The sequence below is a fragment of the Sphingomonas cellulosilytica genome, from assembly GCF_052321755.1.
In the GTDB taxonomy this organism is placed as follows: Bacteria; Pseudomonadota; Alphaproteobacteria; order Sphingomonadales; family Sphingomonadaceae; genus Sphingomonas.
The window spans coordinates 1-48,274 of record NZ_JBQRTT010000011.1; the positions used below are offsets into that span (position 1 = coordinate 1).

At 65.9% G+C, this 48,274-nt stretch carries 32 protein-coding genes and 4 pseudogenes; 26 read left to right on the forward strand and 10 right to left on the reverse strand.

Features of this window, described 5'->3' with window-relative positions; genetic code table 11:
* The 3 genes and pseudogenes from ACTZQ5_RS13500 to ACTZQ5_RS13510 form a co-directional block, all read left to right on the forward strand.
* Positions 1-108: pseudogene (locus ACTZQ5_RS13500) on the forward strand (IS5/IS1182 family transposase); the annotation flags it as partial.
* A complete protein-coding gene (locus ACTZQ5_RS13505; protein WP_443585663.1) occupies positions 74-868 on the forward strand; it encodes an aldo/keto reductase in 795 nt (264 codons plus the stop codon). The pseudogene ACTZQ5_RS13500 and the gene ACTZQ5_RS13505, both read left to right, overlap by 35 nt.
* Entirely contained in the window at positions 868-1,833 is a 966-nt protein-coding gene (locus tag ACTZQ5_RS13510) for an amidohydrolase family protein (RefSeq protein ID WP_443585664.1), read from the forward strand. Before ACTZQ5_RS13505 ends, ACTZQ5_RS13510 begins: the two co-directional genes overlap by 1 nt.
* A gap of 486 nt (positions 1,834-2,319) precedes the next feature.
* Here ACTZQ5_RS13510 and ACTZQ5_RS13515 read toward each other — a convergent pair whose 3' ends face one another.
* Together ACTZQ5_RS13515 and ACTZQ5_RS13520 are read right to left on the reverse strand one after the other, a co-directional pair.
* Positions 2,320-3,606, reverse strand: coding sequence for a DUF2264 domain-containing protein (locus tag ACTZQ5_RS13515; protein ID WP_443585665.1), 1,287 nt, complete (start codon positions 3,604-3,606; stop codon positions 2,320-2,322).
* Entirely contained in the window at positions 3,603-4,535 is a 933-nt protein-coding gene (locus tag ACTZQ5_RS13520) for a DUF4861 family protein (protein WP_443585666.1), read from the reverse strand. Before ACTZQ5_RS13520 ends, ACTZQ5_RS13515 begins: the two co-directional genes overlap by 4 nt.
* Before the next feature lie 111 nt (positions 4,536-4,646).
* Here ACTZQ5_RS13520 and ACTZQ5_RS13525 point away from each other — a divergent pair, with 111 nt between their 5' ends.
* The 6 genes from ACTZQ5_RS13525 (at position 4,647) to ACTZQ5_RS13550 (ending at position 12,482) form a co-directional block, all read left to right on the forward strand.
* On the forward strand, positions 4,647-5,390 hold the full coding sequence (locus ACTZQ5_RS13525) for a FadR/GntR family transcriptional regulator (RefSeq protein ID WP_443585667.1): 744 nt from the start codon (positions 4,647-4,649) through the stop codon (positions 5,388-5,390).
* Between the two features lie 69 nt (positions 5,391-5,459).
* Complete coding sequence (locus ACTZQ5_RS13530; RefSeq protein WP_443585668.1) at positions 5,460-5,825, forward strand: hypothetical protein; 366 nt, start codon at positions 5,460-5,462, stop codon at positions 5,823-5,825.
* A gap of 19 nt (positions 5,826-5,844) precedes the next feature.
* Positions 5,845-7,137 carry an MFS transporter gene (locus ACTZQ5_RS13535; RefSeq protein ID WP_443585669.1) on the forward strand — a complete coding sequence of 431 codons (1,293 nt, stop codon included), beginning with the start codon at positions 5,845-5,847 and terminating at the stop codon, positions 7,135-7,137.
* On the forward strand, positions 7,134-8,285 hold the full coding sequence (locus ACTZQ5_RS13540) for a glycoside hydrolase family 88/105 protein (RefSeq protein ID WP_443585670.1): 1,152 nt from the start codon (positions 7,134-7,136) through the stop codon (positions 8,283-8,285). The genes ACTZQ5_RS13535 and ACTZQ5_RS13540 overlap by 4 nt, the downstream gene beginning before the upstream one ends.
* Positions 8,286-8,296: 11 nt before the next feature.
* Positions 8,297-9,130, forward strand: coding sequence for a 5-dehydro-4-deoxy-D-glucuronate isomerase (gene kduI / locus ACTZQ5_RS13545; protein WP_443585671.1), 834 nt, complete (start codon positions 8,297-8,299; stop codon positions 9,128-9,130).
* An 82-nt stretch (positions 9,131-9,212) separates the two neighbouring features.
* A complete protein-coding gene (locus tag ACTZQ5_RS13550) occupies positions 9,213-12,482 on the forward strand; it encodes a glycoside hydrolase family 2 TIM barrel-domain containing protein (protein ID WP_443585672.1) in 3,270 nt (1,089 codons plus the stop codon).
* Positions 12,483-12,602: 120 nt separating this feature from the next.
* Here ACTZQ5_RS13550 and ACTZQ5_RS13555 read toward each other — a convergent pair whose 3' ends face one another.
* The 4 genes and pseudogenes from ACTZQ5_RS13555 to ACTZQ5_RS13570 form a co-directional block, all read right to left on the reverse strand.
* The gene (locus ACTZQ5_RS13555; RefSeq protein WP_443585673.1) at positions 12,603-14,966 is read right to left on the reverse strand and encodes a DUF5703 domain-containing protein; all 2,364 of its coding nucleotides are present in this window, start codon (positions 14,964-14,966) and stop codon (positions 12,603-12,605) included.
* Positions 14,967-15,619: 653 nt separating this feature from the next.
* Complete coding sequence (locus ACTZQ5_RS13560) at positions 15,620-16,987, reverse strand: BNR repeat-containing protein (protein WP_443585674.1); 1,368 nt, start codon at positions 16,985-16,987, stop codon at positions 15,620-15,622.
* A 79-nt stretch (positions 16,988-17,066) separates the two neighbouring features.
* On the reverse strand, positions 17,067-20,000 hold the full coding sequence (locus tag ACTZQ5_RS13565; RefSeq protein ID WP_443585675.1) for a TonB-dependent receptor: 2,934 nt from the start codon (positions 19,998-20,000) through the stop codon (positions 17,067-17,069).
* Positions 20,001-20,584: 584 nt separating this feature from the next.
* A pseudogene (locus ACTZQ5_RS13570) lies at positions 20,585-21,461 on the reverse strand (transposase family protein); the annotation flags it as partial.
* 312 nt (positions 21,462-21,773) lie between these two features.
* Here ACTZQ5_RS13570 and ACTZQ5_RS13575 point away from each other — a divergent pair.
* Entirely contained in the window at positions 21,774-23,549 is a 1,776-nt protein-coding gene (locus tag ACTZQ5_RS13575; RefSeq protein WP_443585676.1) for a glycoside hydrolase family 15 protein, read from the forward strand.
* Between the two features lie 41 nt (positions 23,550-23,590).
* Complete coding sequence (locus tag ACTZQ5_RS13580; RefSeq protein ID WP_443585677.1) at positions 23,591-24,580, forward strand: SDR family oxidoreductase; 990 nt, start codon at positions 23,591-23,593, stop codon at positions 24,578-24,580.
* Between the two features lie 127 nt (positions 24,581-24,707).
* Here ACTZQ5_RS13580 and ACTZQ5_RS13585 read toward each other — a convergent pair whose 3' ends face one another.
* Positions 24,708-26,015 (reverse strand): peptide MFS transporter, encoded by a 1,308-nt coding sequence (locus ACTZQ5_RS13585; protein ID WP_443585678.1) that lies wholly within the window; start codon positions 26,013-26,015, stop codon positions 24,708-24,710.
* 195 nt (positions 26,016-26,210) lie between these two features.
* Here ACTZQ5_RS13585 and ACTZQ5_RS13590 point away from each other — a divergent pair, with 195 nt between their 5' ends.
* The 10 genes from ACTZQ5_RS13590 (at position 26,211) to ACTZQ5_RS13635 (ending at position 40,597) form a co-directional block, all read left to right on the forward strand.
* Positions 26,211-29,075: a DUF5695 domain-containing protein gene (locus ACTZQ5_RS13590; protein ID WP_443585679.1), complete on the forward strand. Its 2,865-nt coding sequence runs from the start codon at positions 26,211-26,213 to the stop codon at positions 29,073-29,075.
* 260 nt (positions 29,076-29,335) lie between these two features.
* Positions 29,336-31,717: a beta-L-arabinofuranosidase domain-containing protein gene (locus ACTZQ5_RS13595; RefSeq protein WP_443585680.1), complete on the forward strand. Its 2,382-nt coding sequence runs from the start codon at positions 29,336-29,338 to the stop codon at positions 31,715-31,717.
* Positions 31,714-32,733, forward strand: coding sequence for an Ldh family oxidoreductase (locus tag ACTZQ5_RS13600; RefSeq protein WP_443585681.1), 1,020 nt, complete (start codon positions 31,714-31,716; stop codon positions 32,731-32,733). The genes ACTZQ5_RS13595 and ACTZQ5_RS13600 overlap by 4 nt, the downstream gene beginning before the upstream one ends.
* 3 nt (positions 32,734-32,736) lie before the next feature.
* The gene (locus tag ACTZQ5_RS13605; protein WP_443585682.1) at positions 32,737-34,506 is read left to right on the forward strand and encodes a DUF885 domain-containing protein; all 1,770 of its coding nucleotides are present in this window, start codon (positions 32,737-32,739) and stop codon (positions 34,504-34,506) included.
* A 75-nt stretch (positions 34,507-34,581) separates the two neighbouring features.
* Positions 34,582-35,853 carry an NAD(P)/FAD-dependent oxidoreductase gene (locus tag ACTZQ5_RS13610; RefSeq protein ID WP_443585683.1) on the forward strand — a complete coding sequence of 424 codons (1,272 nt, stop codon included), beginning with the start codon at positions 34,582-34,584 and terminating at the stop codon, positions 35,851-35,853.
* Positions 35,850-37,025 carry a M24 family metallopeptidase gene (locus ACTZQ5_RS13615; RefSeq protein ID WP_443585684.1) on the forward strand — a complete coding sequence of 392 codons (1,176 nt, stop codon included), beginning with the start codon at positions 35,850-35,852 and terminating at the stop codon, positions 37,023-37,025. Before ACTZQ5_RS13610 ends, ACTZQ5_RS13615 begins: the two co-directional genes overlap by 4 nt.
* Positions 37,022-37,897, forward strand: coding sequence for a glycoside hydrolase (locus ACTZQ5_RS13620; protein ID WP_443585685.1), 876 nt, complete (start codon positions 37,022-37,024; stop codon positions 37,895-37,897). The genes ACTZQ5_RS13615 and ACTZQ5_RS13620 overlap by 4 nt, the downstream gene beginning before the upstream one ends.
* 102 nt (positions 37,898-37,999) lie before the next feature.
* Positions 38,000-38,914, forward strand: coding sequence for a dihydrodipicolinate synthase family protein (locus ACTZQ5_RS13625; RefSeq protein ID WP_443585686.1), 915 nt, complete (start codon positions 38,000-38,002; stop codon positions 38,912-38,914).
* Between the two features lie 11 nt (positions 38,915-38,925).
* Complete coding sequence (locus tag ACTZQ5_RS13630) at positions 38,926-39,924, forward strand: 4-hydroxyproline epimerase (RefSeq protein ID WP_443585687.1); 999 nt, start codon at positions 38,926-38,928, stop codon at positions 39,922-39,924.
* Positions 39,925-39,949: 25 nt separating this feature from the next.
* Positions 39,950-40,597: a GntR family transcriptional regulator gene (locus ACTZQ5_RS13635; RefSeq protein WP_443585694.1), complete on the forward strand. Its 648-nt coding sequence runs from the start codon at positions 39,950-39,952 to the stop codon at positions 40,595-40,597.
* 96 nt (positions 40,598-40,693) lie between these two features.
* On the opposite strand, the gene ACTZQ5_RS13640 is transcribed toward ACTZQ5_RS13635, so the two are convergent.
* Positions 40,694-41,643 (reverse strand): IS630 family transposase gene (locus ACTZQ5_RS13640; protein ID WP_443585688.1). Its coding sequence is split into 2 segments (ribosomal slippage): positions 40,694-41,304 and positions 41,304-41,643, totalling 951 coding nucleotides; the frame shifts between segments, so codons are not numbered across the junction.
* A 415-nt stretch (positions 41,644-42,058) separates the two neighbouring features.
* Here ACTZQ5_RS13640 and ACTZQ5_RS13645 point away from each other — a divergent pair.
* The 4 genes and pseudogenes from ACTZQ5_RS13645 to ACTZQ5_RS13660 form a co-directional block, all read left to right on the forward strand.
* Positions 42,059-42,508: pseudogene (locus ACTZQ5_RS13645) on the forward strand (tyrosine-type recombinase/integrase); the annotation flags it as partial.
* On the forward strand, positions 42,390-45,164 hold the full coding sequence (locus tag ACTZQ5_RS13650) for a PAS domain S-box protein (RefSeq protein ID WP_443585689.1): 2,775 nt from the start codon (positions 42,390-42,392) through the stop codon (positions 45,162-45,164). The pseudogene ACTZQ5_RS13645 and the gene ACTZQ5_RS13650, both read left to right, overlap by 119 nt.
* A 188-nt stretch (positions 45,165-45,352) precedes the next feature.
* Positions 45,353-45,970, forward strand: a complete 618-nt coding sequence (locus ACTZQ5_RS13655) for a tyrosine-type recombinase/integrase (RefSeq protein ID WP_443585690.1) — start codon at positions 45,353-45,355, stop codon at positions 45,968-45,970.
* Positions 45,971-46,239: 269 nt separating this feature from the next.
* Complete coding sequence (locus ACTZQ5_RS13660; RefSeq protein WP_443585691.1) at positions 46,240-46,524, forward strand: hypothetical protein; 285 nt, start codon at positions 46,240-46,242, stop codon at positions 46,522-46,524.
* Between the two features lie 216 nt (positions 46,525-46,740).
* On the opposite strand, the gene ACTZQ5_RS13665 is transcribed toward ACTZQ5_RS13660, so the two are convergent.
* Positions 46,741-47,322 (reverse strand): hypothetical protein, encoded by a 582-nt coding sequence (locus ACTZQ5_RS13665; protein ID WP_443585692.1) that lies wholly within the window; start codon positions 47,320-47,322, stop codon positions 46,741-46,743.
* A gap of 452 nt (positions 47,323-47,774) precedes the next feature.
* On the opposite strand from ACTZQ5_RS13665, the gene ACTZQ5_RS13670 reads away from it, so the two are divergent.
* Complete coding sequence (locus ACTZQ5_RS13670; RefSeq protein WP_443585693.1) at positions 47,775-48,095, forward strand: hypothetical protein; 321 nt, start codon at positions 47,775-47,777, stop codon at positions 48,093-48,095.
* Between the two features lie 71 nt (positions 48,096-48,166).
* Here ACTZQ5_RS13670 and ACTZQ5_RS13675 read toward each other — a convergent pair.
* A pseudogene (locus ACTZQ5_RS13675) lies at positions 48,167-48,274 on the reverse strand (IS5/IS1182 family transposase); the annotation flags it as partial.

A 48,274-nucleotide genomic window follows, 5' to 3' on the forward strand; every position in this document is an offset into this window, starting at 1 on the left:
TTCGGCCGCCTCAAAGACTGGCGCCGGGTTGCTACCCGCTACGATCGATGCCCGACCGCCTTCCTCTCCGCTATTGCCCTCGCTGCCACCGTCATCTTCTGGCTGTGATCAACGAGTCCTGACCCTAGGCAAGGCGCTGCACGGTGTGCCGCGGACCCGATACCGCCTCTCGACCAAGGTCGGTAAGACGACCGACCCGGATCGGTACGGCGCGGATCGGTTGGATTACAGCCGCAGCGCGATCCGGGCATCCCTGGCGGAAAGTGCTGGCCGCCTCGGCACCGACTATTTCGACATCGTCCACCTGCACGACATCGAATATCACGGCCGGGCGCACATCGAGCAGGCGCTCGGCGAGGGACTGGACACGCTGCTCGACCTGAAGCGGGACGGGCGCATCGGCGCGGTGGGCTTCGGCATCTATCCGGTCGACCTGTGGCACCGGATTCTGACCGACTATCCGGTGGATGCGGGGCTGATCCACAATCATTACGGGCTGCATGATACCCGCCTGCTCGACCTCCTCCCCCTCGCGCGGGAAAAGAACGTGGGGATCATCAATGCCTCCCCCTTCGGCAGCGGCCTGCTGACCGACCGCGGGCCACCGGACTGGCACCCGGCCACACCGGCCGACCGGGCCGTGTTCCGCCGCGCGGCGGAACTGTGCCGAGCGCGCGGCACGTCGATCAGCAAGGTCGCGTTCCAGTTCGCCACCCGGAACCCCGACATCCCCACCACGATGTTCAGCTCGGCGGACCCGGCATCGGTGCTGCGCAACGCTGCCTGGTGCGAGGAACCCTATGACGCCGATCTGGTGCGCGACGTTCGCGCCGTGCTCCACCCCGTCGCCGGCAAGGACTGGTACTGATGAAGATCGATTCGCATCAGCATTTCTGGGACTATACCGCCCATCCGCAGGATTACGTCTGGATGGACGGGGGGGCGGCCGCACTGCGCCGGAACTTCGGGCCTGCCGACCTTGCGCCGCTGCTGGCGGCGGCGGGCTATGACGGTACAGTCGCCGTGCAGGCGCGCGAGATGACGGCGGAAACCGACGACCTGCTCGCGATCGCCACCGCCTGCCCCCTCGTCAAAGGCGTCGTGGGGTGGATCGACCTGTGCGCGCCCGATGTCGAACGCGCGCTCGACCGGTACGCGGCCGAGCCGCGGCTGAAGGGCTTGCGCACACTTATCCATGACCGCCCGGACCCCGATTTCGCTGCGTCGGACGCCCATGTCCGCGGCGTATCGCTGCTCGCACGCTATGGGCTGACCTACGATCTCCTCCTCAAGCCGGAGCATCTGGCCGCCGCGACCCGCCTCGTCGATGCACTGCCCGACCAGCCGTTCGTCGTCGATCACATGGCCAAGCCCGATTTGCGCGGCACCGACCGCGGCACGTGGCTCGCGGGCATGAGCGAAATCGCGCGGCGGCCGAATGTCTGGTGCAAGCTGTCGGGCGCAGCCACCTTTCCCGGTGCGGCGGCGGACTGGCGCGAGGCGGTGACCCCCTATCTCGCCGCCATGGTCGACTGGTTCGGCCCCGATCGCTGCATGATCGGGTCCGACTGGCCGGTATGCTCGCTTGCCGCTGACTTCGCATCGGTGACCGGCGCGATCGAAGATTGGTGCGCGCAGCTGACGGAAGCGGAGCGGAGCCGCATCCTCGGCGGGACCTGCGCCGCCTTTTACGGTCTGGATGGTTCGCCGGGCGACGCCTCGGGCGTGACCCCGTCGGCCGTTACCGGGACAGCTATGCGCCCTGAGACCAAACCTCGTCCGATGGCGGATCGCCACCCGAGCGACGGCCCTGTCTTGTCCGGACGCGCATGACAGACAAGGATCGATGAAAGATTATCGATGAACGATTTTGGTACTACTCGCTGAGACTGGCCAGGGCTGATCGACATTCAATCCCCGCCAGGGCGGGACTATCGCATATGGGCTGTCCGATCCGGGACGGTGTTCTCCGATCCTCCGTCATGCCGGACCTGGTCCGGCACCCACCGTGCCGCACACCCATACGCTATGGATTTTGCGGCGCGGTGGACCCCGGAACGCGTCCGGGGTGACGAAGATTACCGGGACGGCATGCCCCTTCACCCGCAGCCGGCAGCCGGCAGCCGGCAGCCGTCATCACATATGCGATAGCTGCCCTCGTGGAGGAGGATGAAGAGGGTCCTTCATTCTGGATGTCGATCAGTCCTGGGCAGTCGACCGTCATGTCCAGGACGACCCACCTGCGATGGCGAAAGGCGGCCGTGGGGTCGTTTCCCGCACGCAACGCTCTGCCCCTACCTGTAGCGTCGTCGGACAAGCTCAGTAATTGACGTAATAATCTTTGCGGAAATCCTCGCCGGCGTAGGCCTTGCGCATCGTCCAGGATTGCGGAGGCGTGGTCCAATACGGGTCGGACGGCGCCAGGCCGAGCGCCAACAGACCTTCCGAGGCAATGTACATGCTGCCGGCGTTGGAATAGATATCGCCGAGCGATGGCTGATGGCGAGTGAAGCCGATGGTGAGGAATCCGTCGGCATCGAAATTGCTCGGGTCCGCGAACACCCGGCGCTGCGATGCCGTCGTCGCTGCCCGCACCTGACCGGGCGGCAGGGTCGCCGGGAGCTGCCCGTGCCAGGCGAGATAGCCCAACGGCTGATGCACCGCGATGCGATAGGTCAGCGATCGGCCGATCGCCGCATAGGCGCCGTCGGGGCCGATCATCCGCTCCAGGTTTTCGGCATAGCGCTGCATGCGCTTGGTTTCGAGCGCCAGCACCTCTGCGACCCGCAGGTTGTTGAACGATGGCTTGCCGGCCGCCAGCGTCGCCAGGATCTGCGCGAGCATCGGGTGGATGACGTAGCTGTTGTAATAATCGAAGTGGAAATGCTCGCCGTCGCCATACCAGCCATCGCCGACATACCATTCCAGCATCTTCTTGATCGTCAGGTCGACCCGCATCGGGTCCCAATCCTCGCCGATCGCGAACAGGAACGCCTCGTTCATCGCGGCGAACAACAGCCAGTTCTGGTAGGGCGGCGAGATGCGCCGCAGCTGCTTGATCTCCTCGACGATGCGCGTCTTCGTCACCCGGTCGAGCGGCTCCCACAAGGCCTTGGGCGCGCGCAGCAACGCGCTGGTGAAATAGGCCGAATCGACCAGCGCCTGGCCGTGCCCCCGCCACAGCAGGTAATCCGGGCTCTTGGGGTCGACCGCGTTCGCATAGCTCGCCAGCGCCTGTGCGCGCAGCGTGGCGCGCAGCCGCCCCTCGGCGGATGGATCGTCGGGCAGCGCCAGCCAGGGCGCCATGCCGTCGATCAGCCTGCCGAATGCCTCCAGATAGGCGACGCGCGGATTGCGTCCGTCCCAGGTCGGGCTGAGTTCCGGCTTCCATTCGCGCTGCAGCACGCCCCGAGCCATCCGTCCCAGCACCGGCTCCGCCATGCGCCGCAGCAGATCGAGCGAGTAGGCGCGGTCGCCGGCGCCGTCGCCCAGCGGCGCCTGCGGATCGCGCGGCGCCGCCTTGCCATAGGCAGGCGCCGCCGCGGCAAGGCCGGCCCCCATCGCGAGGCCGCCGATCAGTCCGCGTCGATCGATCCCGCCACTCATCGCGCTGCCCCCGGCACGGTGAAATCGAGCCGTTCGCCCCGCGCATAGTCGTCCCATCGCGCGCGGGTGGCAAAGCCCCCCTGCCCCTTGCTCCACGCCGATCCGGAATAATAGACGAAGGGTCTGCCCGGCGTGACGCGCAGCAGCAGCAGCTGGTTGTCGGCATCCTGTTTCACGTCGACGATCATCGCCGGGTCGACGCGGATCGCGATCCCCATCCGGCCATGATCGCCATCGGGCGGACTCCACCACGACAGCAGCCCTCGCGCCCGGTCGACGGTCCACTCGCCCGCGCCCTGGGTGACGGTGCGCTTGCCGATCCCGATGCCGACGATCAGCGGCTCCGGCGTGTCGGAGGACAGCGTGGATACCAGACGGGTGAACTGGGTGCCGAGCGGCAGGGTGAAGCGGCGCGTTTCCCACACCCGGCGGCCGACGTCGACCGGCCAGGGCGCGTAATCGACGGTGAAGTCGGCGACCTTGCCGCCGCTCGCCAGGATGCGGTGTCCGACGAAGTTGCGCGACGTCCACAATTTGTTGTCGTACCAGATGCCGAGGCCGCCGGCACCGCGACCGGTGCCGACATTGTAGAAATCGAGGCCCTCGCCATGGAAGGCGTGCTGGTCGCCGATGCGCAGTTGCCGATCGGCGAAGGGCCATGCGACGGTCTTGCCCCAGGAATCGATGCCCGATCCCGACGGCGGCTCGATCGCCTCCAGCGGATGGCCGTAGATGCGATGGGCGGTGCGGTCGTTTTCCCACAGCAGATCGCCGTAGCGATAGTCCGCGATCTGCGCGACGGCGCGCGGGGTCCGATCCGCAGGCGCCGGCAGCGGCCGCTCCGCGACCGCCTTGCCGGCGTCCTGGGCGACTGCGGGGGCGGCAAGGCCCAGAAGCATGGCGATGACGGCAGACGGGATACCGGACACTTGTCGCTCCTCTCCAGAGACGCTAGCCTCCTAATTGATCGTATCAATCTTGCCAAGCATGTCCGCCGGACGTGTCGGGTGCGGGCGATACGCGCTCCTTCGACGTAAAGGATGGACGTGGCCAAGACAGGATCGCTCGCTGACGCGCTGTACGCGAAGCTGGAGGAGCGGATTCGCACGGGGCGGATCCCTCCCGGATCGCGACTGCCGACGCAAAAGCAGATCGCCGAAGACGAGGAGGTCAGCCGGACCGTGGTGCGCGAGGCGGTGGCACGGCTGGAGGCGCAGGGCATCGCCGTGGCGCGGCAGGGCTCTGGCGTGTTCGTCGCGGAGGGCGCGCATTACCAGGCGTTCCAGATCACGCGCGACGACCTTCGCGAACTGGCGGACGTCATCAAGCTGCTCGAGATGCGGCTCGCCATCGAGGCGGAGATGGCCGCCTTCGCCGCCTCGCGCCGCACCCTGGACGATATCGACGCGATGCACGCGGCGCTGCGCGACATGGCGGATCAGGCCGACGATCCGGTTGCCTCCGCAGAAGCCGACACACGCTTCCATCTCGCCATCGCGCACGCGACGCGCAACGACAATTTCCCGCGCTTCATCGGCTTTCTCGGCACCCGCCTCGTGCCCCCGCGCAACCTGTACCTGCGCGGCCAGTCGGACGAGGTGCAACGCGATTACGTCCAACGCGTCCGTGCAGAGCATGACGCGATCGTCGGCGCGATCGTCCGGATGGACGTGGAGGGCGCGCGCGCCGCGGCACGCGACCACATGCGCGAAAGCCTCAGCCGCCACACCGAACTGAGCCGGACGATGGACGCGGCGGGCGAGCGCCGAACGGTCCATGATTGACGGGACCTGATATTCATATGATAACTTGACCATCAAGCCGTGGAACAAACCGCGCAGAAGGAGGGATCGATGGTCAAGGGTGTGCTCGTATCCACAGTATCCACCGCGGCGATCACCGCGCTGCTGATCGCGACGCCGGCGTCAGGCCAGTCGTCACCCACCACCACCCAGCATGCTGGCGCCGAGGCCGCGGGTGTACAGCCGGTGCCGAACGTCGAGGCCCCTGCCCCTGCCCCTGCCCCTGCCCCTGCCCCTGCCCCTGCCCCTGCCCCTGCCGCTGCCGCTGCGCAAAGCGGGCAAACCCAGGCACAGGACGATGCCAACGACATCATCGTCACTGGTTTCCGCCGCAGCCTCGCCGAAGGCCTCGCGCTCAAGCGAGAGGCCGTGGGTATTTGGGCGTCCGGGGTTCACCCGGAAGCTCTTTCTTCTTGAAGCATGTCCAGGGATGGGGATGAGGACGACGGATACGCCAACCACCGAACGCACCGGGCGCTATCGCTGGACGATCTGCGCCCTGCTCTTCGCGGCAACCGCGATCAACTATGTCGACCGCCAGATGATCGGCGTGCTGAAGCCGCTGCTCCAGCAGGATCTCGGCTGGACGGAGGGGCAATATGCCGACATCGTCTTCTGGTTCCAGGCGGCTTATGCGATCGGCTTCCTGGCGATCGGACGGATGATCGACACGGTCGGTGCGCGCTGGGGCTATGCGATCGCCTTCTCGTTCTGGACGCTGGCGCATATGGCGCACGGGCTGGTGCACGGCGTCGTGCAGTTCGCGGTCGCGCGGTTCGCGCTCGGCCTCGGCGAGGCGGGCAACTTCCCTGCCGGGCTGAAGGCGGTGGCCGAATGGTTTCCGCAGCGCGAACGCGCGCTTGCCGTCGGCCTGTTCAACGCCGGTGCCAATGTCGGGGCGATCGTCACGCCGCTGCTCGTTCCGGCGATCGCGCTTGCCTGGGGGTGGCGGACGGCCTTCGTCGCGACGGGCGCGTTCAGCATCGTCTGGCTCGTCGCGTGGCTCGCCTTGTATCGCCGGCCGGCGGAGCATCCCCGCGTCTCGGTCGCGGAGCTGGCGTTGATCCGCAGCGATCCGGTGCGCGCCGGCCCGGCGATCCCCTGGCTGCGCCTGTTCGCGGTGCGGGAGACCTGGGCCTATGCGGTGCCGAAGTTCCTGACCGATCCGATCTGGTGGATGTTCCTGTTCTGGCTGCCGGACTTCCTCGGCAAGCGTTACGGCCTCGATCTCAAGAGCTTCGGACCGCCGCTCGTCGTCATCTACCTGATGTCCGATGCCGGCAGCGTGATCGGCGGCTGGGCGTCGTCACGGCTGATCCGGCGCGGCTGGAGCGTCAATGCCGCGCGCAAGACGACGATGCTGGGCTGCGCGCTGGCGGTGCTGCCGATCGTGACCGTGCAGCATATCGACGACCTTTGGCTCGCCGTTGCGGTGATCGGCCTCGCCACCGCCGGTCACCAGGCTTTTTCGGCCAATCTGCTGACCCTGCCGTCCGACCTGTTTGCGCGCAATGCCGTCGCGTCGGTCGTCGGCATCGGCGGCACCGCGGGCGCCATCGGCGGGATGCTGATCGCCAAGTTCGTCGGCCATGTGCTGGACGTATCGGGCAGCTACGGCCCGGTCTTCGCCGTGGCGGGCTGCGCCTATCTGCTGGCGTTGGCCGCGTTGCATATCGTCAGCCCGCGGCTTGCGCCGGTGCGGGTGGCGCTTGAGGAGAGTGTCGCATGATGTTCCGTGCCCTTGCCGCGGTTTCCGCGTCGCTGGCGTCCGTCGTCGCCCCCGCCGTGGCCACGGCGCAGGTCCAGCGCCGCGCGCCCATGGCCGCCGCGGTGACGCTGGCCGACTGGCAGCTCGCCCGGCTGGCCGATGCCTCGCATGTCAGTCGTGCGACCGGGGAAACGCGCAATCCGCGGGCGTGGGAACAGGCGGTCTTCTGGATCGGCATGACCGCGCTTGCCGATGCCGGCGGCCCGCCGCGCATCCGCGAGGCGATCCTGGCGATGGGACGCGCCAACCGATGGCAGCCGGGCGCCAACCCCTATTTCGCGGACGATCATGCGATCACCCAGGCATATCTGTGGGCCGCGACGCACGGCGCGGGCAAGGCGGCGATCGGTCCCACCCGCGCGACGTTCGATCGGGTGGTGAACATGCCGGCGACGACCACGCTCGCCTTCTACGTACCGCCCGGCGGCTATGGCAAAACGGAGTGCCTGAAGCGCTGGTGCTGGTGCGATGCGCTGTTCATGGCGCCGCCGGCGATGCTCGACCTCACCCGGCTGACCGGCGATCCGCGCTATCGCACGTTCGCGATGAAGGAATTCTGGGCGACGACCGCCTTCCTCTACGATCCGGTCGAGCACCTCTATTACCGCGACAGCCGCTTCTTCGAACGGCGCGATGCACAGCAGCGCAAGCAATTCTGGGCGCGCGGCAACGGTTGGGTCTTCGCCGGCATGGCACGGATGATCCCGCTGCTGCCCAAGGCCAGTCCCGACAGGGCGCGCCTGGAGGCGCTGTTCCGCGAGATGGCGGCGACGCTCAAGACGCTGCAGAAGCCGGACGGTTATTGGGCGCCATCGCTGCTCGCGCCCGAAGGGTCACCGCCGGAGGCAAGCGGTACCGGTTTCTTCACCTATGGCATGGCCTGGGGCGTGAACAGCGGACTGCTGCCCCGCGCCGCATATGAGCCCGTCGCGCGCCGCGGCTGGGCGGCGCTGGAGCGTGCGATCCAGCCCGACGGCCGGCTCGGCTGGGTCCAGCAGGTCAGCGACCGGCCGGAGAAGGTCGAGGCGGCGGACACGCAATATTACGGCGTGGGTGCCTTTCTGCTGGCGGCGACGCAGGTCGCCGCGCTCGATCGCAGCGGCAAGTGACGGAGGCGCGCGTGTACGCCAGGACCTTCCACGCCACCCATCCCGCCATGATGGCGACGGCCTCCGGCGCCGACCTGCGCGACCGGTATCTGGTGACCGACCTGTTCCGCGCCGGTGAGATCGTGCTCACCTATGCGCACGACGAACGCTTCGTGATCGGCTCGGCCGTACCGCAGGGCCGGCCGCTGGCGCTGCCACGCCCGACCGAACCGCCGAGTGCCGCCGGCAGGTCGCTGCTCGAACGGCGCGAACTCGGCATCGTCAACGTCGGCGCGGCGGGGCAGGTGCTGGTCGATGGCGCGGCGATCGACCTCGGGCGCCATGACGCGCTCTACGTGCCGATGGGGACGCAGGACGTCGCCTTCACCGGCGAGGGCGCCCGCTTCTTCCTGCTCAGCGTGCCGGCCCATATGCCCTGCCCCCTGCGCAGGATCACGCTGGCCGACGTGCCCCATATGGAACGCGGCAGCGGCGATACCGCCAACGATCGCCACATCCACCAGCTCATCCTGCCGGGCCGCTGCGCCAGCGCCGCGCTGTGCGTCGGCCTGACCCGATTGAAGCCGGGCAGCGTGTGGAACACCATGCCGCCGCACGTTCACGATCGCCGCAGCGAGGTGTATCTGTATTTCGATCTCGGCGAGGACGATCGCGTCTTCCACTTCATGGGGCAGCCGGACGACCTGCGCGCCGTCGTCGTCGCCAACGAGCAGGCGGTGATTTCGCCGCCCTGGTCGGTGCACATGGGCGCCGGCACGCGAGCCTATAGTTTCATCTGGGCGATGGCGGGGGAGAACCTCGACTATGAAGACATGGATGTCTGCGCGGTGTCCGCGCTCGCCTGACGCCGATCGCCTCACCTTCGCGTCGCGCGTTCGCCCGGCGCTTCCCTCGGCCCGCCGGGCCGCCACTGGCAAGGACGCCGACATGACGCAACGTTCCCGCCGACGCGAAATCCTGATCGCCCTCGCCTGTGCCGCTGCCGCCACCCCGGCGGCGGCGCAGGACGACGTGCGGGTCGCGCCGGTACAGGTCGACCCCGCCCGCCCCGATTGGGAAGATCCGGCGGTCAATTACGTCAACACACTGCCCGCCCGTGCCACCGGCTTTCCCTTCGAAACGCGGGCGAAGGCGATCGCCGGCCATCGCACGAAGTCCGACCGATTTCTGCTGTTGAACGGCGACTGGCGGTTCGACCTGTCGTTCGCCGATCATCTGCCGACCGGCTTCGAAGCGCCCGGCTTCGACGTATCGAGCTGGAAGACGATCCCCGTTCCTGCCGACTGGCAGGCGCACGGCGTCGATCAGGCCCGCTACAACAACTCCACCTACCCCTTCCCCGCCAACCGTCCGCTGGTCCCGCATGCGACGAACCCGGTCGGATCGTACCGGCGCGACATCGACGTGCCTGCCGGGTGGAGCGGCAGCGACGTCATCCTCCACATCGGCGCGGCGGGCTCCGCCTATGACGTGTGGGTGAACGGCGCGAAGGTCGGCTATGCGGAGGATTCCAAGCTGCCGAGCGAGTTCGACGTCACCCGGTTCGTGAAGCCGGGAAAGAACACGATCGCCATCCGCGTCTATCGCTGGTCGGACGGCAGCTATCTGGAAGACCAGGATTTCTGGCGCGTGTCCGGTATCGAGCGCGAGGTGTTCCTGATGGCGGCGCCGCGAACGCGCATTCGCGACTTCTTCGTTCACGCGGGCCTCGACGACAACTACACCACCGGCACGGTGGCGATCGACATGGCGGTGACGCCGGGCGCGGCGACCAGCGCGCGCTACGTGCTGATGGACGGCGCGCGCACCGTGCTGCAGGGCCGCGCACCGGTGGCACGCGGCGGGACGGAGCGCACGGTCACGCTCACCGGCCGTCTGCCGCAGGCAAAGCCGTGGACCGCCGAGACGCCCAACCTCTATTTCCTCCTGGTCGAGCTGTACGACGCCAAGGGCGTTATCATCCAGTCGACCTATGCGCGCATCGGCTTCCGCACCGTCGCCATCCGCAATGGCCTGGTCACCGTCAACGGTCGGCCGATCACCATCCGCGGCGTCAATCGCCACGAACATGATCCCGAAACCTTTCACGTCATCAGCCGTGAATCGATGGAACATGACATCCGGCTGATGAAGCAGGCCAACGTCAACGCGCTGCGCACTTCGCATTATCCCAACGATCCGTACGTCTACGAACTCGCCGACCGCTACGGCCTCTACGTCATGGATGAGGCTAACCTCGAAGACCATGAATACATGCAGGCCGGCAACGCACGTCCGGACAAGCGCGGCTATTACCAGATCGGCTTCGACCCGGCGTGGAAGGCGGCGCATGTCGCGCGCGCGGTCAACATGGTCGAGCGCGACAAGAACCACCCGTCGGTGATCTTCTGGTCGCTCGGCAACGAAGCCGGCATCGGCCAGAATTTCGCAGCCGCCGCCACCGCGGCGCGGGCGCGCGATCCCGGACGCCTCATCAGCTATCTCGGCTGGGGCACGCTGCGCGATCATCGCCCCAATTGGTATGCCGACATCTATGCGCCGATGTACGATCCCGCCGCCAAGATGGCGGATTATGCCGTCAACTGGGATTTCAAGCAGCCGATGATCCAGTGCGAATATGCGCACATGATGGGCAATTCGGGCGGCAACCTGCCGGAATATTGGGATACGATCTACGCGTATCCCGACAAGCTGCAGGGTGGCTTCATCTGGGATTGGGTCGACCAGTCGATGTACCGCTATACCAAGGACGGGCGGCGCTATTGGGGTGACGGCAGCGAATACGGGCCCAATCCCGGCGGCGACATCGAGTTCGGCGATGGCCTGTTGCAGGCGGACCGCACGCCCAACCCCCAGTTCTACGAGTTGCGCAAGGTCTATGCGCCGGTGCAGTTCGACGGCTTCGATCCCGCGACCGGCCGCCTGACGGTGCGCAACCGGCAGGACTTTCGCGACCTTGCCGGCTTCACCTTCGACTGGACGCTGGACGAGGATGGCATAGCGGTGGCGAACGGCACGCTGCCAGGCGTCGCCGCTGCCGCACGCCAGGCCGGCACCATCACATTGCCGCCGGCGGCGCTGCCCCGCAGCCCTGAACACGAATATTTCGTCACCGTGCGGGCGCGTGCCAAGGCCGATACGATCCCGGCGGTCGATGCCGGAGCGGTCATCGGCTGGGAGCAGTTCGCCCTGCCCGCCGCCCCCTCCGCTACCCCCTCCGCTGCGCCATCGGCGACGCCGCCCGTCACCGCCGCCCGCGACGTGCAGGTGCGCAACGAAGGCGATGCGATCATGCTGTCCGCAGGTACGGCAACGCTGGCGATCGATCGCCGCACCGGCCTGATCCTGCGCTACGCCAGCGGTGGCCGCACGCTCGCGAGCGGTGGCACCCCACATTTCTGGCGCGCCGTGACCGATAACGACGTGGGCATCGGCACCGACCGGCAACTGGCGGCGTGGAAGACGATGAGCGACCAGCGCGGCGTGCGCGACGTGCGTGTGGAGGGGAATGCGGTCAGCGTCGACTACGTGCTGGGCGATGGTGCGGCGACGTTCACCACCCGCTATGCCATGGCTGGCGACGGCAGCGTGGAGGTGACCGGGCAACTCACGCCGCTGAAGCAGGACCTGCCCCCGCCCTTCCGCGTCGGCATGGCCTTTGCGTTGCCGGCCGACCTCACCACCGTCGAATGGTACGGGCGCGGCCCTCACGAAAGCTATGTCGACCGCAAGACCTCGGCGCCCATCGGCCTGTGGCGCGGTGCGATCGCGGCGCAGAACCACGATTACATCCGGCCCCAGGAAACCGGCAACAAGGTCGACGTGCGCTGGATGGAGGTGTCCGGCGCGGGACCGGGCGGCACCGGCGGCCTGCGCATCCAGGGCGACCGGCCGTTGATGATGAACGCCCTCGCCTTCCCTTACGCCGATCTCGATCGGCACGCGCCGGGAACGTGGAAATCCACGAACATCGTGCCGCGCGACCATGGCACGCTGCTGGTCGATTCGGCGCAATGGGGTGTCGGCGGCGATACGCAGTGGAGCGAATGGGGCAAGCCGCTGCCGCAATATCGCACCAAAAGCGGGCCGGACCGTATCGCCTTCCGCCTGACGCCCTTTGCGGGTGAGGGCACCACGCCCCAGCGCGCGCGGCCGGCCCAGGCGACGGGATCGCCTGCCGATGCGATGCAGCCGTGACGATCACGGCGTCGCGCCCGATGAGGTGAACATCGGCGCGACGCCACAGGGTGCAGGCAACGGACGGGAGATATCCTGCCGCTGATGCATCGTGCGTCCGCTGCGCCGCGTGACGCCGCGTTACGTCGCCCAGGCAGGCAGGCGCACGTCGGCACGCCGCCGGGCCGGCATGACATCGATCCGTTCGATCTTGCCGCCCCGCGGACGCGCGTCGACGATCGTGCGGTCGGGCGCATGAAGGCGGATGTCGACGTCCCAATCCTGTGGCCAGGCGGGAAACAGGTAGATCGCCTCGCCGACCGTCTGCATCGCCATCTCCTGCAACCCGATCATCCCCGACCCGCCCCAATTATGGTCGGGAACCCAATCGTGGCCCGGTCCCCAGAAGGTCGGCATGCGCCGCCCGGTCGCATCGTCGAGCTTGCGAATGGTGAGGTCGCGCGCCTCCTCGACCAGGCCGAGGCGGGCGCAGAAGATGTTGTCCTGATGCCAGCTGATATAATGGCGCTGTGCCGGCTGATCGACGCCGTAGCGCCAGGTGTCGATCGCAAGCTGGATATCGGGCAGGCCGATGCCATAGAATTGGAACGGGAACACCGGGTAGAGTTGCGGGATCTCCTGGTTCTGGATGCGGGAAAACAGGATTGCGGGCGCGATGGTACGGTGGCCCTGCATGGTCCGGATCGGGATAGGCGGGATGCGCCTCAGATAGCCTTCGTAGAACGCGCGCCGTTCCGCACCGAGATAGTGCAGCGGCAACGCCAGCAGCGCGTCGATGACGCTCCGCAATCCGGCAATGGTCACCACGGAATTATAGGCATCCTTGTAGGTTTCCGCCGCCGTGCCGGGATAGAAGATGAGATGCCCCTGCGCGTCGAGGGCGCGCCCCTGCATCCGCATCCCCTCGCGCTGGAAATGCTGATCGAAGAAGGTGAGGCAGCTTTCGACCAGCGGAATGTATCGCGTGATGTCGAGCCCGGTGAATTGCTGGAATTGCAGGATCATCAGGCAGAATTCCAGCGCCGTTTCCCACAGGCGGCCGATATAGGGATTGTCCTCTACGCCGGGCTCGGTCCCCGGCCCCCGCGTCCATCCGTAATCGCGGGCGCCGGGCAGGCCGAAATTCTCGATCTGTTCGACGAAGCCGGCACCTTCGTGCTGCCAATATACGCGCGTGCGTATCTCCGCATTGCCGCGGGCGTTTTCGTAGAATTCGAACTGCGGCCGCATCATGTCGAAATCGCCGCTCTTCAGCATCGGGAAATAGACCAGCCGCTGGTTCTGGGCAGTAAACATCCCGCCGCCCCATGCTCGATAGTCCGGCGTCGCGTGATGCTTGGCGTTCACATATTCAGGATCGGCGGTGAAATTGCCGCCGTTGAACTTGGTCGGCCAGCGGCCATAGGCGTTGGTGCCGAGCATGTAGCGGAAGATCTGGTAGTTGCGCCCCACGCGCCAGGCAGCCGATGCTGGATCGGGGGCGTCGGGCATGATCGCGATCCGGCTGCGTGCCCAGAATTCGGCCCACCAGTCGCGCGTCCGACGTCGCGCCCTGGCGACGGCGGCCGCGTCCGCAACCGCAAGCGCCATGATCCCCTTGCGCCACGCCGCGAGGCTCGGCGCATTGTCGATGTGGAGGCAGATGCGCAGGTCATGCCGTTTGGCTGGCCGGCGGCTCTTCAATCGCCAGCCGGTGAACGCGGTGCTCGCATAGGTGCCGCGCGACTGCCCGTCCGGCACGAAGCCCGCACCATGCACCAGCGTGCCGAAGGTCAGGTCCTTGAGCGGATTCCAAAGCTTTGCCTTGACCGCATCCAGCCCTTCGTAATGCACGTCCAGGTCGAAGACGGTGTAGACGTCGCGCATCCGATGGTAGGACAGGACGTCGTTGCCAGCGAAACCCGTTTCGTCGCGGTAGGATATCGGCGGCACCGGGCTGTCGATATAGGATCGGTGCATGCTGACTTCGCCCTTGGTGTAGGGGCGGTCCTCCGTGCGCCAGTTTTCATAGGTCGCCACCACCGACAGCGGCTGCGCGGCATCCACCTCGACGTGGATGACCGGCGCATGCACCTCCACCCAGATGACGATCTTCACCGCCTGGCCGCCGAGCTCTCCAGCGATCTCGACCAGTCCCTCGCGCAGCTTCAATTCCTGTCGGAACACGGCGCCGGCCACAAAGGGATTCGGGTCGCACCGCAGCCGGATCCGGCCCATTTTCAGGTAGCTGTTGGTTTCGTCGAACGCGCCGCTGCGCGCCATGTAGAACACCACGTCGTCGCCCTCGACCCAGACGTTCAACCCGATGTCGCCGCCGCCGCACGGCATGGAATCGAGCGAACGGGTGCTCTGGCTCGTCCACACCGGATTGTAGGCGGCGAGCCAGTCGGTTCCGGTGGTCGATGCCTCTGCCTGCGCCGCCGCACCGCTCATCGTGAGGACGGGCAAGGTGCCGATCAGGCCGAGCGTCGCACGCCGCGACACGGCATTCGATCGCGTGAGATGATCGGAGCCCGTGCCTTCGACAACGCCTTGCCGACCGGAATGGCCACGCCGCCGCGTGGATGGCGTGGCACCATCGCGCTCCGTCATGCGTGGCGACTGCAGGCGGGCGACGCAGAGATCATGTCCATAAACGCTTGGTCATCCTGATTCCGGGGTATTGTGACGCAAATCCGCATGCGACGGGCTGGCAGGGGCGCCCGCGCGATGATGGTCCCTGCGATGTCCACGACGGATCCACCTACCCGACCTGAGATTTATCATACGACATTCCCACGCCTGTCAATGGCTGCGTATGCCACACAGCGCGCGGGCGCTCCAGGCATGCCGGATGGGTTATCTGATAACAGCCGGTTGCGGCCGATGACGGTCGTAGCATCGGTGGATCGCCGTGTGTTGCTGGGGTTCACAAGACTACGCTCCCGTTCCTCCGCCGGGGGCCGTGGTTCAGAGGACAGTTTCCAGTCCGCTCCATCGCCGCCGCATCCGCCGCCGTCTCGCGCCTGGTGGGGGCGTGCGCTACCGTGGGTGGCACCGCCGACGCGTGATGCTGCGTCGAGCGGAGATCATCGACATCCCACGGTCCGGGCCGAGCATTCGCTGCTCATGATGCGCCGGGTGACCCCATGGGGTCGTCAGCGCGGCGCGGTCTTGCCGGGAGTGACCAGCAGCAGCGTCGTCGGATCGGGGATGTCGCGGCTCGGTTCGTCGCGATGGGCCGGGCGGGTGGGCCAGGCGAGGGCTATGCCGGAGGAGCCGGTGTCCTCGACCGTGTTGAGCACCATGCCGGCGGGCACCGGGACCGATGCGGCGAGTTGCCGCTGCAGCGAGCTGCCGGGCACCTCGGCCACGCGCTTCAGCGTCGCGGCGTCGAGAACGAAATCGATCGGCTCGCCGTCGCGGATCACCGATATGCGGATACGGTCGCGACCGACCGGCACCGCGCCGCTGACGAACAGCCGGCTGTCGAGCGAGCCGCCGCCGCGGAAATCCCAGCGGAAGCCCTGCCAGTCGCTGACCTGCGCGATGTGCCAGCCTGCCTTGCCCTCGTTCCGCGCGACATAGATCTGCGTGTTCCCCGCCGCGTCGAACTTGTGGTAGGTGATCATCACACGGCCGGCGGGATCGAAGCCGATGATCGTGTTGTTGTTGATCATGCCGCCCTCGACGGGCACGGGATCGACGATCTCCGCGCTCTTCACGGTGATGGGCAGGGCGAGCGGCGTGCCGTCGGCGCGGGTCCAGTGGACGAGGTCGCGGCTCTGCGCATAGGACAGATCGTGGTTGGTTTCCGCCATCGGCGATTCCCGCCAGACCCAGACGATATGGAACAGCTTGTCGGGGCCCAGCACCGGCCCCATGAAATAGGCGTTGCGATGCCCCTCGCCGTCGGTCAGCGGCTTGGCCAGCAGCGGGCTCCAGCGCTGCGCTGCGGGATCGTAGACATCGTAGATCTCGTTGCCGTTGCCGCTGCGGCCGTCGCGATATTTGAATACCAGCCGGCCGTCCGGACCGGTGAGGAAGACGGGATAGGTCATGCTGCGTTCCGCCGCGGCGTCGGCCATGACCGGCACGCGTACCAGGCTGCGCACGTCGCCGGCAATGCGGGTACGGTAATAGACCAGCGGATCGGCATGCATGTTGCCGACGACGTGGATCTGCCCGGCCGAATCCACCGCCAGCGCGATGTAATTGTGGCTGTCCCAGCCGACCCAGCTGTCGACCTTGAAATAGACCCAGCCGCCGCCGCGGCGCGGGCGCGAGGCGATCGTCATCTGGCGGGTGGCGTCGTAATAAGCGACGAAGATCGTCGTATCGGTGACGGCAAGCGCGAAGCGCGAACTCTGCCCGGACCAGACGCGGTCGATCGCCGCCAGATCGGGAGCGCCGGCCATGCCCCGCGCCGGCGGCACGGTGCCCTGCGCCGAGGCGGGTGACGCGGCGGCGACGCCCAGCGCCAGTGCGAGCGCGATCGGGAATGCCCGGTTCGGTGATGTCGACACGATGATACTCCGTTGCAACAGATCGGGACGCGGTGCGGTGCCGCGACACGTGCGCGGCACCGCGTGTACGGCCATGTCCTCAGAAGGTCCCGCGGACGCTGAGGGTGAAGGTGCGGCCGTCATAATCCGCCTGACGCGGGATGGCGGGCACCACCTGATACTGGATGCGCTTGGCGTCGAGCAGGTTGAAGGCATCGAGCGACAGCGAATAGCGTTCGGAGAATTTCAGCGACAGCGACGAATCGATCTGTCCACGCGGCGCGACGAAACTTGCCCCACCGGTAAAGCTGTTGCCGCCCACCAGCGAATATTGGTCGCGCCAGGTGTAGATCACGCGCAGGCCGATGAACGGACTTTCGTAATAGCCGATGATGTTGACGTTGTTCTTGGATACGCCGGGCAGCACGGCCTTGCTCCCGTCGGCGTTGGTGCCGGTGATGCTGGTATAGGAATAGTTCACCTGGCCGCCGAGATTGCGGAGGATGCCGGGCAGGAAGTCGAAGTTCTGCTGGGCGGTCACCTCCAGCCCGGTGACGGTGATCGGATTGGGCTGGTTGAAGCTGCCGCTTGCCGTGACGATCGCCGGCTGGCCGTTGACCAGCAGGTTGCTGTAGCAGGTGGTGCCGACGGTGGTGAGCTGCCCCAGCCCGAACTGGCTGGCATCCGCCGGGCAGAGCCGCGACAGCCGGGTTTCGGGCGAGATCAGGTTGCGGATCACCTTGCGATAGCCGGCGATGGCGAACAGGCCGCCGGGGCGGTTGTACCACTCCAGCGACAGGTCCTGCGACGTCGCCGAATAGGGCTTCAGGTCGTAGCCGCCGTACTGGATCGCATAGCCCGTGGAGTTGGTGCTGACGGTCGTCGCCGGAGTCAGGTTGCGCGGCTGCGGGCGGACGAACGCCTTGTAATAGGCACCGCGCAGGACGAGCGTGTCGGTGAGGTCGGCGGACAGATAGGCGGACGGCAGCCAGTTGCCGTAATCCTGGCGGAACTGCTGCGGCACGTAGACGACGCTGCCGTTCGGGCCGACCTGCTTCGACTGGGCGTTGATGAGCTGGCTGGTGTGTTCGTAGCGCACGCCGGCATAGCCGCTGAAGGCGATGCCGGCGATGGTGAAGGCGAGGTTCGCCTGTCCGTATCCGGCGGCGATGGTGTTGCGAACGGAGAAATTGTAGAGCGCGAAGGCGGCGTTGGTCGGATCGTTGATCCAGCCGGTCGGCGTCACCACGTCACCCGGTGCGGCGGTCACCGGCTGCAGGCGCGAGACGATGTAGGTGTAGTTGAGCTGCGGCCAGTTCGACAACGAGCCCGGCACGGAGCCGCCGAAGTAGGAGCCGGCATAGGGATTGCTGCCCAGGAAGCCGCCGTCGATGTTCTGCGTCTGCACGCCCTTGGCGCTCGTGCGATAGCCTTGCGAGGTATAGGTCGTCCGCTCGTAGCGGCCGCCGAGCACGATCGATTTCAGCAGCGCGACGCCGACGTCGCGCTCCACCTCGCCCTGCGCGGCGGTGAGGCGGTTGAGGCCGTAGCCCGAGCTGCCCGCGACGATCAGCTGGTCGCCGTTGGCCGCGATCTGCGTCGGCTGGTTGGCGGCGCTCCACGTCCAGGGACCCGCAGGGATCACCACGGCAGGATTGCGGGCAAGCGACAGCTGGTAGTCCCCGATCGAGGCGCCGCCCGAATTGAACACGCCGCTGACGCCGTTGCCGCCTGCCCTGGGCAGGTTGCGGATGTCGATCTGGGTTTGAACCGAATTGTTCTCGCCGCGCGAATTGGTGAGCGTGCCGGACACGCGCCAGCCGTCGTTCTTCCATTCGCCGGTGGCGATGCCGTCCCACATCTGTTCGAGCAGCGGCTCGGCGCGGACGGAATCGTTGACCTGCGCATTGGCATAGTTGACGCCCTGGACATAGGCGTTGCCATCCGCCTGCACGACCGGCGCCGTCGTCGGGCTGATGACCGCGAGGTTCGAGCGCATGTCGACCTCGAACAGATTGGTCATGTTGTTCTGGAGGTCGCGCTTGGTGAAGAAGCCCGTGACGCCGAAGCGCAGCGTCTCGGTCGGTGTCCATTCGGCGCCGGCGGCGGCGGTGAACAGGTCGCCTTCGTTGAACTTGACCGACTGGCGCTGGTCGGAGGCGAAGAGCACGCCCGTCGTCCCCTTCGCCCCGGTGCCGTTCGCCGCGCAGACCTTGCCCGACGGACAGCTGCCGTTGGCGTTGAGCGGCGAGTAATAATCGGCATATTGCGCGAAATTGGGCGTCGTCGTCGGCGACAGCGGCGAATAGGCGTTGAAGAAGATGGTGTCGCGGCGGAACCGTTCCTTCTTGTAGGCGACGACGCCGAAGACCGCGAGATTGTCGGTCAGATGCTTGTTGTAGCCGGCGGTGATCGCGGGGCTGCTGTATTTGCCGAGCGTATTGTATTCATCGGCGATCTTGAAGAAGCCGCCGTCCTTGCGGCCGAGCGCGGGCGCGATCTGCAGGTCGATGATGCCGGACAGGCCCCCAGCCTGATCGGTCGGCGCGATCGTCTTCTTGACGGCGATCGCCGAAAAGACATCGGCGTTGAACGCGCCGAGCGGCGTCGAACTGTCGAGGATCGGATCGGCGAAGGACTGGCCGTTGATCGTATAGCGGGCATAGGTCCCGGGCAGGCCGCGCAGGTTGATGGTGGCATCGCGCGACCCTGCCTCGCGGTTGATCTGCACGCCGGGTACCCGCTGCAATGCCTCGCCGACGTTGAGATCGGGGAAGCGGCCGAGGCCATCGGATGAGATGCTGTCGGAAATACCCTGATCGTTCCGCTTCATCCGCAACGCGTCGATATAGGATTTGCGGAAGCCGGTGACGACGATGTCGGGAGCCGTCTGATCGTCCTGCGACGCGGCGCTGCTATCGGTAACCGGTGTCACCGGCGCTGCCTGATCCGCCGCCGCGGTCTGAGCGAAAGCCGGCGACAGGCTGAGCGTCGACGCGCTGAGCATCAGCATGGCTTGCAGGGTTACCTTCATGGAAACATCCTCTCCTTTTCACGTCCTCGGGCATGCGCGGACAACTCCCGTATCCGTCTCATGCTGTGATAGTTGATATCACGATCTGGGAAGAACGCAATGTTATCCTATAAATCCTAAGATCATGGATTAGCTGGATTTTTACCGAGCGCGCCAGTTTCGGTCGGCAAACGTATGCCGGGCGGCGAGGATGCGGCTCCATGTGGCGCGAACGAGCGCATACGTTTGTCATACAGGATGGCGCGTGAAATGGCATGCCGTCGGGTGCGCAGCGGAGGCGCTAGGGCTGATCGACATCCAAGATGAGGGACCCTCCTTCATCCCCCCGCCAGGGGGAGGGCTATCGCATATGGGCTGTCTGATCCGGAGGGGTGTTCTTTAATCCTCCGTCGTGCCGGACTTGGTCCGGCATCCACCGTGCCGCACACCAAGACGCTATTAGTTTTGCAGCACGGTGGACCCCGGAACACGTCCGGGGTGACGAAGGATACTGGGATAGCATGCGCCTTCACCCGAGCCCAGCAGCCGTCCTGGCCATCTGTGATAGCCCTGCCCTGGCGGGGGAGGATTGAATGTCGATCGGTCCCAGGTGTTTGATGGTGCGGGTTTGATGTAAACCGAGCTGGCTCGTTGTGCCCTGTCTTGCAGATGGCGTCGCAGGGTGTGAGCCCTTCGAGGGTCGTGAGCCTGCGGCCGAAATCGTAGGGGGCGACGAAGTCGCCGAGGTGCTGCCGGCGTTGGTCGTGGCTGTCGTGATGGGAGCGCTTGACGGTGGCTTCCTTGATCGTCCTCACCCGCTCGACCTGTCCGTTGGTCCAGCGATGTTGCACCTTGGTCAGGCGGTGCTCGATGCCGTTCTGGTCACAGACGCGATTCGAAGATGTGATGGAATGCGTACGTGTCGCAGGCACGATTGGTGGACTGGATGCCCTCCCTTCGACTGCCTGCCTGCGGCAGTCGCTCAGGACGGGATCGTCGGTGTGAACGGTGTGGATGGTGTAAGGCACCGCTGCGACCAGGTTGCGCGGGAACCGGGCCGCGATCATCGTGCCAGCCTCTGGTGCAGTGCAACGAACGCGAACCTACTCGTCCGGTCGATCGCCACGAACAGGCGTAGCTTGCCCTCGGCGGTCTGAACCTCGGCGATGTCGATGTGGAAGTAACCGATCGGGCAGGTCTTGAACTCGCGGTTCGGCGCCTTGTCGCTGGTCACTTCGGGTAGCCGGCTGATATCATGGCGCTGGAGGCAACGGTGCAGCGACGATCGCGTCAGATGCGGGGGCGTCGCCTGTAGCGCGTAAATACAGTCGCCCAGCGGCAGCAGTGTATGACGACGAAGGCGATGATGACCGCCTCGTCCCGAATGCTCAGAACCGTCGAATGCGGGTCTTTAGGTCCGGTCTGCAAATCATTGACGGCGTTGCGTTTCTTTCATTTGGCGACGATCTTCTGGTTGATGCCGCGGTGCTGGCCAGCACCCTCAGTAGTGCATCCCTCCAGGCTTGCGCCGATGATGCATCAAAGTCCGGGATTGAACACACGCCTTCGCGCTGCGACTCCTTTTTTTACGAACCTTGCTTCCGTTTTGCCCAAGAGGCGTTCTGCGTGCGATGGAACGGTCGCCGACAACAGGGCCGACAACAGGAAAGCAGGGGCATTGCATGACGACTTCGGTACGCTCCACCACGACGACACCGATCACCGCATGATCCGCAGCGATCCGGCGCATGGCGACAACGTGGCGCGGCGCGCCTCGCCCGGGAACCCCGACGCATGACCTCGCCGATCGCAGACTACGCCGTGATCGGCGACGGCCGCACCGCCGCCTTCGTGTCCCGCAACGGCTCGATCGATTTCCTGTGCCTCCCCAGCTTCGACAGCGACGCCTGCTTCGCGGCGATGCTGGGCGACGCCGGCGATGGCTGCTGGCGGATCGCGCCGACCGGGTTCGTCCACACCGTGGAGCGTCGCTATCGCGGCGACACGCTGATCCTGGAAACCGATCACGCGACCGACACCGGCACGGTGCGCGTCACCGACTTCATGCCCTGGCATGACGGCGAGCCGATCATCGTGCGCATCGTCGAGGGGCTTGCCGGCGAGGTGGAGGTCGCCTCGCTGCTGCGTCCGCGGTTCGATTACGGCCGCGTGGCGCCGTGGATGCACGCCGCCGACAATGCGATACTGGCGGATGCCGGGCCGCACCAACTGGTGCTCCACGCCCCCTGCCCCGCCGCCATCGCCGACGGCCAGGCGCGCGCGACCCTGCAGGTGAAGCGCGGCGAACGCCACGCCTTCTCCCTCGCCTACGCACCGTCGCATGAAGCGCCGCCGAAGAAGCCCGGCGCGACCCGCCTGCTGCGCGCCACCGACAAGGCCTGGACCGACTGGATCGGCCGCTTCGATGCGCCCGATCGCTGGGCGGCCCCGCTGCGCCGCTCGCTGCTGACGCTGAAGGCGCTGATCGACCGGCGCACCGGCGGGCTGGTCGCCGCCGCGTCGATGGGGCTGCCCGAGGTGCCGGGCGGGGCGATGAACTGGGACTATCGCTATTGCTGGCTGCGCGACGCCACTTTCACGCTGACCGCGCTGCTCAACGCCGGCTTCCGGGACGAGGCGGTGCGCTGGCGCGACTGGATCCTGCGCGCCATCGCCGGCGATCCCGCCGACATGCGCATCATGTACCGCATCGACGGTGGTCGCCGGCTCGACGAATATGAGGCCGGCTGGCTCTCCGGTCACGCAGGCGCCCGCCCGGTGCTGGTCGGCAACGCCGCCTCCGGCCAGACGCAGCTCGACGTCTATGGCGAACTGATCGACAGCTTCCACGTCGCCGCGCGCGCCGGCGTCGAACGAACGCCGCGCGACATGGCGGTGGAGATCGCGCTGATCGAGCATCTGGAAGGCGCTTGGGACACGCCCGGGGCGGACATCTGGGAAAGCCGCGGCGATCCGGGCTGCTACACCTATTCGCAGGCGATGGCCTGGGTCGGCATCAACCATTTCGTGGAAAGCGACGCGCTGCGCGCCGCGGCGGGCGACGAACTGGTCGGCCGGATGCGGGCCTTACGCGGGCAGATCCACGACACCGTCTGCGCGCGCGGATATTCCGCAAGCCGCGGGCATTTCGTACAGCGCTACGATGGCGACGCGCTCGACGCCTCGCTGCTGCTCCTGCCGCTGGTCGGTTTCCTGCCGGCCGACGACCCCCGCATCGCCGGCACGATCGCCGCCGTCGAACGCGAGCTGATGGACGGTGGCCTGGTACGGCGCAAGGCGGCGCGCGGCGACGGGCATGACGAGGGCGCATTCCTCGCCTGCTCCTGCTGGCTCGCCGACTGCATGGCGATGCAGGGCCGGCGGGACGAGGCGGCGACCATGCTCGACCGGGTGATCGGCCTCTCCAACGACGTCGGCCTGCTCAGCGAGGAATTCCACGTGCCGACGCGCCGCCTGATCGGCAACCTGCCGCAGGCGCTGACCCATCTCGGCGTCGTCAACACCGGCCTGTTCCTGTCGCGTCCGGTGGTGCAGCGCGGCGCCGCCTAGGCCGTCGAAATCTCGATCACGGAATCCATCAGGAGTATAACATGGGCAAAGTCGTCGTCGTCACCGGAGCCGGTGCAGGAGTGGGCCGGGCCACCGCCGAGAAATTCGCCAGCGAAGGCTATGACGTCGCCTTGTTGTCGCGCGACCCCGGCCGCCTGGATCGCGCGGCGGCGGAACTGCGTCGCCACGGCGTGCGGGCGTTGCCGATCCCGACCGACGTCGCCGATGCCGCGGCGGTCGAGGCGGCGGCCGATCGGACCGAGCGCGAACTCGGCCCGATCGACGTGTGGGTGAATGTCGCCATGGCGACCGTCTTCTCGCCGGTGTCCGAACTGACCGCGGACGAGGTGGAGCGCGGCACCAAGGTCACCTATTTGGGTCAGGTCCACGGGATGATGAGCGCGCTCAAGCGGATGCGCACGCGCCGCGGCACGATCGTCAACGTCGGCTCGGCGCTCGCCTATCGATCGGTGCCGCTGCAATCGGTCTATTGCGGTGCCAAGGCCGCCATCCGCGGCTTCACCGATTCCCTCCGGTCGGAGATCATCCACGACAAGATCGACGTCCACCTGACCGTGGTCGATCTGCCTGCGGTCAACACCCCGCAATTCGACTGGGCGCTCAACAAGATGGGGCGCAAGGCAAGGCCGGTCGCGCCGATCTACGAACCCGAAGTGCCCGCCCGCGCGATCTATTTCGCCGCCACCCACAAGCGCCGCGAACTGTGGCTCGGCTTCTCTAGCATCAAGGCGATCCTCGCGACCCGCATCGCCCCGGGCCTCGCCGACCGCTATCTGGCGAAGGCGGGCTATTCCGGGCAGTTGACCGACGATCCCAGGCCTGCCGACGCGCCTTCCAACCTGTTCGATCCGGTCCCCGGCGATTACGGCGCCCACGGCCGCTTCGACGACACGTCGCGCCGCCACAGCATCCAGTTCTTCACCGATCGCCACAAGCTGGCGTTCATCGGCGTCGCGACCGCCGGCCTCGCCTTCCTGACCCACCGCGCCGCCAAACGCCTCGGCGTGTAGCGCATCGAGTGGTCAACGCGATTCACCCTGTTCTCCGTTGCCCTGAGCCCGTCGAAGGGCTTGGGCCAAACGGATCAGGGTCAAAGCTCGACGCTGTAGCCGCGATGCCCAGCACCAGATGCCGCCCTCACCCCGCCGGCTCCGCCGCGGCCAGCAGCCGCGTGATCGGCCGCGCCGCGGCGACCGCCAGCAGCCAACCGGCCGCGGCGATCCCGGCGTTCACCGCCCAGAAGGTCGGCGCCCCCCAGCGTTCATAGGCACTGCCGAGCGCCCCGATCAGCAGCCCGGCGACGAACAGGCTGAGGAACACGCAGCCGATCATCGTCGCCGCGATCCGCGGCGGCGCTCCCCGCGACACCAGCGCCAGCAGCGTCGGCCAGTAATGCAGGAACGCGATGCCGAGCAGCACCTCATAGGCGATCGGCCAGCCGATCGACACGCCGCCGCGCGCGCTGCCGGCGGCCAGCAGCACCAGGTTCGCGGCCGCGGTGAGCGCCGCGCCGGTGGCGATCCGCCCCATCTCGCTGCCCTTGCGCCACCGCCACCAGAGCGCGAGCACCGGCACGAACGCGATGCTGGCGATCGGGTCGCACGCGCTGAACCAGCCCACCGGTACGCGAAACCCGCCAAGGTCGAGGTCGACGTGGCCGGCGATCCAGACGAGGCCGATGTTGCCGTTCTGCAGATAGGCGACCGACTGGAACACGGTGATCGCGATCACGGCGACCAGCACGCCGACGGTGCGCCAGTCACCCGCCGTCACCGGCCCCAGCCGCACCGCGCGTGGCGGATCGGGCGGCAGGTGACGATAGCCGGCGAGATAGGTGGCAAGGCCGCACAGCATCATCGCGCCCGCGGTGGCAAAGCCCCAATGCCAGCCGAAGCGATCGGCCAGCCACGCGATCAGCAGCGGCCCCAGCACCGCGCCCGCGTTGATCGCCATGGAAAAGATCGCGAACCCCTGCGTCCGCCCCGCCGCGTCGTCGCGCGGGTACAGGGCGCCGACCTGCGTCGAGATATTGCCTTTCAACAGGCCGCAGCCGACGATCAGCAGCAGCAGCGCCAGCAGGAACGTGCCGTCGAACGCCATGGCGATGTGGCCGCCGCTCATCAGCGTCGCGCCCGCCAGCACCGCGGGGCGCCGCCCGGTCCAGCGATCCGCGACCAGCCCGCCCAACACGGGGGTGAAATAGATCAGGCCGGCGTACAGCCCATAGACCTGCGAGGCGAGCGCCAGCGGCGACAGCGGGCCGTACAGCGCCTCCAGCCAGCCGCGGACGACGCCTAGCCCCGCGACATCGCCGATCCGACCGGGCTGGAACAGCGCCTGGTTCATGTAGAGCACCAGCACCGCGCTCATCCCGTAATAGGAAAACCGCTCCCACGCCTCGGTGAACGCCAGGAACAGCAAGGCCCGGCGCCGGTCGTGCCGCACCTCCATGCCATCGATGCGCGCGCGGCTATGAATGACGGTTCCCTCCCCCTGAACGGCATCGCTACCGTCTTCGGCGCGGCCCGGTCAGGGAGCCGCCCCGTGCCGAGCACCGCGCCGAAGACGACATTGCGATGGCCGGTTACCCCCCGGCCCGGCCGCCTTGACACATATCGTATATTATATGATCGTCAAACCATGATCTTCTCCCGCTTCGCGCCGCCGGCCCGGCACCGCCCCGCCCCGCCGACCACCGCCGCTCGCCCCGACAGGCTGCGGCGTACCGCGGCGTCGCGCCCCCGCCTCGTCATGCTGGCCTCGGCGGCGGCGCTGGCCGCCCTGCCGCTCGCGCCGGATGCGCAGACGCGCGCCAAGCCACCCTCCACCGCACCGGATCTGGCGACGATCCCGACGATCGACGTCACCGCGGGCAAGCTGCGCGCGGCCCTGCGCCGCGACACCCAGACGCTGGCCAAGCTGTCGCCCGCCGGCGAACCGCAGTTCAGCTTCGTTCCGACATGGCGCGAAGTCGAGCGGAGCGGCGACGGCTACAACCACATCGGCGATCTCCACCTGCGGCTCCGCACCGCCGCTGCCGCCCCCGGTACCGCTCCCGGTGCCTGGCAGGACTTCGCCTCGCAGCACATCCGCGCGCCGATCGTGCCGCTGGCCGGCGGCGGGCGGACGCTTGCCGCGGCGGACATCACCGCCAGCATGGGCAAGGGCATACCGCTGAAGGTGGTGCGGCGCTGGGTGGACGATCGCGGCGCACTCGGCCTGCGCTTCGCCCTCACCAACACCTCTTCGGTGCCGGTGGAGATCGGCGCGCTCGGCATGCCGATGGTGTTCGACAACATCATTTCGGGCCGCAACCTCGACCAGGCGCACGCCCAGGCCAGCTTCATCGATCCCTATATCGGCCGCGATGCCGGCTATCTGCAGGTGACGCGGCTCAGCGGCACGCGCTCTGCCCTGCTGGTCGTCCCCGCGGGCAAGAGCCCGCTCGAAGCCTATGTCCCGCTCAAGAATCCGGGCGAGGCGGCGCCCGGCGCGATCTTTACCGACAAGAGTCCGCGCGGCCAGACCTCCGAGGGGTTCTACGACTGGACCGTCCATTCGGCCGGGTTCGCGGACCGCGAATGGAGCAAGGCGGGGGAACAGTGGAACGTGCCCACCAGCCGTACCCTCGCCCCCGGCCAGACGATGGAGGTCGGCGTCCGCCTGTTCGAGGCGCCGAGCATCCGTGCGATCGAATCGACACTGATCGCCGACGGGCGCCCGGTCGCGGTCGGGCTTCCGGGCTATGTCGTGCCCACCGATCAGGTCGCCTCGCTGTTCGTCAAGGCGCCGAGCGCGATCACCGGGATCGAGAGTTCCCCCGCATCGGCGCTCACCGCGACGCGCGCCGGCACGGTCAAGGGCTGGACGAAGCTGTCGATCCGCTCGCATGGCTTCGGCCAGGCGCGCCTCACCCTGCGCTATGCCAATGGCGATCGACAGACCGTCAGCTATTTCATCACCAAGCCGCTCGAACAGACGATGGCCGATCTCGGCCGGTTTTCCACCACGGCGCAATGGTTCGAGGGCAAGGGCGATCCGTTCGGCCGCACGCCGGCGATCCTCACCTACGACAACGAGGCGAAGAAGATCGTCGACGTCGAACCGCGCGTATGGATCGCGGGGATGAGCGACGAAGGCGGCGCGGGCAGCTGGGTCGCGGCAGCGATGAAACAGCTCGACAATCCCACGCCGGCGGAGGTCGCGAAGCTGGAACGGGTGATCGACGGCAGCGTCGTCGGCAATCTTCAGGTGAAGGATGGTCCCCACGCCGGCGGCGTCAAGAAGAGCCTGTTCTATTATGCGCCGGCCAAGTTCCCGGGCGCTTACGATGCTTTTCCGGCCGACAAGTGGAAAACCTGGACGTCGTGGAACGAGAAACAGGCGGCGGATCTCGGCCGCGCCTATAATTATCCCCATGTCGCGATCGGGCATTGGGTGCTCTATCGCACCGCGCGCAATCATCCGGGGCTCGTCACCCATCACGACTGGCGCTGGTATCTGGATCACGCCTACCAGACCGCGGTCGCGATGATGCGCGATGCGCCGCAATATACCGAATTCGGCCTGATGGAGGGCGACGTCTACGTCGATATCCTGAAGGACCTGCAACGCGAGGGGATGACGCAGCAGGCCGCCGAGATGGAGCGGCTGATGAAGCGCCGCGCCGACCATTGGCGGACGCTGAAATATCCCTTCGGGTCGGAAATGGCGTGGGATTCGACCGGCCAGGCCGAGGTGTACGCCTGGATGCGCTATTTCGGCTACCAGCCGCAGGCGGACATCACGCGCGAGGTGATCCTGGGCTATGATCCGACGATGCCCAGCTGGGGATATAACGGCAACGCCCGGCGCTATTGGGATTTCCTCTACGGCGGCAAATACCCCCGCATCGAACGGCAGATCCATCATTATGGCTCGACGCTCAACGCCGTGCCCCTGCTCGATGCGTTCCGTGCCGATCCGTCCGATCTCCACCTGCTGCGCGTCGGCTATGGGGGCATGATGGGCGGCATCACCAATATCGATCGGAAGGGCTTCTCGTCCGCGGCGTTCCACAGCTGGCCGGACGTGATGGCCTGGGATCCGTATTCGGGCGATTACGGCATGGGCTTCTACGGCCATGCGATGGGCGCAGGCACCTATCTGGTGAACCATCCGACGTTCGGCTGGGTCGGCTTCGGCGGCGAAGCGGTGGCGCGCGGCGCCACCGTATCGATCGCGCCCAGGGACGGTGCGCGCTCGCGCCTGTTCATCGCCCCGGCCCGCGTGTGGATCACGCTGGAGGCGGGCAAGATCGCCTCGGCCAGCTACGCCCCGGCGAGCGGCCGCATCACGCTGCGGCTCGATCCGGCGACCGCTACGACACCGGACGCCCGCCTGTTCGCCGAGCGGACGGGTGGCGATGCGCAAACGCTGGCGGTGTCGCGGGGCAAGCGCGAACGCGGCGGCTACACCATCCCGCTGTCATCACAGCCGACGGAGGTCACCATCGCGACCCGCTAGGCCCTTCATGAAGATGGTCGTCCGATGCAGGCGCCGTGTCCCGTACGCTTGCCTGATCGGTGTCGAAGCACGGCAGCACGATCATTCGGCCAGCGCTGCGCCTACGTTCGCAAATGGATCATGATATTAAAAGCAATCGGTTAAACGACTCCACCTCGTAATGATACGTATAAATAGGAGGTAGACGATTCACCGGTGGATGGAGACATTAGCGCTATTCACCCGGAATCTACGAATATATCGCATATCAGGAGAGCGTCGTGTTGCTTGCGCGTAGGGACTTGCTGGCGGGGGTGTGCGCCTCTGCCGTCGTATCGGCCACGATCGCCAGGGCGGCACCGGCCGCCGGGGCCGGCAAATCGATCCGTGCCACGGCGCTGCCGCTCGCCGCCGTGCGCCTGCGCCCCTCGGAATTCGCGACGGCGGTGGAGCGCAACCGCGCCTATCTCTACCGGCTCAGCCCCGATCGCTTCCTGCACAATTTCCGCAAATATGCCGGCCTGGAGCCGAAGGCGCCGATCTATGGCGGGTGGGAGAGCGATACGATCGCCGGCCATTGCCTGGGCCATTATCTCAGCGCGCTCGCGCTGATGTACGAACAGACCGGCGATCCCGAGATGCGCCGCCGCGCCGACTATATCGTCGACGAGCTTGCCGAGGTGCAGGCAAAGCGCGGCACCGGCTATGTCGGCGCGCTCGGGCGCAAGCTGCCCGATGGCAAGATCGTGGATGGCGAGCCGATCTTCCCCGAGATCATGAAGGGCGAGATCAAGTCGGGCGGCTTCGACCTCAACGGCTCCTGGTCGCCGCTCTACAACATCCACAAGACCTTCGCCGGCCTGCTCGACGTGCACGCCGCATGGCGCAATCCCAAGGCGCTGAAGGTCGTCGAGGGCCTCGGCAGCTATTTCGAACGCATGTTCGCCGCGCTGACGCCGGAACAGGTGCAGACAGTGCTGCACTGCGAATATGGTGGCCTCAACGATAGTTATGCCGACATGTACGCGCGGACCGGCAACGCCCGCTGGCTGCGCATGGCGGACCTCATCTACGACAATCGCGTGCTCGACCCGCTGGAGCGGCAGCAGGACAAGCTCGCCAATTTCCACGCCAATACGCAGGTGCCAAAGCTGATCGGCCTCGCCCGGATCAACGAGGTCAAGCGCGGCGGCGATGCGCCCAAGGCGACCGCGGCCCGCTTCTTCTGGGATGCCGTCACCCGCGATCACAGCTACGTCATCGGCGGCAATGCCGATCGCGAATATTTCTCCGCACCCGACACGATCGCCGCCCATATCAGCGAACAGACGTGCGAACATTGCAACACCTACAACATGCTGAAGCTGACCCGGCATCTGTGGTCCTGGCAGCCCGACGGCGCCCTGTTCGACTATTACGAACGCGCCTTGCTCAACCACACCATGGCGGCGCAGGATCCGGCGACCGGCGGCTTCACCTACATGACGCCCCTGCTCAGCGGCACGCTGCGCAATTTCTCTACGGTCAACGACGATGCCTTCTGGTGCTGCGTCGGCACGGGAATGGAGGCGCATGCCAAGCATGGCGAGGCGATCTTCGCACAGGGCGATGACGGCACGCTGTTCGTCAACCTCTACATCCCCGCCGATGCCCGCTGGGATGCGCGCCGCGCTGCGCTGCGCCTGGACACCGGCTATCCTTATACGCCCACGTCCACCCTCACGTTCGATGCGGTGCGCGGCGGGCGGTTCCCGGTCGCGTTGCGCGTGCCGGGATGGGCCGCGGGCCGGGCGACCGTCACCGTCAACGATGCAACCGTGACGCCGCAGGTCGCCAATGGCTATGCGATCGTCGACCGCACATGGCGTAAGGGCGATCGCGTCGCCATCAGCCTGCCGCTCGACCTTCGCGTGGAAGGCGCGCCGGGCGACAAGGAGACGATCTCCGTGCTGCGCGGGCCGCTGGTGATGGCCGCCGATCTGGGCGGCGCGGATCAGCGATGGGATCGTGCCGACCCGGCGCTGGTCGGCGCGACGGTGCTCGCCGGATTCAGCCCCCGCGATGCCGCCACCGCCACCTATGCCACCAACGGCGTGGTGCGGCCGCAGAACCTCGATTTCGTGCCCTTCTATCGCCAGTATCGGCGGCGCAGCGCCGTCTATTTCAAACATTTCAGCGATGCCGACTGGGCGGCGCAGGAGGCGGCCTACAATGCCGAACAGGAGCAGATGCGCGACATCGCCGCGCGATCGGTGGACGTCATGCACCTGGGCGAAATGCAGCCGGAGCGCGACCACCATCTGACCAGCGAGACGTCCTGGCCGGTATCCTATCGCGGGCGCCAGGGGCGCGAGGCGCGCTCGGGCGGCTACATGCAGTTCGACATGGCGGTGAAGCCTGGCCAGATGATCCTGCAGGCGACCTATTGGGGTGGCGAGCGCGCCCGCGATTTCGACATTCTGGTCGACAACGTGAAGGTCGGCACGCAGCACCTCGACCAGAACAAGCCGGGGCAGTTCTTCTCCGTCGACTATCCGCTGCCGGAGGCTCTGACGCGCGGCAAATCGAGCGTCCGCGTCCGCTTCCTGCCCCATAACAACAACACCGCCGGCCCGGTCTTCGGCGTGCGGATGTATGCCGCCAAGCCCGGTTCCGTCGCGTGAACGACGCGCCGGGCGTACGCCTGACACTGGACGAGGTTCGCGCGCTCGCCTTCACCACGCTGCGGCTGGTCGGACTGGCGCCGGCGCATGCCGATGCGGTCGCCGACACGATGGTCGCCGGCGAGCGCGACGGATGTGCCAGCCACGGCATCTATCGCCTGCTGGTCGCCGCCGCCAGCATCCGTGCCGGCACGGTGGCGGTGGATGCCCGACCGGTGGTGAGCGATCCCGCGCCCGCACTGGTGCGGGTGGATGGCGGCGGCGGCTTTGCACAACTCGCCTTCGCCCGCGGGCTACCGCATCTTGTCGACAAGGCGCGCGCCCACGGCATCGCCGCGCTGGCGCTGACCGATGTCGTCCATTTCGCGGCGCTGTGGCCGGAGGTGGAGGCGGTGGCGGCGCACGGCCTCGTCGCGCTGGCGATGACGCCCAGCCATGCATGGGTCGCCCCCGCAGGTGGCACGCGACCGGTGTTCGGCACCAATCCGATCGCCTTCGGCTGGCCGCGTCCGGACGGTCCCCCCTTCGTCTTCGACTTCGCGACCAGCGCCGTTGCCCGCGGCGAGATCGAGTTGCACCGCCGCGCGGGCACGCCGGTGCCCGACGATTGGGGCTATGACGCGAGCGGGTGCGCGACCACGGATGCTGCGGCGATACTCGACGGTGCGATGCGGACCTTCGGTGGCCACAAGGGGTCAGCCTTGGCGACCATGGTGGAACTGCTCGCCGGCCCGCTGATCGGCGATCTCACCAGCGCGGAATCGCTGGCGCGCGATGGCGGCCGCGGTGGCTCGCCGCTCGGTGGCGAGTTGATCGTCGCGATCGATCCGGCGGGTTTCCTGGGCGCGGCGGCGGCGGTGCATCTGCGCCGGGCCGAGGCGGTGTTCGACGGCATCGCGCGGCAGGGCGCGCGGTTGCCTTCCGCACGGCGCCATGCCGCGCGGGCGCGCAGCCTGCGCGACGGCGTGGTGATCCCGGCGGCGCTCCACGCCGATATCCTGCGCATCGGCGGCTGAGGCATGTCCACGTTCCGCATCCTCGTCTGCCTGACCGCCGTGGTCGCCGGGTCCGCGCCTGCGCGTGCCCTCCCTTCCGCGCGATCGGCGAGCGCGCGGGCCGATGCGCGCCTGACCGCGCTCTACACCGCCGAATATGCCTGGCGGCAGCGCGTGCAGGCGCCGGAGGAGGATAGCAAGCGGCCGGAGGCGGGCCTGCCCGACGTCGGTGCCGCCATGCAGGCGGCCAAGCGGGCGCGCTGGGCGCGGACGCTCGCCGCGCTCGACGCGATCCGTCCCGCCGACCTCTCGCGCGCGAGCCAGGTGAACTATGCCGTCTATCGCGCCCAGATCGCCGCCCTGCTCGATGAACAGCGCTTCCGCGACTATGAGATGCCGCTGACGTCCGACACCAGCTTCTGGGGCGACGTGGCGGAGCTGGCGCGCGGCCGTTTCGTCCGCGAAGGCGATTATCGCTCTTACCTCGCCATGCTGCGCGACCTGCCGCGCTACTTCGATCAGAACATCGCCAACATGCGCGCCGGGCTGGCCCGCGGCTTCACGCCGGCGCAGGTGACGCTCGCCGGCCGCGACATCGGCGTCGCACAGGTGGTGGCGGCGGGCGACGGCGATGCCTCGCCATTCTACGCTCCGTTCAAGCGCTTTCCTGCAGCGATGCCCCCGGCGGTGTGCGATGCGTTGCGGCAGCAGGCCCGCGCGCTGATCCGCGATGGCGTCGTGCCGGCGCACCGGCGGCTGCTCGCCTTCCTGCGCGATACCTATATCCCCGGTGCGCGCCGGACGATCGCCGCCGCCGACCTGCCCGATGGGCGGGCCTATTACCGGTCCAAGATCCGGGCGTTCACGACCGAGGACAGGACGGCCGAACAGATCCACGCCATCGGGCTGGCGGAGGTGGCCCGGATCCGCGGCCGGATGGAGGCGGTGATGCGCGACACCGGCTTTGCCGGCGATCTGCCCGCCTTCCTCGCGTTCCTGCGCACCGATCCGCGCTTCTACGCCCGGACGCCGCAGGACCTGCTCGATCGCGCCGCATGGATCGCCAAGACCTTCGATGGCAAGGCGGCGACCTGGTTCGGCCACCTGCCCCGCGCGCGCTTCGCGATCCGGCCGGTACCGCCCGAACTCGCCCCATTCTACACCGCCGGCCGAGGCGGTCCCGGAATCTACCTAGTAAACACCCAAGCCCTCCCCTCCCGCCCGCTTTATTCGCTGGCCGCGCTGACGTTGCACGAAACCGCTCCGGGCCATGCCTTCCAGATGCCGCTTGCTGCCGAGAACAACGAGTTACCGCCGTTCCGCCGCAACACATACCTGTCCGTCTACGGCGAAGGATGGGCGCTTTATTGCGAAGCGCTGGGGGAAGAGATGGGGATGTACGGTACGCCGTACGAGCTGTTCGGCATGCTCTCCTATCAGGCATGGCGGGCATCGCGGCTGGTGGTGGACACCGGTATCCACACACTGGGCTGGAGCCGAGCGCGCGCACAAGCCTATTTGCGCGGCAACACTGCGCTGCCCGACCATGAGATCGAAACGGAGGTCGACCGTTACATCGCTTGGCCAGGGCAGGCGCTAAGCTATTACACCGGCGAACTCGCCTTCCAGTCCGCACGGACGCGAGCGGAGCGGGCATTGCGCGCGCGCTTCAACATCCGCGCGTTCCACGATGCAATGCTGGAACTGGGATCGGTGCCGGTGTCGGAGATCCTACGACGTTCCGATCGGCTGATCGCCGAGGGCGGCAGAGGACCTTATCCAGACGAGGAATGATGCCGGGATGCGATCGGACGGGAGTGCCGTCGCGAGTATCGATACGGCGTGAGTGGGAGGGTGACGCGGGGGGACATGCAGGATGCGGGACGGCCAGTGAGGACGATCGTCATTGGCGGAGGCGTAATCGGCCTGTCCTGTGCGGTGCGGCTTGCCCAGGCCGGGCGGCAGGTCACGCTGATGGAGGCGGACGGCGGATCATCGGCGCCATCATGGAACAACGCCGGGCACATCGCGGTGGAACAGGTCGCACCGCTTGCGTCGCTGGCCAATCTGCGCGCGCTGCCACGCCGCCACAGGCTGCTGGGCGGGCCTCTCGACCTGCCGCTGCGTCAGCTCGGCACCTGGCTGCCTTTTGCGCTGCGGTTCGTCGCAGCGGCGCGCCCGGCACGTTTTCGGGCCGGCCAAGCCGCATTGCGGGATCTGCTCGCCGAGGCGATGCCGGCATGGCAGCGGCTGGCTGCGCTTCTCGACACAGAGAATCTGGTCCGGCAGGACGGGCACGTGATCCACTGGGACACCGCAGCCTCGGCCGATCGCGGCCACACCGCCTGGACGCGGGCGGATACCGGCACCGCCTGTTTCGTCAAACCGACGATGCAGGATCGTATGCTGTTGGAGACGCTGACTGGTGAAGACGTGTTCGCCACCCGGTCCGCCCGCTTCACCGGCAGCGGCCATATCGACGATCTCGACGCGCTTGCATGCGCGCTGCGCCGCCGTCTGGTCGCGCTCGGCGGGATCATCCTCACCGAGCGGGCGGTCTTGGCCACACGAGGAGCACTCGCCGCCGTCGATGGCCACGATGCAGATGATATCCTCATCACCGCCGGCATCGACAGCAGCACGCTGCTCCGCCCGCTCGGGCACCGCGTGCCGCTGATCGCCGAACGCGGCTATCACATCCGCGCTGCCGCCGACGATTGGCCGAGAGACGCGCCGCCAGTCGTGTTCGAAGATCGCTCGATGATCGTCACGCGCTTCGCCGATTGCGTACAGGCATCGAGTTTCGTCGAGCTCGCCGCGGCCGATGCGCCGCCCGATCCGCGCAAGTGGGCGCGGCTGGAGGAGCATGTGCGCGCGCTTCGGCTGCCGATGACGCCTCCGTTCACCCGCTGGATGGGTGCCCGCCCGACGCTGCCCGATTATTTACCGGCACTCGGCAGTTCGCAACGCGCGAAGAACCTCTTCTACGCCTTCGGCCACCAGCATCTCGGACTGACGCTGGCAGCGGTCACGGCTGAACGGATGACGACCCTGATGAGCCAGAAGCGTGCGGCAGCACCGCCGTCCTTTGATCTTACCCCTTTCGACCTCGCACGGTTCGACCGGAGCATGAGGCGATGATCGGCGGTTCGCAAGCTGAGCACGAACTGGCCACCATGCATCCCTGGGAAACACCGGCGGCCCCTATCGCCGCGGCGGAACGCGCCGCGCGCATCGCAGCGGCGCGTGACCGGTTGGACGCGATCGGCGCCGATGCACTGCTGGTCCACGCCGGACCCAGCCTGCGGTACTTCACGGGCATTCCGTGGTCGCCCACCGAGCGGCTGGTCGCCTTGCTGCTGCCCTGCAACGGTTCGCCGCTGATCGTCTGCCCGCATTTCGAGCTCGGCTCGCTTGTCGCCAGTCTGCAGCTGCCGATGGATGTGGTGAGCTGGGAGGAAGACGATGATCCACTCGCGCTGGTGATCGGCGCACTGCCGCCTGCTGCGGTCCTCGCAGTCGATCCGCTGTTGCCCTTCGCTTGGGGATCTACAATCGCCAATCAGCGTCGCACGGTGAATGCGGCGCCGTTGATCGATGGCCTGCGCGCACGCAAGTCCGCGGCAGAGCTTGCACTGATGACGCAAGCCAAGGCCATGACGCTGGAGGTTCAGCGACGCGCCGCGCGCATCCTCACGCCCGGCATCCGCGCCAGCACGGTGCGCCGGTTCATCGACGATGCGCATCGCGCGCTCGGCGCTCCCGGATCTACCTTTTGCGCGGTCCAGTTCGGACGCGCCACCGCCTTCCCGCACGGTCTGCCCGGTGATCAGCAATTGGCCGCAGATGAGCTGGTGCTGGTCGACACCGGCTGTGTCGTCGATGGCTATCATTCCGACATTACCCGTACCTATGCCTTCGGCAAGGTGGACGAGGCGGTGCACACGATCTGGGAGGTCGAGCAGGCGGCACAAGCGGCGGCATTCGCGGCAGTACGACCAGGCGTGCCCTGCGCCGCGATCGACGCTGCCGCGCGCGACGTGCTGGTGCGTGCGGGACTGGGGCCCGGTTATTCTCTGCCCGGCCTGCCGCATCGCACCGGCCATGGTATCGGCCTGTCCATCCACGAACCACCCTATCTGGTCCGCGGTGATGCCACCCCGCTCGCACTGGGGATGTGCTTCTCGAGTGAACCCATGATCGTCGTGCCCGATCGCTTCGGCGTGCGGCTCGAGGATCATTTTCACGTCATTACCGACGGCGCACGATGGTTCACGCCGCCACAATCCTCACTGGAGAACCCCTTTCCATGAGCCGCACGTTCCCATCCCTGGTTTTTGCTATGCTGCTTGGAACGGCCGGTTGCGCGCCACCACCGCCACCAATCGGTGCTCCGCCGCCGGGGCTTGCACCCTTTTATGCCAAATCGCTGGATGCGGAAGGCATCCCGATCAGCGGATCGGCCATCGTTCCGGACGAAGCGCTGACCCGCGCCTGGCGGATCGTGGATGGAATGCTCAAGAAGCGCCCGGATCTGCGGAGGGAACTTGTCACAAAGGGGCAGCGCGTCGTCGTCATGGCGCCAAACGAAGGCACGGTAGATTTGCCGGAACAAAGCCATTGGAAGAAGCCGACCCGGGATGATCCGCGGCTCACCGTATGCGAGCGCAAGCATTATGACGAACGCATCGGTCGCCTTAGCGACCGTGACTATTGGAACAGCCGGGCCCGCGGCATGGGCGGCTTGTTGACGAGCGGTGCAGCGGAAAACTTGCTGGCCACCCCGCAGACCCGCTATTACGGCGAGAATATCCTCGTTCACGAATTCTCACACGCGATCCTGCGCGGTGTGGAAACCGCTGACCCCGTGCTTTTCCAGGAGGTCGTTCGTGCCTATCAGGATGCTCACCGGAAGGGTCTTTGGCGTGGGGAATATGGCGACACATCCGTCCAGGAATATTGGGCTGAAGGCACGCAGTTTTGGTTTGAGTCCAACAAGCTGGTGGTGATCAACGGGCACCGGATCCTGTCTGCCAAGGATTTGATCGCATACGATCCTGCCCTCGCCCACGCGCTGGAGCAAGTCTATGGCAAAAGGCACCGCCTGCGCGGCGACGCCTATTGGCGCCATCCCGCACGCGTTCCTTCGGGGCCCCCACCTGTGAGCACGGCAGAGGTGTGCTGATAGCCGCTCCACCTTTCGTTGAAGCCATGGGTCAGCAACTCGATTGCCTCGACGATCCTCGTAATGTATACGATATCGGAAATTCGGTGGGGACTATTCGAGATGACGGTAAACTGGTGCGGCGTTTTCCCGGCTGTCACGACACAAATAGCCGAGGACCAGTCGATCGATCTTCCTGGGACGCAACGCGTCGTGGACCAGTTGATCCGTGATGGTATCAACGGCGTGATCGCATTGGGAACAGTCGGCGAAAACAATTCCCTGGATGCCGATGAAAAGATTATGATCCTTTCCGCGATCGTGGAGGCGGTGAATGGCCGCGTGCCCGTGATCACCGGCGTATCGGAATATGATACGCGCCGGGCCGCGCACCATGCCCGGGCTGCAGAGACAGCGGGTGCGGACGGGCTCATGCTGCTCCCGCCGATGGTCTACGTTCCCAAAGCGCACGAGCTCGTGAAGCACTTCCGCGGTGTAGCCCAACATACGGGCTTGCCGATCATGCTGTACAACAACCCCCCCGCCTATCGCGCGATGATCGACGACACCGTGCTGGGCGCGCTGACCGACGTCGACACCATCGTCGCGCTGAAGGAGTCCGCGCCGGACACGCGGCGCTTCACCGATATTCGCAATGTATTCGGTGACCGATACGCGCTGTTCGCCGGGCTTGATGACGTGGCGCTTGAGGGGATGTACCTTGGTGCCCAGGGTTGGGTATCCGGCCTCACCAACGCCTTTCCTCGGGAATCGGTCGAGCTGGTTGCAGCGTTCCAGCGGGGTGACCATGCACGAGCGATGGCGATCTATCGCTGGTTCATGCCGCTGCTCCATCTCGACGCCGAACATGACTTGGTCCAGACGATCAAGTTGGCCGAGCAGGTGATGGGTCGCGGATCGGAGCGCGTGCTTCCGCCCCGATACGTGCTGGACGGGGAACGGCGCGCGGAGGTGATTGCGATGGTCGAGCATGCTGCTGCCACCCGTCCGGCGCTTGATGTCGTCCGCGCAGCCTGAAAGGTCTGAGCGTGCGACACACTTTCTTCTGCATCGATGGGCATACCGCCGGTAACCCCGTCCGCCTCATCGCAGGAGGGGCGCCGCTGCTGAAAGGCGCGTCCATGTCAGAGCGTCGCCAGGATTTCCTCAAGCGGTTCGACTGGATCCGCACCGGCCTCTGCCTGGAGCCACGGGGTCATGACATGATGTCCGGCGGCTTCCTCTACCCGCCGACGGTTGCGGAGGCCGATGTCGGCCTGCTGTTCATCGAAACGTCCGGCTGCTTGCCGATGTGCGGCCACGGCACCATCGGCATGGTGACGTTCGCGCTGGAACATGGCCTCATCCAGCCGGTTACGCCCGGCAGCCTGACAGTGGAGGTGCCCGCCGGCCTTCTTCAAATCGGATACGAGATGCAGGATGGCCGCGTCGCCGCAGTCCGCATCGTCAACGTGCCGTCCTATGTGGCGGCAACTGGGATTCGCATCGACGTACCCGGACTGGGGCCGCTCTCCGTCGATGTGTCCTATGGCGGCAACTACTATGCGATCGTCGAGCCGCAGGGTGGATATGTCGGTTTGGACGCTCTTGGGGTGGATGCACTGATCCGGTTCAGCCGATCGGTGCGCGAGCAGGTACGCGCCGCCGTCCAGCCCGTGCATCCGCTCGATGAGACAATCCGCGGCGTCAGCCATGTGCTGTGGGCCGACGCGCCGCGTGCCGCCGACGCGCACGGGCGCAATGCCGTCTTCTACGGCGACAAGGCGATCGACCGCTCGCCCTGCGGCACGGGCACATCCGCCCGGCTTGCCCATCTGGTCGCGCTGGGCCGGCTGAGCATTGGCGACCGGTTCGTGCACGAAAGCTATATCGGCAGCCGCTTCACCGGTCGCGTGGAACGCGCAACCCGGGTGGGCGGCGTGGATGCGATCATACCATCGATCGAGGGATCGGCGATAACTACCGGCTTCAACACGATATGGATCGATCAAACCGATCATTTCTGGCATGGCTTCCAAGTCACATGACCACGCGGTCGACAAGGGGGCGCAGGTGAGCATTGTCGTCAGAACTCTGTCGGAGCGGGTCTTCGACATCGTGCGCGAACAGATCGTCAGCGGACAGCTTGGTTCTCAGGCGCCGATCCGGCAGGATGCGCTCGCTGCCGAACTCGGGGTAAGCAAGATCCCGGTGCGTGAGGCGCTGGCGCGGCTGGAACAGGAAGGACTGCTGACCAGCCACGCCAACCGCGGCTTTTTCGTGCAGCCTATGTCCGCGATCCAGGCCGAAGAAATTTATGCGCTGCGCTTGGCGATCGAGCCGGCTGCGGCGGCTTATGCCGCGACGCAGGCCGACGACGACGCCCGGGCGATGGCGGTCGCCGCCTTTGAACGGCTTGATCGCGCGGCGGCGACGAACCTTGCCGAAGTCGCCGTCCGCAACCGCGACTTTCACGTTGCATTGGTCCGCCCGGGCGGCCGACTTCTGACGACCCAGCTCGTCGAACGGCTGTCTGTTCTAGCGGAGCGTTACGTCGTTGCGCACCTGCAACCCTCAGGCCGCGGATCGCGTGCGCACGAGGAACATAGCGCGCTGCTCGCCGCCTTCCTCGACCGCAATGGTGCACAGCTTGACGCCCTGCTAGCGCGCCACATCGGCGCGACCCTCGATGATCTGAAGGTGCAGTTCGCCGCGCTATAGTGTTTCCCCACGAGCCCGCCCTGTCATCGTCCCGAAAGCTTCATCGCAACGCCATGCCGTAATCGGCGAATTCTCTCGCATTAGAGCGGATTCCTATCAGTCCGGGTCATAGCCGCAGGAGCTGAAGTAGTTGGCGCATTCCTGTGGTTGGAACAGGTCAACCAATCTGCCGATAAGGGACCACAGCCCGGACACGGTGCGCTCGCCGGCCCTGCGCAGCATAGCCTTGAGGCGGGCAAACGCCTTCTCGATCGGGTTGAAGTCGGGGCTGTAGGGCGGGAGGAACATGAGGCGGGCGCCGACGGCCTCGATAGCCTCGCGGACGCTGGCACGCTTGTGGCTGGACAGGTTGTCCATGATCACCACGTCGCCGCGTCGGAGGTCGGGCACGAGGACCTGTCGGACGTAGGCCTCGAACCAGTCGCCTTTGATCGGGCCGTCGAGCACCATCGGCGCGACCATGCCGGTCATGCGCAGGCCTGCAACCAGCGTGGTCGTCTTGCGATGGCCGTGTGGGTAGCCCATCCGCAGCCGCTCGCCCCGCCGGCAGCGGCCGTGGCTGCGCGTCATGTTGGTCGCCGTCCAGGTCTCGTCGATGAACACCAGCCGCGTAGGGTCGAGGTCGAGCTGGCCATCGAACAAGTCCTCGCGCGCACTCAGGACGTCGGCGCGGTCCTGCTCGACCGCGTGCCCGGTCTTTTTTTGCGCGTGATGCCGTGTCGGGCGAAGAAACGGTGCAGCGTCGAGATCGCCACCGTCACGCCCGCCTTGCCCAATTCGCGACGCAACTCGTCCAGCGCGATGTCGCGCCGTGCTTCGTGGAGCGCCAGCACCGTCTCCCGATGCGCCTCGATCCGCCGCGACCGCGTGTCCCCACCCTGCGGCCTGGCGGCATAGCCGCCCGTGCTACGGCGCTGGTCGTGCCACCGGATCACCGTCGCGGCCGCCACACCGAACCGCACCGCCGCAGCCCGGCAACTCATCCCCTCGTCAACCGCGGCCAGCGCCCGCGACCGCAGATCCATCGACAACGGCTTGCCATCCATGCCGGCCTCCATCCAGCCAGCACTGTGAGTCAGATCAGCGCGTCCGTGTGAATCCCCCCTTCGACTTAGGTTGGCCGGAAACGCTCTAGCCGCGGCGATCAAGCGGACGGATGGGTGAACCGGCCGCACTGAGGCAGCCTGCCAAACCGACGCCCGGAGCGCGTCTCCCCATCGGTCACCGTATGACGGTGAGCCGCGTAGATGTTCGAACTGATGACCCAGTGCACGAAGCCGCTGCGCGGCAGTGGTGTTGGCGGTGAGATAGCGCGTCAGCGCTGAGGTTTGGCCCTGCAGCAGCGGAGGCGGACGATGGGGTTCCTTCAACATGAGGACCCCTGTCATGGCGACGTTACCGACCGAAACACCCATTACCCCACTACGTCAGCGGATGCTCGACGACATGGCGATGCGCGCGATGAAAGCGCGGACGCAGCACGACTATGTCCGTCACGTCCGCGCCTTTGCGGCGTTCCTCAAACGCCCGCCGGATACCGCGACGGCAGAGGATGTGCGGCGCTTCCAGGTTCACCAGCGCGAACACGGCACGAGCGAGTCCGTCATCGGCGCCACGGTATCGGCGTTGCGCTTCCTGTTCGGCGTGACGCTGGACCGGCCGGATCTGTCACGCAAGCTGGTGCTGGCGCCGCGTCCCAGGAAGCTGCCCGACGTGCTGAGCGTCGATGAGGTCGGGCGGCTGCTGGAGGCGGCACCGGGCATCAAGTACCGGGCGGCGCTGGGCGTCGCCTATGGCGCGGGCCTTCGCGTGTCGGAGGTGGCGCATCTCAAGGCCGACGCCATCGACAGCAAGCGCATGCTCATCCGTATCGAGGAGGGGAAAGGCCGCAAGGATCGCAACGCGATGCTGTCACCGCAACTGCTCGCTGACCGGCTATTCGTTGGCACAGATGCGGGGACAACCGCTCCACGATGTCGTGCATCATACGCGTCCCGACGGGTCCCACTATCCCCTGGCCGAGTGCCCGATCGATCGCGCGTTTCCCGAAAGGGCGCAGATGGACGGCGAGGAACTGTTCGTCCGCCCGGACGGCAGCTTCTATCCGGTCCGGTTCACCGCCAGCCCGCTGCTCGACGAAGGCGGACAGCCGGTGGGTACGATTATCGAGGCGCGCGACATCACCGCCAGCCGGGCACGCGACGCGGCCCTGCGCGAATCCGAGGCGCGGTTCCGCAACATGGCGGACCACGCACCGGTCATGATGTGGGTCACCGATCCCGATGGCAATTGCACCTATCTCAACTGTGCCTGGTACGACTTCACCGGACAGACCGAACGTTCGGCGCATGGTCTTGGCTGGCTCGACGCCGTCCATCCTGACGACCGGCAATGGTCGGGCGAGCTGTTCCTCGCCGCCAATGCGGCTCGGGAAGCATTCCGGCTCGAATATCGGCTTCAGGACCGCAACGGCTACTATCGATGGGCGATTGACGCGGCATCCCCCCGCTTCGACAGCGACGGTACGTTTCTGGGCTATATCGGTTCGGTCATCGACATAAACGAACGTCGCGAAGCCGAAAACGCGCTGCGGATCAGCGAGGAGCGCTATCGGACGCTGTTCGAGACGATCGAAGTCGGCTTCTGCATCGTTGAGGTCCTGTTCGATGGCGACCATGCCGTCGATTATCGGTTCATCGAAGCCAATCCGGCGTTCGAGAAGCAGACCGGCTTGCTCCACGCCGCAGGCCGGACCGCACGCGAGCTGGTCCCCGGACTGGAGCAGGTCTGGTTCGATCGCTACGGACAGGTCGCGCGCAGCGGCGAAGCGGTTCGCTTCGAAAGCGGGTCGGACGCGATGGGACGATGGTTCGACGTCCATGCGCTGCGGATCGGGGCGGCCGATGCGAACCGTGTCGCCATCCTGTTCAACGACGTCAGCGCACGGCGAAATGCCGAGCTGCAACTGCGCCAGATCAACGACACGCTCGAACTCCGCGTCGAAGAGGCCGTGACCGAGCGCAAGCTGTGGGCGGATGTCATCGAGAACACCGACGCATTGATCGCGGTGGTATCGTCCGAGTTCCGCTATCTGGCGCTCAACGCCGCTTATGCAGATGAATTCGAACGCATCTTCGGCCTCCGCGCGAGCGTCGGCGATTGCCTGCCGGACCTTATAGCGCAGATGCCGGCCCATTACGCGCCGGTCCTCGCCATATGGGAGCGCGCCCTGCGCGGCGAGAATTTCACGGTCGTCGAAGAATTCGGCGATCCCCACCGGGACCGTCCCTATTACGAACTGCGCTTCAATGCGCTGCACGATCGCAGCGGCAATCTGGTCGGCGCGTTCCAATATGCGGTCGACGTGTCCGACCGTCTGCGCGACCAGGCGCGCCTAGCCAGCGCGGAAGAGCAGCTTCGCCAGGCGCAAAAGATGGAGGCAGTCGGCCAGCTGACCGGCGGCATCGCGCATGATTTCAACAATCTGCTCGCCGGCATCATCGGCAGCCTCGAAATTATCGAGCGCCGGCTTTCGTCCGGGCGGACCGACGGCCTCGACCGTTTTATCACCGGCGCACAGACCTCGGCGCAGCGCGCGGCGGCGCTGACGCAGCGCTTGCTCGCCTTCTCGCGCCGCCAGACGCTCGACCCCAAGCCGACCGATGTGAACCGGCTGGTGTTCGGGATGGAGGATCTCATCAGCCGCACTGTCGGTCCGGCCATCAAGGTCGAGGTGGTCGGCGCGGGCGGCCTGTGGCCGGCAAAGGTCGATGCAGCGCAGCTCGAGAGCGCGCTGTTGAACCTTGCGATCAACGCGCGCGACGCGATGCCGACCGGCGGGCGGCTGACGATCGAGACCGCCAACAAATGGCTCGACGACCGCGGCGCGCGCGAACGGCAGTTGCCGCCGGGTCAGTATCTGTCGATCTGTGTCACCGACAGCGGCACGGGCATTCCCAAGGACGTGATCGACCGCATCTTCGACCCGTTTTTCACCACCAAGCCGATCGGTCAGGGAACCGGCCTCGGCCTGTCGATGATCCATGGCTTCGTGCGCCAGTCGGGCGGGCAGGTCCGTGTCTACTCTGAGGAAGGGCATGGCTCGACGATGTGCCTGTATCTGCCGCGCTTCATGGGCGAGATCGGCGAGGAGCAGGTGCCCGACGAAGCGATCAGCGATAACGGTGCCGGACGAACCGTGCTGGTGATCGACGACGAGGCGACGGTTCGCATGCTGATCGTCGAAGTGCTGGAAGAAGCCGGCTACACCGCGATCGAGGCCGACGATGGTCCCTCGGGAATGAAAATCCTTCAGTCCGCCATCCCGATCGACCTGCTGATTACCGATGTCGGACTGCCCGGTGGCATGAACGGACGCCAGGTTGCCGATGCGGCGCGCGAAATACGCCCGGACCTGAAGATATTGTTCGTGACCGGCTTTGCCGAGAACGCCGCGATCGGCAACGGGCACCTCCCACCCGGGATGGCGGTCGTCACCAAGCCGTTCGTCATGACCGAATTGGGCAACAAAATCGTCCAGATCATGGAGACGCCTACGTCTATCTGACTGATAGGCGCTGCTACCAAGACCCAGGTTTGGTCATTTACGCATTCCGAGGTGGCACCAGAAACCCGCCGCTCGTTCAGCGTTGCCGCCGCCAGGTCAACCACATTTCCAAACCGCCGGTTTACCGCGCCTGCGTACGCTCGATTGGCAATCTGACCCGATGGAGAGGATCGATGGGTCACTCGTCGATGGACCCCGCCTTTCACGAACTTCGACCTTGGAACGAAGGCCGGTTGATTGGTGCGAAGCGCGCGCTGAAACAGCAACAGGTCTGGGCCATTCGCTTCTGGCTCGATCAGCAAAGACGACTGCGCGACCGAGCGCTGTTCGACTTCGCCATCGACAGCAAGCTACGTGGCTGTGACGTAGTCAGTGTGCGGATCGGAGATGTCGTTTCTGGCGGGCGCGTCCGTGACCGCGCCGTCGTGGTTCAACAGAAAACCAGACGACCGGTTCAGTTCGAGCTAATGGACACGGCACGAAAGACGATGCGGGCATGGTTGGAGCGTCGCGGCGGGACACTGAACGACTTCGTCTTTCCGAGCCGAAACGACTACATGGCTCACATGAGTACGCGGCAATACGCCCGGCTCGTACACGAGTGGGTGGTCGGCATCGGCCTTCCGCCGCAGGATTACGGGACCCACTCGCTGCGGCGCACGAAAGCATCGATCATCTATAAGGCGACTGGCAATCTCCGCGCCGTTCAGATCCTTCTCGGCCATGCCAAGATCGACAGCACGGTCCGCTACTTGGGCGTTGACGTGGAGGACGCTTTGGAACTGGCCGAACGCACTGAGGTCTGAGCTGACCCAATGCCGGACGATCATCGCCGTTGAGACGATACCCGAAACCCGCCATTCATTCAGGCGGATAGGACCACCGCTTCGGCCGGCTCGTGCGGGCGCATGGAACGGCCGGGATTTGGAGACCGCCGTTCGTGAGGAGGAGTATGTCGAGCGGGGTGTCTGGCCACGAGACGACATGCGGCGTTTGCCATAGGACTTTCGGTAGCTCAGAGGCACTGGCCTCGGCGTCAACGCCGCGATAACATCTCGATGGAAAGGATTCAGAAGTGGCCCGGCATTCAATTAAGAGCTTTAACGTTTCGGTTAACGCATCAGGAGATGCCGTTGACGTGGATATCGTTACCGAACTCAGGAAACCATATCGATTCGTATTAAGACCGGACGTGCATTATCCAACAGCACAGGATATTGAGGCGAAGTTGACTGCTGCGTTGAGTCATTGCGTCACCCATCATCAGAAAGCAGACTTCAACATATTCTCAGAGCGTTCGTATATTTCAATCAATGTGAAAGGGTTTATTGACACTCGCTTTACTGGAGATTCACTGTAAACGCTGACGAGAGCCGGAGGTTGGTCGGAAGCTACCGCCAGCCGCTTGGCTGCGCAGACCCAGTTCCGGCCATCCGCAGCTAACTTTCGCCTTCCCACATTCAGTCATTCGTTCATCAGCAGCTGCAGCCGGCCGAGGCAGGCAGGCATGTGCATTCGGTAGGCCGCCGCCTTTCCCACAAACGATGCTTGATCGGGAAAGCTGCCTGCAACCGCCCTATCTTGGACCAAGGAGTGATTTGAGCATATCGTCAGAGGCTGAGCTTACATCAACCGAAACTTGGGGACCGTTTCCGTCGTCAGCATCAGTGAGCCCCTTCAACAGCACAAGCATGTTCCCGGTCGGTGCGCGCTTGACGTACAACGTCAAGGCGCGGCCGCTCTTATCTTCAAGAGCCGAAAAACCGGTTGCCTTGAGAATGGTAGATAGATTGCGATAAGCCTGCTTCGCATCCTTCGTATCAGCTAGAACGACATGGCAGCGGTTTGGAGCGTCACCTACACCAACGAAGATATTAAGGGGCTTTGCCTGCGCTCTATACCAAGTCGGTACATGCGCATACGTGCCCCGCAATGCTGTGGGAGGACTATTAAGGCTCTCTAGCAGAAGCTTAGGTGCTCGCTCTTGCGTTAACGGTGTTCCATTCGCTATCCCGAAGCACACATCCGGCACGATATTTGTGAAAGCGATGGGGAGGTCGGGATCGCCGGCCGTAACCTGTGATGCCGCGACACTAGATGCCACCAGCATTATGCTGGCGGCAAAGCTGGCGATCCATACTTTTGAACGCTTGGTCATGCGGCCTTGTCGCACAGATCGAGTTAAGGCGATCTTTCCCGATTGGGAACGGCCAGCGAGACGGCTCAGGGGTTCTCGGAATCGATCGAGAATCGGGAAGGTCCGATCGAGTGCGACCATCTAAAAGTTAAGGCTGTTTCCCGTGCGTGCATCGTCTCAGACTCCCGGCTGGTAAAGCTAGCCCATGCTGCGCCATGATACGAGCGGCTAATCCTGAGCTTTGAACAGTCGCAAATACGCAATAGCCACGCGGATATGTGCGCTCGACCTGACCGAACGCTAATAAATAGTCTTGCTTATCGACGCTCAGCATAACTGGATAATCCCGGAGAAACACGTCGAAATTATCTCCCCTATACCGGGTTATAGTCGCCATGTTTATGGCAAAATGATCCACTCTCTCTGTTACGTTGTTTCGAAACTCCCAAGCCTGCCAAACCCTATCTACAATAATGGATGACAAAGCCCAGCAAAGTACGCCGCATATTAAAGATCCTACGATCGCCGACAATGCGGTCTTCCATGTGCGGGGCGAAGCTCCCACCGCAATTAAGAAGCTAATAATTGCAACACTTATCCCAATAGATATTTGCCAGTTAGACCATCCTGCCGCTTCGGAAGTTAGCTCTTGGCCGTTGCTCGTCATCGAACAAATTGCGCCTGCTATCCCGATCGCACCGGCAATTAGATACGGAAAAGACGCCCGCACCTGCTCGCGCAGGTTTCGTCGGACAAAAAAATCGCTGTTCCTCATCTCCATAGATCGTTTGTAGCCGATCACCGTAAAGGATGTCCTAGGCTGCCGGCGATGTTCTTCGCTTCGCTTAGGGTCAGGACTCGTTGATCACAGCCAGAAGATGACGGTGGCAGCGAGGGCAATAGCGGAGAGGAAGGCGGTCGGGCATCGATCGTAGCGGGTAGCAACCCGGCGCCAGTCTTTGAGGCGGCCGAA

Bases quoted from the DNA above. Each gene is read 5' to 3' on its own strand.
- ACTZQ5_RS13510 (WP_443585664.1), top strand. From the start codon at position 868: ATGAAGATCGATTCGCATCAGCATTTCTGGGACTATACCGCCCATCCG.
- ACTZQ5_RS13515 (WP_443585665.1), bottom strand. From the start codon at position 3,606: ATGAGTGGCGGGATCGATCGACGCGGACTGATCGGCGGCCTCGCGATG.
- ACTZQ5_RS13525 (WP_443585667.1), top strand. From the start codon at position 4,647: ATGGACGTGGCCAAGACAGGATCGCTCGCTGACGCGCTGTACGCGAAG.
- ACTZQ5_RS13530 (WP_443585668.1), top strand. From the start codon at position 5,460: ATGGTCAAGGGTGTGCTCGTATCCACAGTATCCACCGCGGCGATCACC.
- ACTZQ5_RS13535 (WP_443585669.1), top strand. From the start codon at position 5,845: ATGAGGACGACGGATACGCCAACCACCGAACGCACCGGGCGCTATCGC.
- ACTZQ5_RS13540 (WP_443585670.1), top strand. From the start codon at position 7,134: ATGATGTTCCGTGCCCTTGCCGCGGTTTCCGCGTCGCTGGCGTCCGTC.
- ACTZQ5_RS13550 (WP_443585672.1), top strand. From the start codon at position 9,213: ATGACGCAACGTTCCCGCCGACGCGAAATCCTGATCGCCCTCGCCTGT.
- ACTZQ5_RS13565 (WP_443585675.1), bottom strand. From the start codon at position 20,000: ATGAAGGTAACCCTGCAAGCCATGCTGATGCTCAGCGCGTCGACGCTC.
- ACTZQ5_RS13575 (WP_443585676.1), top strand. From the start codon at position 21,774: ATGACCTCGCCGATCGCAGACTACGCCGTGATCGGCGACGGCCGCACC.
- ACTZQ5_RS13580 (WP_443585677.1), top strand. From the start codon at position 23,591: ATGGGCAAAGTCGTCGTCGTCACCGGAGCCGGTGCAGGAGTGGGCCGG.
- ACTZQ5_RS13590 (WP_443585679.1), top strand. From the start codon at position 26,211: ATGATCTTCTCCCGCTTCGCGCCGCCGGCCCGGCACCGCCCCGCCCCG.
- ACTZQ5_RS13605 (WP_443585682.1), top strand. From the start codon at position 32,737: ATGTCCACGTTCCGCATCCTCGTCTGCCTGACCGCCGTGGTCGCCGGG.
- ACTZQ5_RS13610 (WP_443585683.1), top strand. From the start codon at position 34,582: ATGCAGGATGCGGGACGGCCAGTGAGGACGATCGTCATTGGCGGAGGC.
- ACTZQ5_RS13615 (WP_443585684.1), top strand. From the start codon at position 35,850: ATGATCGGCGGTTCGCAAGCTGAGCACGAACTGGCCACCATGCATCCC.
- ACTZQ5_RS13620 (WP_443585685.1), top strand. From the start codon at position 37,022: ATGAGCCGCACGTTCCCATCCCTGGTTTTTGCTATGCTGCTTGGAACG.
- ACTZQ5_RS13625 (WP_443585686.1), top strand. From the start codon at position 38,000: ATGACGGTAAACTGGTGCGGCGTTTTCCCGGCTGTCACGACACAAATA.
- ACTZQ5_RS13650 (WP_443585689.1), top strand. From the start codon at position 42,390: ATGGCGCGGGCCTTCGCGTGTCGGAGGTGGCGCATCTCAAGGCCGACG.
- ACTZQ5_RS13655 (WP_443585690.1), top strand. From the start codon at position 45,353: ATGGACCCCGCCTTTCACGAACTTCGACCTTGGAACGAAGGCCGGTTG.
- ACTZQ5_RS13665 (WP_443585692.1), bottom strand. From the start codon at position 47,322: ATGACCAAGCGTTCAAAAGTATGGATCGCCAGCTTTGCCGCCAGCATA.
- ACTZQ5_RS13670 (WP_443585693.1), top strand. From the start codon at position 47,775: ATGGATGACAAAGCCCAGCAAAGTACGCCGCATATTAAAGATCCTACG.